Here is a 57,456-nt window from a genome sequence, read left to right on the forward strand (position 1 = left end):
ACCTCCGCGGTTCCGCACTAGGGTTCCGGAACTTGGCCAACTACATCGCCAGATCCCTACTCGAGACCGGCGGATTCAGACCCCAGCTACACCCTCGATTGTGAAGAGCCGCATAAGGTGATCGAGGTCTCCCGCCCGGACGGCGGCTTCGGCGGCTGAATGGGAAGTCCGACACGCTCGATTCGGAGAACGCCGCCCGAGCGGTCCTTGCCGGGTTCGCGGCCGCCGTGCCGAAGACCGGCGACGGGGTCGTGGAGATGATCCGGCAGCTGAAAGTCGCCCACGATGCCGCGGTGAAGGACCGCACCGGGGCGATGATCACGCTCAATGCGATGCTCGTCCACGCCACCGAGGACCTCCGTCGAGAGACCGCCAAGAAGACGCAGAAGATGATCGCCCGTCAATGCGCCGCACTGCGTCCCCGGGGTCGGGAGACCCCTGGGGACGCGAACCGTCACGCTCTCCGGTCGATCGCGAAACGCTGGATGATCTCGAGACGCAGATCGAGCAGCTCGTCCTGCCGCGCGCGCCGCATCTATTCGACGAGTTCGGCATCGGCGTCGACACTGCTGCGGAGATCCTCATTGTCGCCGGCGACAACCCCGAACGCAGCGCAGCGAAGCCGCGTTCGCGAAACTCGCCGGCATCAGCCCTGTCCCGACCGGCTCCGGCATGACCAGCGGGAAGCGCCGGATCAACCACGGCGGGCACCGCCAACTGAACGCCGCGATTTATCGGACCGTGATCGTCACCAATGAGATTCCACGAGCCGACCATCGCCTACGTCGCCCGCCGCACCTCCGAGGGCAAGAGCAAACGAGACATCATCCGCTGCCTGAAACGCTACGTGATCCGCGAGGTCTACCACCTCGTCAAAACGACCCACGAACCGGCGAAATCAGGAGTTGACAACTATAGGAGCATCAACGCGATGGCCGAGGCGCTGAACTCGCTGTTCAAGGCCGAGTGCATCCGCAACCCAGCGATGCGCCCTCGCCGGCGGATGGAAGAACGTCACCGATGTCGAGATCGCAGTGGCCGAGTACATCGACTGGTACAACCACCGCCGCCTCCACGGAGAACTCGGCCACGTCCCACCGAGCGAGTTTGAGACCAACCACTGGTCCCAACACCCAACCAGCCACTACCGTGAGGACAAGGTCCTCACCCGGACCGGAACCAACTAACCGAGTCTCCACCGAACCCAGGGCGATTCAGGAAGTCGAAATCGGACCTGAAGGCCAGACCGATCTACCACCACAAGCGCGAATCGATCAGTACACACCTGTCGATCGTGTTCGCCTCCCTGGCCGTCTCGCGCTGACCTCGAGGCACGCACCGGCTGGAGCATCAAGAAACTCGTCAAGAACCTGCGCCGCTACCGCACCATCGAGATCCAAGCAGGAGACACCCTCGTGACCACCGCTGACCCCTTACCCGAGGACCTCGCCGAGATCCTCGACCGCATCCACGGCCGATGACCTGCGCACCAAATGATCAAAGTCAGGTATCGGATGGACCTTGCCCGCCACCCCCGCACGACGAACTGGCACTCGCCGGCCATCCACAAGGCCCGGCGCGGGATTCGCCCCTACCTCCCACGCACCGTCCTCATCACCTTACGCCATTCGCCCACAACGATTGACCCACCGAGTGTGGCCGCACAGACCACCACGGTCTCGATAACCAACGTCCAGAACGGGGACAGTTCATACAACAATCCGCGGACAAACCACCCAAGACCAAAGACAATTGCGGCCACACCGGCATGCCTGATAAACAGACGGAAGAAGTCAACAACCGACGATCCGAACCCGAATTTCACCAAGATCGCGTAATCACAAATCCACTTAAAGGCGACACTGACCAACACCGCCCATGCAAGAACCGTGACCTCCCCCGACATTGCACCAACAATGGCACACCCCACAGCAATGACCCCGATCACGCTGCCACTTACAAACATTGGGCGCGTCGCACCTAGACTCTGATAAACTGGCCCCGCCGTGACCACGCACATTTGGAACCAGATGGACAGACTCAGAATCTGGAACGGTGCAACCGCTCCGAGCCACTGGTCGCCCAGAATCAAGAGAACGATCTCTCGCCCCCCCAAGAATCCTACAGCCGAAACGAAAATCCCAAGTATAGAAAGTAACCTGACAACTCCGACATAACTATCATATACTTCCCTAGGAGAATCCTGCTTCCGAGATAAAATTGGATGAAGAATGCCGTTCAGTACGAAGGAGGTATTGTTTACAGGGTAGTTGGTGAGGGTAAGCGCCTGATTGTAAACTCCCAACCGTGACGGCCCCATCCAAATGCCGACTAGGAACCCGTCGATATTTCGGGAGAGGTACCTAACCACACTCGAACCATAATCAAAAGATGCAAAGCCAGCAATCCTAGATACGGACTCGCGCCGCACAGGCCAACTCGGCATGACTCGCACCTCGCGCCAGTTGGAAACGAACACCACCAACGACGTGCTTAAGGCCAAGAACAAGAGCGAGTAAAGGCCCACTCCAAGAAACGCGCCCCCAATTCCAAGCGCAACCCCCGCGATTGTCCCAATCAGCTGCCTCCTCCCGACAGCGTACAACCGCCCCTTTTTTAGGACCAACCCTGCAGGAATTGCGTTCACTATGGACAAGATCAGGGTAGCACTAGCCAAGAGACCCACGCGAAAGTAGATGGCATCTTGCATATTGACCGCAATAATCCCAGCCCCCACCAGGAAGCACCCACCGCATAGGCTCGCCAAGAGAATTGAAAGGGTAAAGAGGTCGCGCACTGCTCCTTGGTCTAGATCACGAATCTGCACCACGGCAACGGTAAGACCAGCAGTGCCTAAGATACTGAAGAACCCACTCAGCATTGTACTCAAGGCAACGATGCCGAAATCGCTAGGCGACAGGACTCGCGCCAGCACCATCGTATTCATGAGCGCAAGCAGAAGCGAACCTGAACGGGCAACGATATTCCCGAACGCAGACCTCCTCATCGTCGCCTGCATGAGCTTGGCTGATCCGGCGGAACAAAACCTCTACCAATGTCCATCTATCTCCTCAGTGGGCAGACGCAAACTTGCAAGGATCGCCCTACTCATAAGACTCCGTCCGAGGCCAGACCTAGTGCCTTGCGTAATTGTTGTGACCAATCTAGGTGCGCCACGCTAGCGCGGATCTCCTCTGGAGAGTTGTCCAGAGAGTCATACCATTCGACGATGGGCCCAAGCTCGATTTGACCTTCGGGAACCTGATATGCAAAGGGAGTTGTGGTGAACTCGGGGTCTGTCATGCCGTAAATGAAGGGTATCCCTCGGGCTGCGAAATCGCGGTGCTTCAACGTTTGCACAGCCCGAATTCCGCGATCGCCGAGCTCCTCCAAGTTCCCTACGCCAATGTCGGTGCGCTTCAGGGCGGCCTCGAGCTCATCTTCGAAGAGAGACCCATGGAACTCAACCCTGTCTCTAAGCCCAGGAGATGATTCCGCAAGAGCTTTTAGCTTTGACAGCTCCGGCCCTTCACCTATTACATTGAGTCTCGCAACTCTCCGCCCCCCCGCGAGCAGATAACTCTGCAGAGCATCAAAGATGCGCTCCGTGCGATGCCAGGGTTGAAGCGACGAAACCACACTCAGTTCAATCGCCCTTCCGCGGGGGAGAGCTGGACGGAGTGGAACACTGTCAAGGTCAACACCGTTAGCAATGCGTACAGTTTGCACCCCAAAGATCTCTGTGTCGTCCGAGAACGTCACAATTCGATGCAGGCCGAATCGTAGGAAATGCCGAGCGAGCCTATCGAGCCACTTTATCATTGCGTTTCGCTGCTCCCCATCATATGGGAATGTCGGAATCTCCATCCACACTCGAACCCGGCGCAGTCGGAAGAATATAAACCATGCAACGGCATTCACGTCTAGGACCAGGGGCTTCCTGAGATACAGATCAGTGATTTGCCCACCCTTGGCTTCCGCCCAAATCATGTGGTATATCCTTGGGTATCGGAGTGCGATATTCATGGCTGTGTCGAGCTTGCCCCGATTCCAAACGTCGACGCTACGATTCCTGAACTCGTATCTGTCGCATTCGCCTACCTGTCTCCCTGTCAAAATGTTAAGGTCTCGGATGTCACCTGCGTCGAGTATCTGTTGGAATGCTCTCGCTTGGGCCTTGATCTTTATACTTATCCCGCCGCGAGGCGGCCAGATGGCAGCAAACGCGAGGCGCAAGTTTCTGGACATCTCTATGGACTCCTTATTCGACATCACGATCGTTACCCTGGGATGAGGGTCAGGGCTATATTATTGAACAGGACTTCCCCTCCCGGGGAATCGCCTATCGGCCACCAGATGTACGCAACCCCTCGGGCGATCGTGTAAATCAAGACTGAACGGAAAAAACCGAGTTGTCGTTCCCTCTGGCCCGATAAAGCCCGGTGACCCAAGAAGTAGGCTCCATAGTATAGAATGTGGAGATTCCGTGGAATTCGGGTGAAGTTGGACGAATAGACATACAGTGGAATAGCTATGAAACAGAGGAGGGCCGCGTTTAGCGTGAACGTAACCCACTTGTCAGCCTGTGCCTGGCTAATGCGCTCGAAAGGCGTGCTATTGACCTCCACTACGGCCTTCTTGGCGATCCACAAGTTCCAGATCGCCCAAGCGTCAAATCCTACGGGCAGCAGAAACCCTATCCTAGCTCGGGTCGAAAGATAAATGGCCAGCCGGTCCAGATTCCCAACCCCGCTCGTGAGTTCTATCAGGAGGTTAGTGAGGCTTGGGAGGAGAACGGCTATTAGGAGACCTACTACGCCAATGACGAGAGGCCATTTACCAAGGGCTTTGTCCAGTCGCCTTCTCAGAAGGACTAGGGGCGCATACAAGAAGGCCAGCGCATGCATACTGCCGGCCACGATAATGAGGGCTCCGAATACCAGTACAGCCTTTCTCCCTTTCATGGTGACGATGAGCCCGGTAGCATAAACAAGAAGCGCCACAACAAGGAAGTTGCGAACCTGGATCACGTCCAAGAAGAATGGGAAGAGCAAGTAGAGGGGGTAGACATAGTTGGCGGCACCCGGCATTCGAGCTAGTGTTCGATGAATCAAGAGAATGCCTATTATCGCCACGGCAGTTACAAACTGTGCATAGGTGAGGCCGAGATGGACAGCCATGAGCATTAGATTCCTGAATCCGGGCTCAAAATAGGAATCGCCCAACTGGAAGGAGTTGGCCTGCAGTTCATACTGGTACTGATAGCCAGCGTAGTCCGGGTTAGTCATGTTGCCGGCAAAGAGTAGTATCAAGATACCAATAAATAGAGCGCTGACGAACTGATCGCGACGCCCAGAAAAGGCGATGCCCAGACTGATTGCGGTGATTGAGAGAATTAGCGCGAGGAGGACTACTGTCATGCCGCGCCAGATCCGTTCACGTTTCGTAGGCGCTGGCGGGAGTCGTGTATAAACTCATCGATGACGGCAATCCGCGCTTTATGTTCGGCTGCCGCTGATTTGACTCCGCGAAGGTGAGCGAGCGCCAGCCTGACCAGTTCTCGCCGTCGCTGATTCCGTAGAAAACGGTTCAGGTTAGGTCTGGCGAACTTGTCAGAATAGTGAGCCCGTGATTGCAGCCTATGGCGAAGACCTGACAGCGATTCAGTTTGCCCACCGCCTTCGTGATGGATTATTCGCAGGCTGCGGCTGAAGTGAGTGGTGTACCCTGCTTGATGGATCCGACGAAAGAGATCTCGTTCTTCGCCGTATAGGAAGATTCGGTCGTCGAACATCCCTACTTCTCTGAAGCTGGAAGCCCTCACAAAAAGCGCCGCCCCGGACGTGAACATGCGACTTTGCCAGTAGAGGCCAAACCGGTTGGTTAGTTTCGTCAAGGCTGCTGCAGTGAAGCCGCTCCATTCCTTCCAGTAGAAGGACAGCCTCTTACTCCCATCTGGACCAACAAGCTGGACGCCGAGGGTCCCTGCGCTCAGGTCTCGCGCGAAGTGCGTGACCGCCGGAACGAATGTCGGGGCAGTGAGTTCGGTATCTGGGTTAAGGAAAAGCAGAATGTCTCCCGTGGCAGCGCTGGCTCCAACGTTATTTCCTTCGCCGAACCCTCTATTGTCATTCGGGATAACCCGGAGTGGGATCGGGAAGGCTGTGTCCAAGGTTCTGAGGGCCTCCGCCACAGTTGCCTGAGGGCTATTGTCAACGACGATGATCTCTACGCCCGTGCTGAGGTCGTTGTGAGCAGCGATGCTTTCCAAGCACGCGAGGACAAGGTCAGGCCGAAGATACGAGACGATTATGACAGAGAGGGTTGTTGGCGGTGACACCTCGTTCGTGCTTGTCACTGAATGCTGCCCCCGTTCGCTTGTGAGATCGTATCCGGTTGTCGAGCCCGGTTGGCGGCCGTCGTGGAGAGGGCCCGTACGTCCGGGAGTGGTTTCGGTACTCAGTGATGGTACATGTTGAGGACATGGATCCGCGCTGAGATGAGGAGCATCTGCCTCTGCGGGTACGCGCGTCCTCACTGGAGTATCCCGTGTGGCCACCCGCTCAGTCTCGGTGGGCCCTTGCCAACATTTGGGCGGACAAGGCGAGGGAGAAGGCGACCGCATAGCCTCTCCGTAACCGGTGACAGGCATGACCAGGTCCCTACACATGTGCCCTTCCCCTCGCAGTGCCAAGGGGTAGGATGCCCGGGAGCATCATCAGGGGCGTGGGGTTTGGTTGACCCATTCGATGAGGCGTTGGTAGGCCGGTGCTGGGGTGTGGCCGGTGGCTTGGATCTTTGTGAGGTCGAGGGTGCTGTGTTGGGGGCGGGGTGCGATGGTCTTGTCCTTGGCCCATTGGGTGGTGGTGCAGGTGGAGATGTCGTCGGGGTTGCGGCCGCGGAGTTGGAAGACGTGTTTGGCGATGTCGGCCCAGGTTTGGGTGGGGCCGGTGTTGGTGAGGTTGTAGGTGCCGTGGGGGGCGTGGGTGGCTAAGAGGTGGTCGATGGCGCGGGCGAGGTCCTGGGTAAACGTGAGACGGCCGTGTTGGTCGTTGATGACGGTGGGGTTGGTGCCGTTGTCGGCGAGTCTGGCCATGGTGTCGACGAAGTTGTGGCCGTCGCCGATGACCCAGCTGGTGCGGATTAGGTAGTGCTGGGCGAGGGTGGCGGCGGCTTGTTCGCCGGCGGCTTTGGATTGTCCGTAGACGCCGAGCGGGGTGGGGGGTTCGTCCTCGGTGTGTTGGGTAATGGTGCCGTCGAAGACGTAGTCGGTTGAGATGTGGACCAGGGGGATGTGGGCGTTTCGGCAGGCGGATGCGAGGTGGGTGACGGCGGTGGCGTTGATCGTCCAGGCGTTGCGGCGGCCCGTGGGGGTTTCGGCGTCGTCGACGGCGGTGTGGGCGGCGGCGTTGATCAGGGCCGAGGTGTCGGTGAGGTCGAGGGCGGCGACGGCGTCGGGGTCGGTGATGTCGAGGTCGCCTTGGGTGAGGGCGAGGGCGTGGGGGAATTGTTGTTGGAGGGCTCGGCCGAGTTGACCGTCGGCGCCAGTGATGACCACGCGGCGGGGTGTCATGGGGGTGACGTCGGCGAGGTGGGGGTGGTGGCGGTCGGCCTCGGAGAGTTCGCAGCGTTCGGGTGGGATGGGCCAGTCGATGCCGAGGGCGGGGTCGAAGAGGTTGAGGTAGGTGTACTTGTCGACGGCGCTGGGGCTCCAGTGCCGGTTGACGAGGTAGGTGTAGTCGGTGTCGTTTTCGAGGGTCTGGTATGAGTTCGCGACGCCGCGGGGCACGAACACGCAGGTCCCGGGGGTGAGTTCTGTGGTGGTGGCTCGGCCGAAGCCGGGGCCGGGGCGCAGGTCGACCCAGGCGCCGAACGCGCGGCCGGAGCCGAGGCTGACGAGTTTGTCCCAGGGTTCGGCGTGGAAGCCGCGGGTGACGCCGGCGCGGTGGTTGTGGGCGAAGGAGTGTTGTACGGGTCCGAAGTCGGGCAAGCCGAGGGCGGTCATCTTGGCGCGCTGCCAGTTCTCCTTGAACCAGCCGCGGTTGTCGGAGTGGATCGGGATGGTCCCGACCAGGAGCCCGTCGATGGCGGTGGGGGCGAGGGTGTGGTGGGGCATCGGGTCATTGTCCCTTCGCGGCGTACTTGGCCTCGGTGGCGGCCTTGCTGGGGCGCCACCAGTCCTCGTTGTTGCGGTACCAGTCGATGGTGGCCGCGAGGCCGTCGCGGAAGTCGGTGTAGCGGGGCCGCCAGCCGAGTTCGTCGCGCAGGAGCGAGGCGTCGATGGCGTAGCGCAGGTCATGGCCGGCGCGGTCGTTGACGTGGTCGTAGGCGTCGGTCGGTTGGCCCATCAGCTCAAGGATCAGTTCGATGACCGACCTGTTGTCCAGCTCGCCGTCGGCGCCGATCAGGTAGGTGGTGCCGGGGGTGCCGGATTCGATGATGTCGAGGACGGCGTCGTTGTGGTCGTCGACGTGGATCCAGTCGCGTACGTTCAGGCCGGCGCCGTAGAGCCTGGGGCGGACGCCGTCGATGATGCCGGTGATCTGGCGCGGGATGAACTTCTCCACGTGCTGGCGGGGCCCGTAGTTGTTGGAGCAGTTCGAGAGGGTGGCGTGGATCCCGAAGGACCGCACCCAGGCCCGCACCAGGTGGTCCGAGGCGGCCTTCGACGCCGAGTACGGGCTCGACGGGTTGTAGGGGGTGGCTGGGGTGAACCGGTGCGGGTCGTCGAGTTCCAGGTCGCCGTAGACCTCGTCGGTTGAGACGTGATGCAGCCGGGTGTGGTGGCGGCGGACGGCCTCCAACAGCGTGAACGTGCCCACGATGTTGGTCTGGATGAACGGTGACGGGTCGTTCAACGAGTTGTCGTTGTGGGACTCGGCCGCGAAGTGGACCACCACGTCGCAGGCCCCCACCAGGTCGTCGACCAGATCGGTGTCGCAGATCGATCCCACCACCAGGCGGCAGCGGGGATCCTCGGGCAGGTTGGCCCGATTGGCGGCGTAGGTGAGGGCGTCCAGCACGGTCACGGTTGCGGTTGGATCGCGGTCCAGCAGACGGTGCACGAACCCGCTCCCGATGAATCCGGCCCCCCCGGTGCACATAAAGGAAGTCATGGAAAGGATCCTATAGGGGTCCCCGAGCAGGCGGACAATTGGGCTCGATAGGCTTGAGTAGGCCAATGTGGAATGGGCTGTCGCCAATAACGCGTGACTTAGCGTTGATGCATTTGAAGGGAAGTCGGGTATGCGGGGAATCATTCTGGCCGGGGGGACGGGCTCCAGGCTCCATCCGATCACGCTGGGCACCAGCAAGCAACTGGTGCCGGTCTACGACAAGCCGATGATCTACTATCCGTTGTCCACGATGATCTTCGCGGGGATCCGGGACATCCTGGTGATCACGACGCCGCACGAGGCCGAGGGGTTCCGGCACCTGTTGGGTGACGGTTCGCAGTTCGGTGTCAGCCTCTCCTGGGCGACGCAGCCGAGTCCGGACGGCCTGGCGCAGGCGTTCGTGATCGGTGAGGAGTTCATCGGTGGCGAGAAGGTGTGTCTCGTGCTGGGTGACAACATCTTCTTCGGTCCGGGGTTGGGGACCCAGTTGGCAAGGCTGGGTGATGTGGATGGGGCCGCGATCTTCGGATACTGGGTGGCTGATCCGACGGCCTACGGTGTCGTGGAGGTCGACGATGCCGGGCAGGCGGTCTCGATCGAGGAGAAGCCGGCGGTGCCGAGGTCGCATTTCGCGGTGCCCGGGTTGTACTTCTACGACAACTCCGTGGTCGGGATCGCGAAGGAGCTGGAGCCGTCGCCGCGGGGGGAGTTGGAGATCACCGACGTCAACCGCCGCTACATGGAGCAGGGGCGGTTGAGGGTGTCGGTGCTGCCCCGGGGGACGGCGTGGCTGGACACCGGTACGTTCGACTCGCTGGGGGATGCGACCAACTTCGTGCGCACCATCCAGGCGCGGCAGGGGTTGTTGGTGGGGTGCCCGGAGGAGGCGGCCTGGCGGCAGGGGTTCGTCTCCGACGCGGAGTTGCTGGTGCTGGCGGACCGCTACGCCAAGTCTGGCTACGGGGAGTACCTGCGGCAGCTGCTGATCCGTCAGTGAACGTTTCTCAAGTGACCTTCTTCGTTGTAGTCGTGTAAGTACAGGGCTGACACCACCAGCTTGATGGCTGAGCACCTCAGTTATGAGAAGGGCTGCAGGGCGAGCGGGAGAATGCCTGCATCGGGATCTGATCGAAGTCGGTCCCGACCGAGGGTGGCCCTGTCGAGATCGACGTTTCAGGGATCGTGATGGGATGGCCGCTCGAAGCCCTCCCGCGCGGGCCGGCTCCGCGTCCCAGGGCGATCCAGTTGGGTTTGCGCTGCAGTGGCGGGTTTGGACGCAGCACCGGCGGGGAAGTGGTGGGGCCGAGGATCTGGTTGATCCACGTGGAGGTCTACTGCTTCGACGGGGACAGCTTGGTGGGCATGAGGAGTACCTTCGCAGAGCAGGACGGACCGATTGAGGATGGTGCTGGAGTCACATTCTCCGTGCCACTCAGGGATGATCCGTGCGCAACGTTCGCAGCCGGGGTTGGCGGCTACTTCGTCTGAGTGCCACGATTCCCGGAACGCTCACCGGGCTGGTGCGTCACATGCTCAACGTGAACCGTTGCTCGCGTCTTTTGACTCTTCACACTGGGCCTGTCCCGCACCGCTGGGCGACCCTTGCTAGAACTCCTGTCCGGCCTCGGCCGCCGACTGCCAGTGCCCGATGGAGGAACGCGCCACGCCGAGGGCGAGGGCCGTGAACACGGCCACGAACAAGATGAGGGAAGCGTACGTCCTGAGTTTCACACCTGAGGACAGTTTTGGGAGTTCGGTCCGGCTCCGGTGCTAGTCAGAACGATTTGGGAGTGGCTGTTGGGGCACTAAGAACCTCGGTAGAATCACCGTTCATGAGCCCGTTCCTGCGGAAAGTGAAGACCGCTTCCGGGGCCACGGCCGTGCAGATCGTGGAGAAGAAGCACGGGCAACGCAGGATCGTGGAGCACCTCGGCCCAGCTGGCGGCGCTGATGCATGCCGGCAGGGCAAAGCTGGCGGCCAACCAGCCGGAACTGGACTTCGACGCCGGGACCGGTGGCCGTCCCCGCGCCGGCGTGGCGGTGGTGGAGGGCAAGTCCTCGCAGCTGTTGGTCGACGTGATCCGCGACTCGTGGGACCGGCTCGGGTTCGGCGTCGTGAAGGACGAGGCGTTCTTCCAGCTGGTGCTAGCCGGGTTGGTGGAGCCGACCTCGAAACTGGACAGCCTGCGTGTGATCGAAGAGCTCGGGTTCTTGCCGTTGCATCACAACAGCTACTACAAAGCTCTGAAACGCTGCGCTGACAAGGACTACCGACCCTTGATCCAATCGGCCTGCTTCGACCACGTCTGGTCCGGCGCCGGTGGCGACGTGAGTCTGTTGATGTATGACGTGACCACGCTGTACTTCGAGGCCGAGAACGAGGACGACCTCCGCAAGGTTGGCTTTTCGAAGGAACGGAGGGTCGACCCACAAATTGTTGTCGGGCTGTTGGTGGACCGCACCGGGTTCCCGTTGGAGATCGCCTGTTTCGAGGGTAACCAGCCCGAGACCCACACCATCATCCCGGTCGTGACCGCCTTCCAGGAACGCAACCAGGTCGCCGACATGGTGGTGGTCGCCGACGCCGGGATGCTCTCGAACACGAACCTGACCGCGATCGACGAGGCCGGGCTGAGGTTCATCGTCGGTTCCCGCGTGACGAAGGCACCCCACGACCTGGCCAAACACTTCCACTGGCACGGCGACAGCTTCAACGACGGCCAAGTCATCGACACCATCACGATGCGCCGCCACAAACCCGATCCGGAACGGGCCAAGACCCGCCGAGAGCCGGTCTGGGACCCCGGCCAGCACCCCGAGTCGTGGCGGGCGATCTGGCAGTACTCGAGGAAACGCGCCGTCCGGGACGGACACACTCTGACCTTGCAGGAGAACCGCGCCCTGGACATCATCGAGGGCCACCGCCCGGCGAAGAAGGCCCGGTTCGTGAAAACCAGCGGACAGAAGACCACCCTCGATGCCGCCTCACTTGAGCGGGCAAGAGCGCTCGTCGGGCTGAAGGGCTACGTCACCAACATCACCGCCGGCACCATGCCACCGGCCGAGGTCATCGCCAGCTACCACGACCTCTGGCACGTGGAGCAGTCCTTCAGGATGTCCAAGACCGACCTGGCGGCCAGGCCGATCTTCCACCGCACCCTCGATGCGATCGAGGCCCACCTCACCATCGTGTTCACCGCCCTGGCGATCGCCCGTGACCTCCAAGCCCGATCAGAGTGGAGCATCCGCAAGATCGTCAAGACCCTCCGCCCGCTCCAGCACGTCACAATCAGCGTCGGCGACCAGCAACTACAAGCCGAGCCTGCGATCCCCGACGCCACCGCCCAGATGCTCCAAACTCTGGGGCACTAAAAGTGTGAAACTCAGGCTAGAACTCCTGTCCGGCCTCGGCCGCCGACTGCCAGTGCCCGATGGAGGACCGCGCCACGCCGAGGGCGAGGGCCGTGAAAACGGCCACGAACAGAACGAGGGAGGCGTACGTCGCCCAGGGGGACAGGCCGCTGCCGATGAACTCCACCAGCACCCAGGCGATCATCGTGGGGCCGACCCACCGGGGCAGCATCCCACTGCGCCACACGGCAGCGCCCAGCAGGATGAACCCGATGACAGTGCCCAGTAGCCCGCAGGCGAGGAACGGGATCGCGCTCTGCTCGGTGCGTTCGAGCACGGCCGCGTGCACATCCACTGCGCCCATGTCCTGGGACATCGCCAGCATGGTGAGGTTCACGCCCCCGTACACGGTGTGCCCGAACGCCCCGAGCAGGGCCAGCGCGGAGCCGATCCCGGCGAGCACGGGGACCCGAGCGCGGACCAGGTTGGCCACGCCGAGCAGCCCGATGGCGACGAAGAGCTGCGAGGCTGTGTACCCCATGACCGAGATCGTGGCCGTCGTCCCGGCCTCGGCGATGGCCTCGAGGGAGTTCGCAGCGCTGCCGGAGAAGTCCGGCATCAGCAGGATGCTTGACCACGGTCAGAAGGCCGCTGACGAGCAACGAGTCGGCGACGACGCCGCGGACGATGCCGGCGGTGCGCGTCCCGCGCCGTTCCGGCGCGGTCGTGAATCTGGCGGGTGCGCTGGTTCCTGCGCTGTTGGAGCTGTTCATGGTGGTTCCCCTCGTGTCCTGGCCCGCCGGCGGTGGGCCTGCTGCCGACACTAGGAACGCGGGCGTCGACCCCGGCAGCGCCGTCGGTCGCGTCCCGCCTGGCCGCGGGTCGCGCCGTCGATCCGCGCAGGTGGCGCCGGGTTGACGTGGGAGTCAACTCAAGGATGACGACGGGGGCGTGCGCAGGGCATAGATTGTGGCCGTGGAGCAGCTCAGCGGCAGGCAGCGGGCGGCCGACGTCGTCGTCGCCGTGCTCGTGGCTGCGGTGGGGCTGGCCGAGATCTGGGTACCGTTCGACTCACGCAGTGGCGACGGCTCCAACTGGGTCAGCAGCGTTGGCGTGCTGCTGTTCGCTGCGACGGCGTTGGTGCTGCGCCGCGCCAGGCCGTGGTGGGCCCTCGCCGGGCTGCTCGTCTGGTCCCTCCTGGGGATGGCCTTCGGCGCCGGCCACATGCATCTGCTGTTCTTCGGCCAGCTGGTGCCCGTCATGATCCTCGCGTTCACCATCGCACGGCACGGCCGCGGCCGGTACCTGTGGGTGGCCTCGGCCGCGGTGGTCGCCTTCATCACGCTCGCCGACCTCTTCGTCCCCCTGCTCAGCAAGCCCAGCGAGCTGATCTTCCACTGGACCGGCATCGCCCTGGTGTGGATCACCGGGCGCGGGCTGCGCGTGGCGGCCGACCGGGCAGCCGCCGAGGCCGTCCGCGCGCACATCGCCGAGACGACGTCGCGGCAGCAGGCCCTCGCCGCGATCTCGCAGGAGCGTGCCCGGATCGCGCGCGAGCTGCACGACATCGTCGCCCACTCCGTCGGCGTCATCGTCGTCCAGGCGGGCGCCGCCGAGCAGGCGGTGGAGGACGACCCGGAGTTCACCCGACGGGCGCTGGCCGCCATCCGCGGCACGGGGTCGGACGCGCTGAACGAGATGCGACGGCTGGTGGGCATGCTGCGCGAGGCGGACGTCGACGGCGCTCTCGCCCCGCAGCCGGGCATCGCGTCCCTGCCGGAACTGGTGGAGTCCGTCCGCGGGTCGGGAGTCGACGTCCGCCTCGAGGTGACGGGGGAGGCACCCACCCTGCCCGCCGGGTTGGACCTGACCGTCTACCGGATCGTGCAGGAGGCCCTCACCAACATCCGCAGGCACTCCCGCTCCACCAGCGCGGAGGCGGGCCCTGGACTTCCGGGACGGCGCCCTCGAGATCTTGGTCAGCGACGACGGACCCGCCCGCAGCCCCGAACGCGATCCCGGCCACGGGCTGCTCGGAATGCGCGAGCGGGTGGCCCTCTACGGCGGAGACGTCGAGGCCGGCCCCGACGGCGACGGCTTCCGAGTCCGCGCGGTGCTGCCGCTGGAGAGGGTGTGAGTCCGATGGCCGAACCCGCGACGCTGACGGTGCTGATCGTCGACGACCAGGAACTGGTTCGGATCGGGTTCCGGCTGATCGTGGAGCGGGCCGGTTTCAGCGTCGTGGGTGAGGCGGGCGACGGGCTCGTCGCGGTGGAAGCTGCGCGGGAGCTGCGGCCAGAGGTCATCCTGATGGACATCCGGATGCCGCGGCTCGACGGCGTGGAGGCCACCCGCCGGGTCATGCAGTTGGCGCCGCCCGTCCCGAAGGTGCTGGTGCTGACCACCTTCGACCTGGACGAGTACGTCTACGAGGCCATCCGCGCCGGAGCGGCCGGGTTCCTCCTCAAGGACGTGCCCCCCGAGGACCTCGTCCACGCCATCCGCGTGGTGGCACGCGGGGAGGCGATGCTGGCGCCGTCGCTCATCACCCGGCTGCTGGAGCAGTACACGTCGCGGCCACGGGCCGGATCACCGCCCGCGGTGCTGTCAGGGCTGACCGATCGCGAACTGGATGTGGTCCGCCTCGTTGCGCGTGGGATGTCCAACGCCGAGATCGGCGGGTTGTTGTTTCTGAGCGAGGCGACGGTGAAGACCTACCTCTCCCGGCTCCTCACGAAACTCGGCCTCCGGGACCGGCTGCAGGTGGCGGTGCTGGCCTACCGGACGGGTCTGGTGCAGGCGGGCGACTGAGGGGAGGTCGGCGGCCCGAGTGCTCAGCGGCGACCGCTCACGGCAGGGCGACCGCCGCGACGGCGACGGGCGCCGACCGGAGGCCGTCGGGCACGTCGGTCCAACGGTCCACCACCGGTGTGTCCTCGCCGCCCAACCAGCTGACGCGGGTCAAGAAGCCGTGGGCCGGGACGCCCCAGCGGTCGTTGACCACGCCGTCGGGAACCTGCCGCAGGTATTCCCGGAACACGGCGGCCAGTGCGTAGTCCTCGCCGCCCTTGCCGCCGTCGGGCCACTCGATGTCGTTCCACAACACCTCGGGCTGGAAGCGCTCGATGAGCTCGTCCAGCTGGGCGGTGGAGTATCGCGAGAACTCGGCGTCGTTTCGCCGCAGCGTGAACAGGTCACGGTCTGACTGGATGGGCGGCAGGTCGGAGACGTGCCAGTCCAGGGCGCCGGAGAAGTACACGCCGAAGCGGGCCCCGGCCGCGCGGACGGCGTCGTGGATCTCGGCGATCAGGTCGTGCTTGGGACCGCGGTGGGCGGTTCTGAACCGCGTCGTGGCGGTGTCCCAGAGGCAGAAGCCGTCGTGGTGCTTGGTGGTGGGGAAGACGTAGCGGGCGCCTCGGGCTGGCGCGACGACGAGGTGGACGTCCGTGTCGTGTCGGAGGCCGTGTCCTGGTTGGGCGAGGGTGACGGGCGGCCGTTCTTCGCCTACGTCGCCTCCGCCGCGCCGCACCGGCCCTGCGTGCCGCCGTCGTTCGTCCAGGGCACGTCGGCCGCCGGAGCCCGCGGTGACTCCATCCACCTCGTCGACTGGATGGTGGGGGAGTTGGTGGATGCGCTCGCTGCCGCCGGCGAGCTGGACAACACGCTGTTCCTGGTCACCAGCGACAACGGCACGCCCATGATCTTTCCCGAGGACGGCGACGTGGCGAACTTCCCGCCCAACGGTCCGTGGCGCGGGCAGAAGGCCGACGCCTACGAGGGCGGGCACCGCGTACCGCTGGTGTGCGCCGGGCCGGGGGTGCCGGCGCAGGCGTCCCGTGGTGAGGTGATCAGCCTGCTGGACCTGCTGCCGACGATCGCGGAAGTGGTCGGGGCCACGGGCGTCGCGGGAGACGGGGTCGCGTTCCCGCTCGCGCCCGAGGTGGTCGAGGCTGACCCGGAGCGCATCATCGGGGTCCAGGCCTACGATGGCCGACTGGTGTTGCGGAGCGGGGATCGGAAGGCGATCTACGGTTCCGGCTCCGGCGGGTTCAGCGAGCCGGTGGGGGAGCCGTGTGGTCCACACGATCCCGACGGTCAGGTCTACGACCTGGGCAACGACCCGGCCGAGACCCGGAACCTGTGGGGCGACGGCGAGCGGCCCGAGGTCGTGCTGCACGAGCGGTTCTCGAACACGACGGGGTACGCCTGGCCGACGCGATGACCTGTGCGCGCGCGACCAGGCGGACCGCCTCCAGCTCGCGCTCCGTCAGCTCGGACAAGGATTCGAGGCGGACATGCCCTTGCGGCGCAGGCTCTGCATGAGGCGACACATCCGGGCAGCGTACTGGGGAGGTCGCGCCTGTCCGAATGCCTGATTGAAGGCTGTCCAAATGCCTGGTAGTAACCCGTCCAGATGTCTGGTTTGATGGCGCCCAAAGGGGTGGGGGCGCCTCGAAGGGACAGTTGCGAGCAAGCCCTGCAGGTCTTCGGGACCCTGAACGGGCCGATCATCGAGCCGGTCGGGACAGCACGGCCTCGGGAGCCCGGTGGAGTCCCTCCAGGAGGTTTTCATGGCTGCCCCCGATCTCGCCTTGCGAAAGAGGCCAGATCGTCAGGGTGTGGAGCCTTCCCGTCAGAGTTTGTGCCATCTGGGGCAGGGCATCTTGTCGCGTCGATCGATCAAGGTAGCAAACGTGAGCGCCCTCATCATACAAATGTGATTGGGTCGGGTAGGCAAACGTGAGTGACTCCAAGGTGCATACGTGAACAACTCGGGGTGGGCGGCAGTCTGGTCAATTCGTGGGTAGCTCGTTGTTCAGCGTGCGGTGATCCACGGGAAGCACGTCGATCCGATCGAAGCCGATATGTTGGGCGCGCGGGATCCGATCACACTCACAAAGGAGTCGGCCACGATGAGCGCACGTTTCGAGGAGGTTGCCTGGAGTCAGACTCCCCGCGGCACGATCAGTCTGCGTCGCAGGCTGGAGCCCACCCTCAACGTGGACGTCTACGAGGTGAAGCTCGGCGACGAGTTTCTCATGTCTAGCCTGTTCACGGTCGCTGAGGCCGAACTCGCGCGGCTGGGTCTCGCGCAGGCCCAGGGCGACGAACTGGACGTCGTGGTCGGCGGGCTCGGCTTGGGGTGCACGGCGCTGACCGCGCTCGAGGACCCCAGGGTGCGCTCGATGGTCGTTGTCGACGCGATGGCCGAGGTGATCGAGTGGCACGAGCGGGAGCTGTTGCCCGGCGCGACTGGACTCGTGCACGACGAACGCACCCGGCTCGTGCTCGGTGACTTTTTTGCGATGGCCGCCTCCGAGGCCGGCTTCGACCCCGACGCGCCCGGCCGCCGCTTCGACGCCGTCCTGCTCGACATCGACCACACACCCAAGCACCTGCTGCACCCCGACCACGCCCCCTTCTACAGCGTCGACGGCCTGCGCCGGCTCAAGAGTCACCTGAACCCGGGCGGAGTCTTCGCCCTCTGGTCCGACGATCCGCCGGACGAAGAGTTCAATGCGTTGCTGGCCGAGACCTTCGACTCATCCGAGGCGCACGTCGTCACCTTCGCCAACTTCCTCACCGGCGGCGAGTCGAGCAACACCGTCTACGTCGCGCACTGAGGTGAGGATGAGGAAGCTGTTGGGTGCGGCGGGTTGGTTGACGGCTGGCGTCGGGATCGGCGTCGGGGCGCTGGCGGGGTTCACCGCCTGGACGCTGAACGGCCCCAGGCGGCCATGGCCGAACTACACCTTCACCCCGTTCGAGTTGGACGTCCCCTTCGACGACGTCGCGTTCACCGCCCCCGACGGGGTCCCGCTGGCGGGCTGGTGGCTGGACCGCCCGGACTCGCCCATCGTCGTCATCTGCGCGCACGGGCACCGAGGCAACAAGTCCGACATGCTGGGGATCGGCTCCGGGCTGTGGCGGGCGGGGCACAGCGTCCTGCTGTTCGACTTCCGGGGCAACGGTGACTCCGGCGACGGCCCCCAGTCGCTGGCGCACCACGAGCAGCGCGACCTGAGTGCCGCCGTCGACCTCGTGCGCGAGCGCCGCCCGGACGCCCGGATCGCGGTGGTGTCGTTCTCGATGGGCGCCTCCACGGCAATCCTCACGGCCGCCGACGACCACCGGATCGAGGCCCTCGTCGCGGACTCGCCGTTCGCGACGCTGAGCGACGTCGTCGCCGCCGGCTACCGGCGCCATCGGCTGCCGAGCGAGCCGCTCATCCCGGTGGCCGACCTCGCGAACCGCCTGCGCTACGGCTACGCCTTCGCCGAGGTGCGTCCCCTGGACCGGATCGGCGCCATCTCACCCCGACCGCTCCTGCTGCTGCACGGAGCCGACGACCGAGTAATTCCGTACAGCCACGCGCTCCAGCTCGCGGAGGCCGCTGCCCCGGGGCCGGTGGAGTTCGTGACATTCGACGGCGTGGACCACTGCGGCGGGTACTTCGAGGACCGCGGCGGCTACATCGACCTGGTGGCCGACTTCCTGCACCGCTCGTTGGGTGCGCCGGCGGCGCCCTGACCGCGTAGGCCACCCCTGCGTGTGGTCGCTGTCCGTCATGGGCGCATGCTTGGGAAATGAAGCCCGAAGAGCTGAACCCGACCCAGGAGGGGTCTGGCACACGCCTGCCGTCGACCGGAGGTCTCGACGACGAACTCGAGCCCCTCACTGCGGTGGACGCGTCCAACCTCACCTTCGATGCCGACAACCAGGTGAACTCCTTTCTGTTCGCCGGCGTCCTCGGACATGGAGGTTTCGTGGGGGACGACGGGGAGATCCACTTGGACGTACTGCGCCGGGAGCTCGAGTTGCGCATCGCTGCTGGTGGCGGCTCGGACCTGCGCCGCCTCGCCCAACGCGTCTCCCGGCGTGGGTCGCGGTGGTTCTGGGAGCGGTGCCGACCGGACCTGGAATGGCACGTTCGGCGCGACCAACCGGTCCGCGGACTCGCCGGGCTCGGGGAGCGGTGCGCGGGGTTGGCGGTCGAGCGCCTCCCCGTCGATCGCCCCTTGTGGGAGCTGCTCTTGATGCCGCTCGAGGGCACTGCTGACGTGGCAATGGCCCTGCGGGTGCACCACGCCGTCAGCGATGGCGTGGGCGCCCTGAGTCTGGTGGACTTCCTGCTCGGCCACGGCTCTGGGACTCGGCCCGCGGCGTCCCTGAAGGACGTGGTGCACAGGCCGCGACGTCGTCGGTTCGAGTTCGCGAGGGTGTTCGCGATGGTGCGCTCCCGGGTGGAGCCCACAGTCCTGCTGGGCCCCATCGGGGACAACCACGGGGTGGCGTTCGCCGACGTGGAACTCGAGGCGCTCCGACAGGCCGCGCACGCCGTCGGAGGGACGATCAATGACGCGCTCCTGGCGGCCGTGGCGGTCAGCATCCGGACCGCCTTGGAGGGCATCGGTGAACCCGTCCCGGACCCGTTGCCCGCGAGTATCCCTGTGGCGTTGCCCGGGCGGGGAGGCGCGGGCAACGCCACAGGGGTGATGCTGGTGGACCTGCCGACAGCTGTCGCGGACCGGCGCGAGCGGGTCCGGCGCATCGCTGAGCAGACGAGCGTCGGAGTCGGCTTGGCCCGCGAGCAAGGCACCTACGAGCTGACCCGAAGCCGGACGGGGGCGCGGCTCATGCGGTGGCTGGCGCGGCGGCAACGCTTCGTCGCGGTGTTCGTCACCAACGTCCGTGGCCCCGAGCGGCCCCTCACAATCGCCGGCGCCCCCTTGCTGCGCGCCTGCCCCATGGCGCCGATACAGGGCAACGTGCGGCTCGGGGTCAGTGCCCTCTCCTACGCCGGTCGGCTGACCTGCACCATCCACACCGGGACGGATGCCCTGTCCGCGGCTTTCGTGGCGGAGGCGCTCCAGAGCGAACTCGAGGCAATGGTCGGGACCGATCGCAGTTGAGTCCTGCCTATGCCCGGGGCTGCGTTGTCTGCCGGACCTGGAGCGTTCCCGGAATGGTGATCCGGGCACCCGAGCGGGTGGCGTCCCGGCCCTGCGTGAGCAGCCGGACCGCTTCGGCGGCGATCAGTTCCATCGGCTGGCGGACCGTGGTGAGGCTGGGCAGCATCATGGACGCGAGCTCGATGTCGTCGAAGCCGGTCACCAGCACGTCGCCGGGAACGGAACGGCCACCGGCCTGGAGGCCGGCCACGACGCCCAGGGCGAGGAGGTCGTCGGTGCAGACCACGGCGTCGGGGACCTCGCCCGAGCGCAGTAGCAGCTCGGCGGCGCCGTGGCCCTCGGCGATGGAGAAGGAGCCATCGATGAGGTGCTCGGGGCGCAGGGTGATCCCGAGCCGGGCGGCCTCGGCGATCACCTCCTGGGTGCGGACCGCGGCGGAGAGGCTCGACTCGGTGCTGGTGACGTGCGCGATGCTGCGCACGCCGCGTTCGTGGAGGTGGGCCATGACGTCGCGGATCCCGGAGCGGTCCTCGACCCCCACCCAGGGGATCCGCAGGCTGGGCACCTCGCGGTCCAGCTGCACGACGGGCACCTGCGCGACGGCGGCCGCCATCGCCGGCGCGCTGCGCTCCGCGTGGCAGGGGACCAGCAGGATCCCGTCGACCGTGCCGGACGACATGGAACGCAGCCGCTTCGCCTCGAGTTCGACGCTGCCGCGGGAGTCGCTGAGGAACAGGTTGAGGTCGTGGGCGCTGAGGGCGTGCTCCACCTCCTCGACGAGCTCGGTGAAGAACGGGTTTCGGATGCTGGGGACCACCATGCCCACCGACCTGGTCAGCGAGCTCCTGAGCGCACGCGCGATCGGGTTCACCCGGTAGCCCAGCCGGGCGGCGGTCTTCTCCACCAGTTCCCTGGTGGCGGCGCTGACCTTGTGGGGGCTGCCGCCCAGCACGCGCGACACCGTCGCCGTCGAGACGCCGGCGGCCTCGGCCACGTCGGCCAAGCGTGCTGGCAATCGATCTCCACTGCTCATGCGGCAAGTCTAGGCGCAATTGCTTCCGGATTGGGGAATGGGTACGCTCATGGATGTAATCGTTTGCCATCTCAGCGAAGAGCAACCCGGAACGCGCCGCCGTAGGTGAGGACCGGGACAACCGTACGGCCGCCAAGTGCGACCAGACCGAAAGGAACTGACCATGGGTCTCCTCAACCACATCGGAGTCACCGTCGCCGACCTCGAGCGCTCCATCGAGTTCTACACGAAGCTCGGGATCCAACAGCCGCCCGCCGAGTGGGTGTTCCCGATCAGCGGCGAGTGGCTCAGCAAGCTCGTCCAGGAGGAGGGCGCCGAGATCCGCGTGGCGTTCCTGCCGGTGGAGGGCGACGTCGTCCTTGAGCTGCTGGAGTACCAGGCCCCCCAGGGTGCCAAGGACAACACCAAGCCCAACCGCGACGCCGGCGCCATGCACATCGCCCTCAACGTCGACGACGTGGACGAGGTCTACAACCGGCTCAAGGGCGAGATCGAGTTCAACTCCGAGCCCCAGACCGTGGAGATGGGCCCGTGGGCCGGAAATCGCGTCGTCTACCTCAACGACCCCGACGGCACCCCCGTGGAGCTCGTCCAGAACGTGTGACTCGTGGGGTTTGCTCCCCGAACGTGAAGCCGCTCCCCACACATCGGGAGCGGCTTCACTGTTCGGGAGCGAACCGACGACCGAGCCCCGGATAACGATTTGGTATCGCTGTCTGGCGGAGGTCGTGCAACCACGGCAAGATGTTGGTCAGGTTCCCGTGCGGGGGACCGACGACGCCGCGCTGAACTTCGGGGGAATGGACAGCGCGGCGTCCTGCGCCCTTGAGCCGGCTGCGCCGGGTTTGAAAGGTCCCTAATCGATCAACGGCGTTGTCAATCTCCTCTTCCCGCTGGTCATCTCACGTCTGATCAGGTATCACTGTGCCAACGTGAACCATCGATAGGGTTCAGGCGACGTCCCGCGGGGGGACTGGTTTTATCCAGCTGCAGCCAACGGCGGCCGCTGCGGGGGAGGGGCAGCTTGTGTTTGTTTCGTCGTCCATCGGCGCTTTCCGGATACTGACGGTCTGCACGGCCAACATCTGCCGGTCGCCAGCAGCCGAGCGCCTGCTCGCCGACGCCCTGGGCGCCGAGGTGAGGGTCTCCAGTGCCGGCACGCACGCGCTGGTGGGTGAGCCGATCGACCACAGCATGGCGCTGCGCCTGCGCCGTCGCGGCATCCGCGACGAGGGCTTCAGCGCCCGCCAGCTCAGGACGTTGCACACCCTTCGTGCCGACCTCGTGGTTCCCCTCACCACCTGGCACCGCGCCAACGTCCTCACCCGGGTCTCGTCGGCCCGGAACAAGACCTTCACCCTGCTCGAGCTCGCCCGCATCGTCGGCGCGCCCGAGTTCCCCGACGTGCCCGGCGACACGGTTCCCAAGCGGCTGCGAGCCATGGTGAGGCTCGCAGCCCGAAACCGGGCGATTGGCGAGTACGTCAGCGACGACGACGTCCCGGACCCCTACGGCCCGGGGCCCGAGACGGCGGAGGCGCCCCTTTCCAGCTGATGGAGAGTGCCGTCCAGACGATCAGCCGGGTCGCGCGCGGCTGAGGCGGCAGCGAACCGGCCCACGCAACGACCGACGCCGCGTCGGCCATCCGGGGATGGCCGACGCGGCGTCGGTTGTTCAATTCGTGCGGAGGTCAGGCGTTGCGCGGGATGCTGCTGTTGGCGACCCGGTTCTCGGCGTCGATCATCCAGGCCAGCTGCTCGATGCGCTCGAGGATGGTGTGCAGGATGTCCGCGGTGGTCGGGTCCTCCTCGTCGACCTCGTCGTGGATGCGACGAGCGGTGCCGGCCGTGGCGTAGAGCGAGGCGACGATGGCGTCGACGGTGTCGGCCGTGTCGATCTCGTCAGCCGACGGCTGGGGCAGGCTGGTCTGCTCCGCGACTGTCTTGATGCGGGCGTCCGGCGTCGCGTAGACGGCGCGCATGCGCTCGGCGACGACGTCGGTGAACTCGCGGGCTGCGGCCACGACCTCGTCCAGGACCAGGTGGGTGTCGCGGAAGTTCTTGCCCACCACGTTCCAGTGGAGCTGCTTGCCCTGGATGTGGAGGTCGGTGAGGTCCACCAGCATCTGCTGCAGGTGACCGGCGAGCTTCTCCGAGGCCTGGAAGGCCGGGTGGGCGGTGTGCGTGTCCTTGCGGTTGAGTGTCTGGGTCATGATGTGTTTCTCCCGTCTCTCTGTTGTGTGACCCATTCTTCTACGTTTTCTTGAATGATTCAAGGAAAGGGAGGCTGCCCTAAGTTAGCCGAGGGAGCTGGTCACGGGGAGCGGGAGGCCCCTGAGTCCAACCGGGAGGCCGCGCCGCCGGACGACTGGCGGGTTGTACAGTTTCGCGTGCGAGAAGATGGTGCGGGAGGTGTGCGGATGCTCGAGGTGCTGGCCGTCGTCCTGCCGCTCTACGTGCTCATCCTGCTCGGGCTCATGGCCGGTGGTGCCAAGGCGTTCAAGGGCGCCGACGCCAGCCTGAACGCCTTCGTCTACTGGTTCGCACTGCCCGCCTTCCTGTTCGACGCCATCGTCGAGGCGCCCTCGGGGGCAGGGCTGCCGCTGTCGTTCTTCGTCGTGACGTTCCTCGTCACGTTCGGGTTCTCCACACTGGTGTGGGTGGGCGCCCGGCTGGCGGGCCTGCGCAACATCGCCGCCAAGCTGACGCTCTCGGCCGGCTACGGCAACGTCGGCTACTTCGCCTTCCCGCTCATCCTCAGCCTCCTCGGACCAGCGGCCGCCCTGCCGATGGCGCTGGGATCCATGGTCCACAACCTCATCTTCATGGTGGGCTACCCCGCGCTCGCATCCGCCGGGCACACCGAGCCGGGTCGGCTGCGCAAGGCACTGCTCAAGGCAGGCCCGTACAACCCGGCGGTCATCGCCGTCGCGTTCGCCGTGTTGGTGCGCGCCCTGGAGTTGCCCGTTCCGGAGGTGGTGGCCGAGCCCATCGGACTGCTGGCGCAGGCGGTGATCCCGGTGGCGCTGTTCGCCATCGGCCTCGCGCTGCGGCCGGCCATCAAGGCGCTGCGCACGGGCGGGGCGTCGCTGCTGGCGATCCTGTCGGTGTCCCTGCTGAAGATCATCGCGCTGCCGCTGCTGACCTGGGTGGCGGCGCACTTCCTGATCCCCGACCCCACCGGCGTCCTCACCGCTACCCTCGTCCTGCTGGCCTGCATGCCCACCAGTGCCACGTCGTTCACCCTCTCGCAGGAGTTCGACGGCGACGGGCACCTCGTGGCCGCCGTCGTCGCCGTGTCCACGGTGCTCGCGCTGTTGACGGTGTCGGTGTTCAGCGCGCTGCTGGTCTGATCCTTCTGGGGGCGACTGGGGCCTTCGAGGCTCTGGGCAACTGGGTTTCCCGCACGTCAGGGGATCAGAGCTGCGCGAGGCCGGGGCGCAGCAGGTGAAGGCCCAACCCGCCGGAGAGCAGTTCGAGGGCGCGGATGCCTCGGACCGAGCTGCCGTGCTGGTCGAGTCTGGGGGAGTAGGCGGCGATCCCGCAGGTGCCCGGCACGGCCGCGATGATGCCACCGGAGATGCCGCTCTTGCCGGGGAGGCCGACGGCGGTCACCCACTCGCCCGCGTCGTCGTACATTCCGCAGGTCATCATCACCGACAGGACCTGGCGGGCGGCCCGGGACGTGAGCGAGCGTTCATCGGTGCCGGGCACGACGCCGTCGTGGGCGAGCGTGGCGGCCATCCTGGCGAAGTCGACGGTGGTGGCCTCGATGGCGCACTGGCGGGTGTAGCCCTCGACGACGTCGTGCGGGTCCGCGTCCAGGACTCCGAGGGCCTTGAGGAGGTGGGCGATGCCGAGGTTGCGGTCCGCGGATGCGAGCTCCTCCTCGAACAACTCCTCGTTGACGGACAACTCACGCCCGGCCATGTGGGACAACAGTTCGTGGACGGCCTGGAACCTCTCCGTGCAGTTCCCTCCCGGCAGTAGCGCGTGGACCGTCAGCGCCCCGGCATTGATCATGGGATTGTCCGGACGGTCGCCCTCGGCGAGTGAGATCCGGTTGAAGGCGTCGCCGGACGGTTCGACGTCGACGTGGCGGAACACCTCGTCCAGGCCGACCGTGTCGATCGCCAGCCCGTAGGCGAATGCCTTCGACATGGACTGGATTGGGAACGCGAAATCCGCGTCGCCCGCGCTGACCTGCTCGCCCCCGACATCCACCAGGGCCAGCGCGGTCAGTTCCGGGTCAACACCACGATTGACCTCGATTGGGTGGCGATCACCATCGTCGAGCTCCCTGACCTGCTTCACGATGCGGTCCAGGCGTTGGCCGAGGGCGTGGGAATCCATGCCGTTCACTCTAAGGCCGCAGAGCAACTGAAAATGGGGCGCCGGACTCACAATGAGCCCGGCGCCCCACCCAGTTGAGCTTGTCAGCGGGAGCGGAAGCTCCTGGAGAAGTCAGCGGCGCTGCGGCTGCTGCCCGCGGGGGCCGCGCCACGGGACGAACCCGCGGACGCACCGGCAGGTGCACCGCCGCGGCCACGGCGGCGCGAACCACCGTTGCCGGCCGGACGCTGGCCGCCCGAGTGCTGGCCGCCGTCGCCGGGGTGGCCGTTCTGGGTGCGGCTGCCGCTCTGGCCGCCGCGGCGAGCACCGCCCCCGCCACCGCCGCCGGAGCGACGACGACCGCCGCCGGCGCCCTGCGGCTGCGCGGGCTGGGTGTTCACGCCTGCGAGCTTGGCCGCCTCGTCGGCGGTCAGGTAGGTGCGGGCGCCCGGTGCGAGGGTGCTGAGGATCTCGTGGCCAGGGGTGGCGGAGGTGAAGGTCGGGTTGATCTTCGCCAGGCGCAGCAGCGAGCGAACGTCGTTGCGCTGGCTCGGCAGCTCCAGCGTCACGACGGTCCCGGCGTTGCCCGCACGTGCCGTGCGACCGGAGCGGTGCAGGTAGGCCTTGTGCTCGGTGGGCGGGTCGGCGTGCACGACGAGGCCGACGTCGTCGACGTGGATGCCGCGGGCGGCGATGTCGGTGGCGACGAGGGTCTGGACGCGGCCGGAGTGGAACGCGTCCATGTTGCGGGTGCGGGCGTTCTGCGACAGGTTGCCGTGCAGGTCGACCGTCGGGATGCCCATGCCGATGAGCTGCTTGGCCAGCTTCTTCGCGCCGTGCTTGGTGCGGGTGAAGATGATCGTGTTGCCCGGGGCGGCGGCGAGCTCGGCCAGCACCTGGGTGCGCGAGTCGTTGTCGATGCGCAGGACGTGGTGGTCCATGGCGGTCACGGGGGAGAGCTCGGAATCGGCCTCGTGCGTGATGGGGTTGTGCAGGAACTGCTTGACCAGCGTGTTCACGCCCGCGTCCAGGGTGGCCGAGAACAGCATCCGCTGGCCGTTGTTCGGGGTGGCCTGGAGGATGCGGCGGACGCCGGGCAGGAAGCCCATGTCGGCCATGTGGTCGGCCTCGTCGATGACGGTGATCTCGATCGCGGACAGGTCGGCGAGGCCCTGGCCCATCAGGTCCAGCAAGCGGCCGGGGCAGGCGATCAGGACGTCGACGCCGCGCTGCAGCGCCTTGGCCTGCGGGTTCTGGCCGACGCCGCCGAACACGACGGTGGACGTCAGCCCGGCGGGCTTCTCCAGCGTGACGAGCGACTCGTGCAGCTGGGTGGCCAGCTCACGGGTGGGGGCGAGGATGAGCGAGCGCGGCTTCCTGGCCTGCTTCGGCTTGTTCGACTCGACCAGCCGCGCCACGAGGGGCAGCAGGAACGCGAACGACTTGCCGGAGCCGGTACGGCCACGGCCCAGGACGTCGCGCCCGGACAGGGAGTCCGGCAGCGTCGCGGCCTGGATGGGGGTGGGGATGGTGATGCCACGTCCCGCAAGAGCGGTAACGAGGTTGGCGGGCACGCCGAGGCGTGCGAAATCTGAAGACAAGTGGGTACCTATCGGGAGCTGTCTCACCGGGGTGCAAGTGCTGTGAAGCGAAGAGCGGCGTCCAGCAGGATTTGGATTGACCTGCGCGCCAGCGGCCCGAGGCAAGACTGAGCGGACCGACCCCCGAAGATTACCAGCCTCTGGACGTCCGCGACGAATCGGTCACCGGCGCGGCCGCGTCGCGGCGAACCGAAGTCCGCGCAGTGGGGAAAGTTGCGGATTCAAACGCACCCTCAAGTTTGGGACTCCTCAGGGTGCAAGACTTTCCAAACTTTCCGAATATCGGCCCGTTTGAGTTGCCAGTCGGGATGCGGATGCGTAGCGTCCGGATTGCTCGCCCGTGAGGCAGTTCCAGTGTGGAACGAACCGGGGAGCTTCTATCCGGGGGGACAGAGACATGATGGTGGGCACTGGTGTTGCGTGCGCCCAAAACCGGGGTGCGCGCGACGGCCTGAGGCTGGTGGTGCTGGTGCCGGCGTACAACGAGGCGGACTCCATCGGCGCGACGCTGGCCGCGGTCCTGGACCAGACCCGACCGGCTGACCTGGTGGTCGCCATCCCCAACGGTTGCACCGACGACACCGCCGCCGTGGCACGGAGCTACGGGGTGGAGGTGATGGAACTCCCACGCCTCGAGCACAAGAAGTCCGAGGCCCTCAACCTGGCCTGGGACGCCTACGCCCGCGACGCCGACGTGGTGATCTGCCTCGACGCGGACACCGCCCTGCCGAGCAACGCCCTGGCCGACTGGGTCCGTGAACTCGACGGTGACCCGACGCTGGGCGGATCCTCCAGCAAGTTCACGATGCGCGGCCGGGACTACCTGACCCGGCTGCAGCGCGCTGAGTTCGCGGCCTGGACCGACACCGCGCTGCGCCGCGGCTACACGACCGTCCTGGCCGGCACCGGCTGTGCCATCAGCGGCAAGGCCCTTCGCGACGTCGTCGCCCGGACCGGGCAGCCCGGCCCGTGGAGCTACGCCAGCCTCACCGAGGACTGGCTCCTCACCTACGAGATCCGGCGCCTCGGCTACCGGTGCCACGTCTCACCGACGGTGCGTGCCTACACCGACTCGATGCGCACCCACCGCGCCCTGCTCGGCCAGCGGATGAAGTGGCAGGTGGGCACCGTCGAGGACTTGTTGCGCGTCGGCGTCAACCGCTACACCGCCCTCGACTGGTGGCAGCAGTTCGCGGGGCTCGCGATGGCCGCGCTACGGATCGCGTGGGCGCTGCTGGTGGTGGCGCTGCTGCTCACGGGCACGTTCACGCCGTCGCTGCTGTGGTGGGTGGCGGTTCCAGCCATCTTCGCGCTCGGCCAGGGCCTGCTCACGTTGCGGATCCCGCATCGCGACTGGATGGACGTCGTCCTCGGCTTCGCAATCCTGCCCGCGGAGCACTTCGCCTGGCTGCGCGCCTACTGGTTCCTGCGCGGCTGGGGCAAGGCCCTGCGTTCACACTTCACCGGCAAGCAAGAAGATCTCTGGGCTGCACAGTCAGTCGCCGAGATCGCCAACTGAAAGGAAACAACATGTACGGATCAATGGGTCTCCCGGCTCCCGCAATCGCCGGCGGAGGGCTGCTCTTCGGTGCCATCCACGTCTCATCCCTGATGCTCGCAGCAGTCGCGTTCCTGATGCTGCTGGCGATGGTCTACCTCGTGGTGCGCACCATGTCCCGCCGGGCGGCCGACCAGCGTCCCTGAACCGACCCACCGCACGCAGGGTTGGGTCTCTGTGGTCAACCCCGGAGCGGGCACGCGGGAGCTGGTGCTCGACCTGCTTCGCTGGGCCCACGAGGCCGCCCGCCGACGCGCGGAGCGCCGCGGCTGAGCCTCACCCGAGCAGGGAGCCCAGCCACTCCCCGACCGCCGCGCGGATGGTGGCGTGGTCCTTCTTCAGGGAGTGGTCGCCCGCGACGACGACCAGCCGGCCGGCCGATGGGGGAGTCGGCCTGCCGAACGGGTCGGAGGCGCCCTGGACGATGAGCGCGGGCACGGCGACGGCGTCGAGTTCCGGCTGTCGGGTCTTCTCCGGCTTGCCCGGCGGGTGCGTCGGGAACGCGAGGCAGACGACGCCGCTGCTTCGGGTCTCGGACCAGGTCCGGCACGCCACCCGCGCGCCGAACGAGCGGCCGCCGGTGACCAGCGGGATCCCCGCGAACTCACCCTTTCCCAGGTGGGCCGCCACCGCGATCCACGCGACGCCCGCCTGCGCTATCGGCGCTGGGGCACGGCGGCCGGCAACCCGGTAGGGCTGCTCCACCAGTGCGACGGCGCAACCGACGGCCAGCGCCGATGCCGTGGCCGCCTGCAGGTCGGGGGCGGTGATCCCGCCGCCGGCGCCGTGGCCGAGCATGAGCATGCCCGCGGGCGCGCCGTCGGGGTGGTGGAGGTGCACCCGCGCCGGGCCGTGTGGCGTCGGCGCCTCCGAGATCTCCGGATCCATGCCGCAAGCCTAGGAGCGCCGAGCTCACGTGAGGGAATCCTGCTATTGGACGCGCTTCTGTTCTACTGGTTCCGGATCGCAGGCGTTAGTGTCGGGCAATCCGTTGACGCAGGAAGATCTGGTTGCGGACACGAGTTCATTCAAAGGAGTGTGGACGCACGATGGCAAGAACCAAGAAGCTCACCGCGAGCGAGATCGACGGCGTCGACTACAGGCGGGCGAAGACCTGGCGGATCGCCCTGTCCCAGGCCAACAACGGCTCGGCGATGATCTTCTACGTCCTGGTCGGGCTGATGAGCTACCTGCAGAACGCGGGGTACGGGATCGCCGTGGCCGTGGCCGGCATCATCCTGACCGTCACCCGCGTCCTCGACGGAATCATCGACCCCGTGCTGGCGATCGTGATGGACAAGGTCAACTTCCGTCACGGGAAGCTGCGGTTCTTCATGCTCGTGGGCTGGGCGATCCGTTCGTTCGCCGTCCTGCTGTTGTTCGTGTGGGGCTCGGACAAGGGACTCGGTCCCGTGTTCTTCATCGCGGTGTACGTGGTCTACATCATCGGCTCGTCCACCAACGACATCGCGGGCAACATGATCCCACCCGTCATGACCAACGACCCGAAGCAGCGGCCCACCATCCAGGTGTGGGCCACCATCTACGCCTACCTGGTGCCGATGTTGTTCACCATCGTCTCGACGGTGGCGATCCTGCCCAGGCACGGCAACGAGTACACCGTCGGGATGCTGCAGGAGACCGCACTGGTCTTCATCGCCTCCTCCCTGTTCTTCCAGATCCTGGCCTGCGTCGGCGTCTCGGAGGCCGACAAGCCCGAGAACTTCGCCCACATCACCGCCAAGGAGGAGGAGAGCGGCGTCTCGCTCAAGGACATGTGGAGCGTGCTCGCCCACAACGGACCCTTCCAGCGCTTCCTGATCTCCGCCGCCTCGGACAAGCTGGCGCAGCAGGTGGGCGCGCAGGCCGTCGTCACCACGATGCTGTTCGGGATCATGCTGGGCAACATCCAACTCGGCACCATCATGGGTCTGATCACGATGCTGCCCTCCATCGTCTTCGCGATCATCGGCGCACGCCACTCCGGCAAGCACGGCGCGCGGCGCTCGGTCGTGACCTGGACGTGGGCGTGCCTTGCGGCGGCAGTCGCCCTGGTCGTCTTCTGCCTGGCCGTCGACACGCGCGCCATCCTGACGAGCATTCCCCTGATGATCGGCTTCTTCGGCCTGTACCTGCTGCTCAACGGCGCCAAGATGTGCGTCACCACGGCGTCCGGTGCAATGCGCGCCGACATCGTCGACCACGAGCTGGACCGCTCCGGCAAGTACCTGCCGGCCGTGGTCACGGCCACCTACAACTTCATCGACCAGATCGTGTCCTCCCTGGGCGCCGCCATCGCGCTGGGCTCCGTCGCGCTCATCGGCTTCAGGACGGTCATGCCGCAGCCCAACGACGGGCTGACCACGTCGATCCTGTTCGTGACACTGGCGCTGTTCCTGGGCCTGCCGGTCCTGGGCTGGGTCTGCACGCTGGTCGCGATGCGCGGCTACACGCTCACCCGTGAGGAGATGATCGAGGTCCAGCGACGCGTCAGCGACAAGAAGGCCGCCGTCCTGACGGGGGCTCCCGAGGCAGAGGCCGTCCCGCAGTCGGTCGGGCTGGACGGCCCCGAGACCTTGGGCTGAGCCGTTCAGCCCTCGGTGTGCTGGCGCCGGTACGCGGTGGGCGTCAGTTGGTGGACGGACTTGAAGACCTTCACGAAGTAGTTCGCGTCCTCGTAGCCGACGTAGGCGGCGATGCCGCTCACCGGCTGGGCCGTGGTGACCAGCAGGTGGGCGGCGCGCGCCACCCGCTCCTGTGCGACGTGCTCGGAGATGGTGTGGCCGGTCTCGGCCTTGAACCGCCGGGCAAGGTGCGACTCCGAGACGTGCAGCCGGGCCGCGATCTGCCTCGAGGACACGTTGTGGCTCAGGTGCAGCGAGATCTCGTCCATCACCTGCCGCACCAGTCGTGAGTACGGGCGGCGACGGTGCCGCTGCACGTGCCTGCAGAACTCGCTGACCATCGACGAGATCGCCTGACTCGTCCGGTTCACGTCTGCCGCGGGCCCGGCTCGGTGCAGTCGTTGCGCGTGGGTCTGGGAGATGGCGTCGATGGTGACCGGCGGCAACCCGCCCTGCTGCGCCGCCACCCTGGCCATGATGCGCAGGATCGTGGCACCGAGCAGCGGCGTGTTCAGATAGCTCGGCGGCTGGGGGATGCCGCTCATGCCCTGCAGCGCTGCGAAGGCGCGCTCCTCGTCGCCCTCCGAAACGGCGTTCATGAACTCCTGTTCCACCGCGTAGCGCTCGTTGATCACCTCGAACGACGCCGAGTGCGGGGGCTCCCCGGCGCCGGGCGTGATCGGGCCGGTGGTGCCGCTCACCCGCTGCATCCCCACCACGCTCTGTCCGTGTCCCGCCAGCTCGGCCAACGCCATCGCGCCGCGCCGGACGTACTCGGTGTCCACGATCGGGAACCGGGCCCGGTAGAGCTTGTAGGCCTGCAGGTGCGCACTGGGGATCCGCAGCTGGCCCAGCAGTGCCTCGGCGTCGCCCGGATGGAGGCCCTGCCCGGTGTACGGCCCCACCACCACCAGTTCCCCGCCCAGCCAGAACACCGTGACCGCCATTCCGAGCGGCTCCTGGATCTCGTGCACCACCGACTTGTCCATGTGGGTCACGAAGTCGACGAGGTAGGCCTGGGTCAGCACCGGCTGCAGCCCGATGTCGAAGCAGTTGGCCTCCTGGAAGGTGGCAAGGAACTCCCGCGGCGCGTCGGTCAGCGCGACCGAGCAGCCGAGGATCGACTCCAGGAAGCGACGGTGGTCCTCGAGTTCTGCTGCTGTCATCTCCGCCTGCCTTCCGAGGAGTGCGGGAATCGTTCTGTTCGTGCTGCCCAGTTTCTATCACACTGCGGTGGGGGTTGTTAGCGTGTGGTCAGCGCGGAAACCGTCGCGCCGGGTCGAAGGGGACATGGATGAGTCGAATGGGCAGGGACGTCGAGTTGGTCAACGACGATTGGGCGTTCGCCGCCGCGGAGCTGCCAGTGAACTCGTCCTGGGACGACGTCCGGGAGGCCGGCGCAACGATCAGCCTGCCGCACACCTGGAACGCGATCGACGGGCAGGACGGCGGCAACGACTACCGCCGCGGCCGCAGCACCTACGCCCGGAGATTGCCTGCGCAACCCGCCGACGGCGAGACCTGGCTGGAGTTCCGCGGCGTCAACTCCGCGGCCGAGGTCCACGTCAACGGCGTCCACGTCGGAAGCCACCAGGGCGGGTACTCCACGTTCAGGGTTGACATCACCGACGCACTCGGCCCCGAGAACGTCGTGCTGGTAATCGTCGACAACTCGCGCAACACCTTCGCCTATCCCCAGCGCGCGGACTTCACCTTCTACGGCGGCATCTACCGCGACGTCCACCTGATCCGCGTGGCCCGCACCCACTTCGCCCTGGACCACGACGGCGGCCCCGGTGTCACTGCCACCCCCGAGCTCCTCGGGACGGACGCGCACGTCCGGTTGCAGGCAGACCTGACCGGCGGTGACGAGGTGCGCTTCAGCATCGACGGCGTCGCCTCCCGGACCGTGCCCGTGCGGGACGCCGTCGCGGAGGCCTCCATCACCATCCCCGACGTCCGCCGCTGGCACGGCCTGCGGGACCCCCACCTCTACGAACTCGCCGCAGAACTGCTCCTCGACGGCGACGTCGTCGACCGGGTCGAGCTGCGGTTCGGCTGCCGGGAGTTCGAGGTGGACCCGGCGCGCGGCTTCATCCTCAACGGCGAGGAGTACCCCCTGCGCGGCGTCTCGCGGCACCAGGACTGGGAGGGCGTCGGGAACGCCATCACACCGGAGATGATGGAAACCGACATGGCGCTCCTGAGGGAATTGGGCGCCACCACGGTCAGGCTGGCGCACTACCAGCACGACCAGCACTTCTACGATCTCTGCGACGAGGCCGGCATCGTCGTGTGGGCCGAGATCCCGCAGATCACCGAGTTCCTGCCGGAAGGCAAGGCCGACGCGACCAGCCAACTCACCGAGCTGATCGTGCAGAACCGCCACCACGCCAGCATCGTGTGCTGGGGGCTGTCCAACGAGATCACAGTCACGGGCAACGGCCCGGAGGTGCTCGCGGCCCACCGGGAGCTGGACGAGCTGGCGCACCGCCTGGACCCGACGCGCCTGACCACGATGGCTCACCTGTTCCTGCTCGAGACCGACGATCCACTGGTGGGCGTGCCAGACGTGATGTCCTACAACCTCTACTTCGGCTGGTACGTCGGCGAGGTGGCCGACAACGACACCTGGCTCGACGACTTCCACGCCGCCCACCCGGGCACCGCCATCGGCCTGGCCGAGTACGGGGCCGACGCCAACCTGCGGCTCCAGGCGGCCGAACCCGTGCGCGGCGACTACTCCGAGCAGTACCAGGCCGGCTACCACGAGCACATGCTCGAGATGATCGAGGCCCGCCCCTGGCTGTGGGCCACGCACGTGTGGAACCTCGCCGACTTCGGCTCCGACGGCCGCGACGAGGGGGGAGTGGCGGGCCGCAACCTGAAGGGCCTGGTCAGCTTCGACCGCACCCAGCGCAAGGACGCCTTCCACCTCTACAAGGCCGCCTGGAGCAACGAGCCCTTCGTGCACGTCTGCGGACGGCGCCGCGTGGATCGGGCCGAGGCGGTGACGGAGGTGACGGTCTACTCGAACCAGCCCGAGGTGTCGCTGCTGTGCGACGGCGAGCCCGTGGCCACGACCGCCGGACGCCTGGTGTTCCACTTCGAGGTCCCCCTCAGCGACGAGCACGAGATCCGCGCCGTCGCGGGGGAGCAGTCCGACTCCATCCGCGTGAGGCGCGTCGCCGAACCGGACCCGGACCAGAGCCTCCAGGCCGCGCAGGTCGTCAACTGGTTCGACGCCGAAGAGTTGCCCAGCCCCGAGGGCTACTTCTCCGTGCGGGACAGGCTCTCCGACATCAAGGCCTCGGAGCAGGGCGCGGCCATAATCGACCGGCTGATGCGGGCCGCGGCCGCCAGCCGAGGCGACGTCGCCCAGAACGTCGAGATCCCGGCGGCGATGCAGGCCATCGTCGACCGCATGACCGTCGAGACGTTGCTGCGCCAGGCCGGGGCCGCGCTCCCGGCCGAGCAGATCGCGCAACTCAACGCCAGCCTCAACCAGATCGCCAAGTAGCACCGAAAGAAGGACCAACGATGATGCAGTTCCCCGACGGCTTCCTCTGGGGCGCCGCCACCGCTCCCCACCAGATCGAGGGCAACAACACCAACTCCGACTTCTGGGCAAACGAGGGACGCGTGCCCGGCATGGAGCGCAGCGGCGACGCCTGTGACTCCTACCACCGCTACCCCGAGGACATCCGGCTGATGGCTGACGCTGGCCTCAACACCTACCGTTTCGGGATCGAGTGGGCACGGGTGGAACCCGCCGAAGGGATCATCTCGAATGCCTCCCTCGCGCACTACCGCAGGATGATCGACGCCGTGCTCGAGGCCGGCATGAAGCCGTTCGTCACCCTCCACCACTTCACCAACCCGCGCTGGTTCGCCGAGGCCGGCGGCTGGCTGGACGACGGCGCCGTCGCCCGCTTCGAGAACTACCTGCGTGCCGTCACCGGCATCCTCGACGGTGTCGAGTGGGTGGTCACCATGAACGAGCCCAACATGCTCTCGATGATGACCGCGATGGAGCGCGCGATGCGCACCGGCCAGCAGGACGGCCAGTGGCACAGCCCCACCACCGACGACGGCCCCCGCCCGGTGCTGCCCGCGCCCGACGAGGAGATCGGCAAGCGGTTCATCGACGTCCACCACGTCGCCCGCGCCATCGTCCGCGAGAACACGGACGCCAAGGTGGGCTGGAGCGTCGCCAACCGCGCCTTCGTCGCCCGGCCCGGCGGCGAGGACCGGATGGCGCAGCTGCGGTGGACCTGGGAGGACCTGTACCTCTCCGGCTCGGAGGGGGACGATTTCGTCGGGGTGCAGTCGTACTCGAGCCAGTGGGTGGATGCCGACGGGATCGAGCCGTACCCGCCGCACCCGGACAACACCCTCGTGGGGACCGCATACCGCCCGGACGCGCTCGGGATGGCCGTCCGCCACACGCATGAGGTGACGGGGTTGCCGATCGTGGTGACCGAGAACGGCATCGCCACCGACGACGACGCCCGCCGCATCGCTTACACCACCGGAGCGCTCGAGGGCCTGGCCGCAGCAGTCGACGCCGGCGCGGACGTGCTCGGCTACCTGCACTGGAGCCTGCTCGACAACTACGAGTGGGGACACTGGCGCCCGACCTTCGGGCTGGTTGCAGTGGACCGGACCACCTTCGAGCGCACGCCCAAACCGAGCCTCGCCTGGCTCGGGAACGTCGCCCGCAACAACGGATTGTGATGCAGCAGTGACCCAGCCGATGACCGTCGTCCCCACCGCCCCCACCCGCCTGCGGACCGACGGCGGCGGAGACGCGTTCCCCGTAACCGGAGCCGCGCCCAGGTTCTCGTGGTGGCCGCCCGCCGAAGTCGGACGCGTGCTCGGCGCCGAGCTCGAGGCGCGCGTCGAGGGCCGGGCGCTGCAGCCGGTGGCGGTCGACGCCGGGCAGCAGTTCGTGGCATGGCCCTGGCCGGAGCTGCGCAGCAGGCAGCGCGTCGAGTGGCGGGTGCGCGTCGCGGGGGAGCGCGGCCGCAGTGAGTGGTCGGCGTGGGCGTCGTTCGAGGTCGGACTGCTGGAGGGGGACTGGGAGGCCCGCTGGATCTCCCCGCACGAGGCTGAGGACGCCGGGCACGGGAACCGGCCCGCACACCGTCTCTCAGTGACCTTCGACGTGGGTGACGACGTGGCGCGGGCCAGGCTCTACAGCACGGCGCTGGGGCTCTACGAGGCTTTCGTCAACGGGTCGCGCGCCGGAACCGCCGAACTCCTGCCGGGCAGCACCTCCTACGCCGAGACCCTGTACGCCCAGGCGTTCGACGTGACCGGAGCGGTCCGGGCCGGCTCGAACCGGCTCGAGCTCCTGCTCAGCGACGGCTGGTACCGGGGGCAGGTGGGTGCCTTCCGCATCCCGTCCGGCTGGGGCGACACCCTGGCGGCCAGGGTGGAACTCCACCTGGAACTCGCCGACGGATCAAGGCGCGTGGTGCGCAGCGACGGGAACTGGACGAGCGCACCGTCGCAGATCGTCCGGGCTGACCTGATGGCAGGCCAGAGCACCGACTTCACCGCCGTCCCCGGCCCCGCGGCACCCGTGGTGGTGGACGCGGTCCGGGGACCGCGGATCGACTGGTCCCCCGCGCCGCCGGTGCGAGTGGTGGAGACGCGTCGACCGGTCTCGGTCCGACGTGTCTCGGAGACCGTGGTGGTGGCCGACTTCGGGCAGAACGCGTCGGGCTGGGTGCGCCTCAGCGACCTCGGTCCCGCGGGCACCCGGACGGTGATCGACCACGGGGAGTTCGTCGGCCCCGACGGTGACCTCGACACCCGGCACCTCGACTCGACCCACCGCGAGGGCGGCCGGACGGAGTTCGTGCAACGCGACGAGGTGGTCTCCGACGGCGTCGCGACCGTCTTCGAGCCCCGGCACACGGTCCACGGCTTCCAGTACGCGCGCCTGGAGCGCCACGGCGCACCCCTCGACCCGGCAGCCGTCGAGATGCGGATCGTCCACACCGACCTGCGACCGACCGGCACCTTCGCCTGCAGCGACCCCGACCTCAACCGACTGCACGAGATCGCCGATTGGAGCTTCCGCGGCAACGCCGTCGACGTGCCCACCGACTGCCCCACCCGTGAGCGGCTCGCCTGGACCGGCGACTACCAGGTGTTCGCCCCCGTGGCCACGCGCCTGTACGACGTGCTGGGCTTCAGCCGCAAGTGGCTGCGCTCGGTCCGCGACGACCAACTCGACGACGGCCGCATCCCCAACTTCGCGCCCGACGGGCGGCGCATCAAGCACAACCTGGACGACCAGCTGGCGATGATGACGGGCTCGGCCGGCTGGGGCGACGCGATCGTCGCCGTCCCGTGGGAACTCCACCGGTCCTACGGGGACACCGAGGTGTTGTCGGAGAACTGGAACGCGATGGTCCGCTGGGTGGAGTGGGCGCTGGGCAACGCCCGCACGGCCCGCCACCACTCACGGGTGGAACGATCGCCCGAACCGCTGCCGCACGAGCAGTACCTGTGGGACGGCTCGTTCCACTGGGGCGAGTGGACCGAGCCGCGGGCCAGGGCCGCCGACGGTTCGCGCATCGACCCCGTCCAGGACAATCCCATGGCCTGGTTCATGGCGGACAAGGGCGAGATCGGCACCGCCTACCTCTACCGATCCACGCTCACCCTGGCGCGGGTGGCCGGAGTGCTCGGACGCACCGACGACGCGGCGCGCTACGCGCAGGTGGCCGAACACGTCCGCGATGCGTGGCGCACCGAGTTCCTGAGGGCAGACGGCCGCACCGCGGCCGACACCCAGGCGAACTACGTCCGCGCGTTGGCCTTCGACCTGATCCCCGAGCCGCTGCGAGCGGCCGCGGCCGATCGCCTGGTGCAACTCATCCGCGAGGCCGACACCCACCTCAGCACCGGATTCCTCGCCACCGGGGAACTGCTCCCCGTGCTCGCCGACACCGGCCACGCCGACGTCGCCCACCAACTGCTGTTCCGGCGCACGCCGCCGTCCTGGCTGTACATGGTGGACAAGGGCGCCACCACCATCTGGGAGGACTGGGAGGGCATCGACGAGAACGGCGAGGCGCACGAGTCGCTCAACCACTACAGCAAGGGAGCCGTGGTCCGCTTCCTCCACACCCACACCGTGGGACTGCGCCAGGACGCCGGTTCGGTCGCGTGGCGGGCGTTCACCGTCGCCCCCGTACCGCCGCCGGCCGTCGACTGGGCGGAGGGGACGCACGAGAGCCCGAGCGGCACCATCCGGGTGCGGTGGGAGATCGTCGACGGCGTGCTGGAGTTGTCCGTGACCGTCCCTACCGGCTCGAGCGCCACCCTGCGGCTGCCCGACGGAACCACCGAGGTGGTTGAAGGACCGGCCCGGGTGGATCGCCGCAGCGCGATCTCGGCCTGACCGATCAGTCGGCCACGGGCGGGGCAGGGATGGTCAGCGCCATCACCTCGACGCCGGGCAGCTTGGCCAGGTCGGTGCCGCGGATGGCCACCTTGCTGCCCCTGATGCCCGAGCCGATTACGAGCCAGCCCGCGGCCGCGACCGCGTCGTCGACGAGGATCGGCCAGTCCGCGGGGAGGCCGATCGGCGTGATGCCGCCGTACTCCATGCCGCTCATCGACGTGGCCGTCTCCATCGCCGCGAACGAGATCTTGCGGACGTCGAGGTGCTTCTTGATGGCCTTGTTGACGTCGGCCCTGTCCGTGGCCAGCACCATCACCGCCGCGCGGGTGGTGCGCTCGCCACGTCGACCTTCCACCACCACACAGTTCGACGACTCCGCCATGGTGACGTCGTAGGCCTCGCAGAAGGCGGCCGTGTCGGCCAGGTCCGGGTCTATGGGGGCGACCCACGCGTCGAGTCCCGTGATGGCTGCGGCCGTGGCCGGGGCGAGGAGGTCGATTGCCTGTGCTGCCGGCTTCCAGTCCAGGTTGCCGGGGAGGTCCGTGGGGTTTGTCATGGCCTCCAGCGTAGTCAGCGACTGTGTTGCGGAAGGCGCGGCAGACGGCGCCCAGCGCGACAGTGTTGCGGTGGCGTCGGCGCGGAGGTGGGCGCCCGCGGCACGCGAGAGGTCCGGACCGGCCCCGATCGGGGGCGGCCCGGACCTGGGCGGATTCGTCAGCTGAAGCGGACGATGTTGTTGAAGACCATCTTGGTCACCACGCGGTAGGCGTTGCCGACCCGCTCGATGACCTGTGCCTCGGCGTAGCTGCGGCAACCGTTGCCACCGGTGGAGGGCGTGTTGCACTCGGTGCGCCAGCGGCGGCCGTCGGTACCGGTGAACTCACCCGGCGTCGCCAGCGGGTTGCCCACCCACAGTGACTTCGGCGAGGGCGTGTAGGTGAGGTTGTTGAACGCCCAGCCGTTGACCTGGTGGAAGTGGCCGTCGAGCTGCTTGATCTGGGTGGCCCAGATGTAGGTCCAGCAGCGATCGGTCTGCGAGTACGGCTCGCACACCGTCATCCAACGGCGCCCGTTCACGTCGTGGAACCCCGGCGTGATGTAGAGGTCCTCAGTCGGCGGGTCCGTCGGTTCCTGCGTCGGTTCCTCGGTGGGTTCCTGCGTCGGCTCCTCGGTCGGCTCCTCCGTCGGCTCCTCGGTGGGAGGCGTGCCGGGATCGCTGATGGCCACCAGGTTGATGTTGTCGCCCTGCACCCAGCGGTCGGCGGTCATCGTCGAGCCGGCGAACACGTCCACGAGGGTGTGTGCCCCGCTGTTGAACTCGACGGTGAACTTCGTGTACTCGGCGAGGTCGCCGAAGGTCTCCTGCGCGACGACGACGCCGCCCGGTCCGCTCTGCCGCACGCCGAGGAAGCCCTCGCCGGCGCCGCCGCCGGCCGAGTCGCCAGTGGTGAACCAGCCGGTCAGCCGGTAGTCGGTGTACGGGGTGAGCGTCACCTGCTGGGTCACCTGCTGCGTGCCCGCGTTCATCCGCACCCAGAACTGCCGGAAGCCGACCTTCGCCCAGGCGGAGTTGGTGTCGATGCCGCCGGCGCCCTGCAGGGTCCAGCCGCCCTCGACGTTGATCGCGTCGCTCATCTCGAACGAGGCGTCTCGCAGCAGGTTGGGTCGGATGACCTGGCCCGCGTCGTCGAGGCTTGCGTGCATCAGCGCCACGTTGTAGCCGTTCCAGATGGACAGCGCGAAGTACAGCTCGTCGGGCTCGGACCACGGGTGGATGTAGCCGCCGTAGAGCCCGGGGTACTCGGCCTGCGTGGCCAGGATCTGCTCATCGCCCCAGGAGGTGGGGGAGTCGCCGACCCGCAGCACCAGGTCCGCGTTGGTGTTCAGGTAGACCATGTGCCACTGCTCGGTCTCGGGGACGTAGCGCACTGACAGCTCGGCGACGGCGGGGTCGATGATGGACTGGACGGCCGAGTAGTCGCTGTTCCAGGCGGTGCCGTCCCAGTACTCGTAGGCCTCCTTGTCCAGCATCTGGTCCTCGGCGACGCGCCCCACCGACGCCGCCCCCAGGCGGCCGTTCGGCGTGCCGAACATGTAGACGTAGCCGTCGGCCCGGGTGTAGGCGAGCATCTGGAACGGGTCGTCGTCAGCCTCCGTGTTCTCCCACCTCGGGGCACCCTCGATGGACCAGGTCTGGCCACCGTCGTCGGAATAGGCGAGCTGGCTGAAGTTGGTCCACCACTCACCGGGCGGGCCCCACTCGCGCACGGACATGTAGGCCATGTACTGCCGGCCGTCGACCTCGATGCCGGCGGTCGGGATGGTGGTGTGCTCCTCGCCGGGCACCTTCTGCGAGCCGATGATCTCGACCGCCTGGCCGGACTCGTCGGTCAGTGCCCAGTCGAAAGCCATGCCGTCGGACAGGTCGGTGTCCGAGGAGCGCAGCAGCACGTTGCTGCGCCAGTTCCCGGTGCCGGCGCCGGAGCCGCCCGGCACGGCGAACGTGTCGCCGAAGGCGGTCAGCACGTTGCCGGTGCCGTCGTCCCACATGATGCCCAGGTCGGTGGCGCCGATGTCCCAGACCTCGGCGGTGTCGGTGGTGGCCCCCGCGCCGGTGATCTCGTCGATCAGGGTGGCGGGGGAGATCGGCGGAAGGTCGCCCTCCGCGGCGACGGCGTCACCGAGCGTCGCCCCGGTGGCGGCCAGCGCCCCCGTGGTTAGCGTGACGATAAAACGATTACTTAGTTTTCTACGCGTCATCGTGTTTCCTCCGGTAGCTGCGCGTTCGGCCGCCACAACGACGTGGGGCCTGGTGATCCGGACTGTAACCCGGGGCCGCTACGGAAGTACAGGGAAAGCCGGGAACGAGAAACAGTTTCTCGATGGCGCCCTCCCGGTTGACAGGCAAACGGTCGAGCCATACGCTGAGTAAACGATTACACGTGATTACCCGGTGGCGACGCAGCCTCCGGGTGCTGAAGAAGGGTAGTCATCGATGACTTCATACGGGGACCACGGATCCAGCCTCCGTGACCTGCCACGCCTCAGGAGCTCCCGCCGACGGCGCGTTTCCTCCTACGACCGCTCCGGCGGCAACGAGGACCGCCTCACCGTCCGCCCCGGCGAGACCGTGGAGCTCGCGAACATCGCCGGCGCGGGGGACATCAACCACATCTGGATGACGGTTGCCCCGATGGCGCCGCCGGATCCCAACACCCCGGACAAGGCGTTCATGCGCAAGCTCGTGCTGCGCGTCTACTGGGACGGCAACGAGCACCCCAGCGTGCTGGTGCCGCTCGGGGACTTCTTCGGCGTCGGCCACGCGAAGACCACCAACTTCGCCTCGCTGCCGCTCCAGATGAGCCCCCAGGACGGCAAGTCGCTGAACTCGTTCTTCCACATGCCCTTCGCCGACGGCGCCCGCTTCGAACTCGTCAACGAGTGCACGGACCTGACCGTCTGGTTCTACTACTACATCGACTACGAGGCCTTCGACGAGCTGGAGGACGGCATCGGTCGGTTCCACGCGTCGTGGCACCGCGAGGACCCCACCGACGGCATCGAGCAGGGCGAGCTGACCAACGCCCAGTACCTCTTCGAGGGTGACAACACCACCGGCGACGGGAACTACACGATCCTGGAGACCAAGGGCCGCGGCCACTACGTCGGGTGCACCTTCAACGTCACCAACCTGCGCCACACCGAGGACTGGAACTGGTACGGCGAGGGCGACGACATGATCTTCATCGACGGTGAGGAGTGGCCGCCGGACATCCACGGCACCGGCACCGAGGACTACTTCAACACCGCCTGGTGCCCCGCCGAGCCATACCAGAGCATGTACCACGGCATCACGATGCCGGGCGGCGACAACTGGTCGGGACAGATCTCGATGTACCGGTTCCACGTGGAGGACCCGATCACCTTCTCCGAGTCCATCCGCGTCACCATCGAGCACGGCCACAACAACCAGCGCAGCGACGACATCTCGTCCGTGGCGTACTGGTACCTGGACCGGGTCGACGAGACGCTGACGCTGCCGCCCGTCGAGGAACGCCTCCCGAGGCTCGGGTGACATGGTGTCGCGTCGAATGCTCCTCACCGCCGGGGCCGCTGTGCCCCTGCTCGTGGCCTGCGGCGGCGAGAGCCTCCCCAGGGCCGTGACGCAGGGCGGCGACTTCCGGCTGCAGCGCGTCGACGCCGTCACCCGGATCGCCCAGCTCACCGGCGCCGGTGCCATCAACGACACCGAGCAGTACCTCCTCGAGGGCACCGACCTGGGCCACATGACCACGGTCGGGGACCGGACCTACTTCACCTTCGGCGACAGCTTCGGCCTCCGCGCACCGGGGACCGTCGGCGCCGGGGGCGAGGTCTGGAAGTCCAACTGCATCGCCTGGACCACCGACGACGACCCCTCCGACGGCATCACCTTCGACGGCTGGGTGCTAGACGAGTTCGAGCAGGTCAAGGAGGTCATCCCCGGCGAGCACAAGCCGAACGACCAGGTTGGGGAGGTCACGAAGATCCCCACCCAGATGTGGGCCGTCGACGACGAGCTGTTCATGGCCTACATGTCCGTCCACCACTGGGGAGACCCCGGCGTGTGGACGGCCGACCACGCAGGACTGGCCCGCTCCGTCGACCAGGCGCAGAACTGGGAGATCCTCGAGGGCGTCGACTGGGCCGGTGACGGCAACTTCGTCCAGCTGGCGCACGCGCACGTCGTCGAAGACGGCGACACGTACGTCTACCTGTGGGGGATTCCTGCGGGCAGGTTCGGCGGCGTCAAGCTGATGCGGGTGCCCGCCAGCGCGGACGCCGTGGCCGCCGGCCGGTTCGAGTACTTCACGGGACTCGAGGGGGACGAGCCCACCTGGGGGCCCTCCGAGGACGGCGCGGCCACCGTGCTGGACGGCTTCGTCGGGGAACTGTCGGTGCTGTGGTCGGAGCACCTCGAGCGCTGGCTGCTCACCACGATGGTGGACAACGGCTCTGCAGTGGTCTTCGAGGGGCTCGCGCCCTGGGGGCCGTGGAGCGAACCGCACACCATCACCACACAGGCCGAGACCCCGGGTCTCTACGCCCCCTACACAAACCCGCGCTACGTGTCCGCCGAAGGCAGGCGCATCTACTTCACAATGTCCATCTGGGAGCCCTACCAGGTCTTCTGGTACTCGATGGACCTCGTCGGCACCGACGGCTGAGGCCGTCGACGCAACACAACCGAAAAATCAAGCCCGTTCAGGGCGGACCCAAGACCTCCTGCACCGCCGCAGGAACTACCGAAGGAGACAACAATGGGGTTCAACGTTTCGAGGCGTCACTTCCTCGGCGCAGGTACCGGACTGGCCGCAGCTGCCGTCCTGACCGCCTGCGGATCAGGCACACCGGGCGAGCCGGCACCGGAGGAGACCACCGGTACGGGCGGCGAGACCAGCGGCGGCGAGAGCGCTGCCGCCGCCGTCACCATCCAGTTCTGGCACCGCACCTTCACCCCGGTGGAGAACGAGTGGTACGCCAACATCGTCAAGCAGTTCAACGAGTCGCAGTCCGAGGTCAAGGTCGTCGGGACCGAGGTCCCCGCGGACGCCTGGGACCAGAAGATGAAGTCGGCGCAGGCGGCCGGCAAGGCACCCGACGTCTACACCCACCCCGGGGCCATCCAGGACGGCGTCAACGCCGGCCAGCTGCGCGAACTCAACGACATCGTCCCGCAGGAGGCACTCGACGAGATCATCGACGCCGCCCTGCCAGTCTCGGCCGTGGGCGACAAGTACTACGCGTACCCGCTGCTGCTGGAGCCCCAGACGGTCCTGTTCTGGAACAAGACCATGCTCGAGGCTGCCGGACTCGACCCCGAGGTCGGGCCCGAGACCTGGGACGAACTGCTCGAGATGTGCGCCGCCATCAAGCCCACCCTCGGCGAGGGCCAGTACTGCATCCAGCCCGCGGCCGACGCGCCCACGTTCGCGTGGTCCACCGTCGGGCAGCAGTACAACTTCGCCGGGCACACCGCCCTCACCGACGACTGGACCGCACCCAACGTCGAGAACCCGGAGTACGCCGCCCTGATCGAGGGCTACAAGGCGCTGTGGGACAACGACTACATGCCGAAGCAGGCGCTCGCGGCCTACGTCGCGGGCAACGACTACGGCGAGGAGAAGGTGGCCTTCAAGGTCTCCGGCTCCTGGATGATGTCCGAGATCGGCTCCGACTTCCCGGACCTGCTGGGCCGCACCGGCGTCGGCAGGTTCCCGACGGCAGCGGGCTCGGACCGCACCACCACCACGCTCGGCAACTTCAAGTGGGTCGTCGACGCCAAGACCGCCAACGCCGAGGCCGCGGGCAAGTTCCTGGCCTGGTCCATCGCGGGCGACCCCGCCAACCTGGTGCCGTTCTTCGTCAACACGCAGTTCACGAAGGTCTCGGTCCGCCAGTCCGTGCAGGACGCCGTCGCCGACGACGCCGCCGCGGCCGACGCGCCGTGGTCCGACATCGTCACCAACGAGATCGCGCCCGACGCGATCTCCGAGCCGATGTACCCGTGGGACGTCTCGCTCGCAGTGGGCACCGCCATGGAGGCCGGCATGAAGGGCGCCCAGCCCATCGACGTCGCCCTCAAGACGGCCGCCGACACGATCGCCCAGGTGATCGAGCGCGACGGACTCGCGGAGAAGGCGCCGAACTGACGCCTGCCGACCAACGCTCGACACCTGCGTTGTCCCGGGACACCTGCACCACAAGGCAGGTGTCCACGCACAGCGCAGGTGTCGAGCCTGCAGGGCACGGCGGTTGAGACTAGAAGGCGAGGATGAGATGTCGACGACGACAGAGCTGATCTCCAAGGCGGAGGTCAAACGGCTGAACAAGAGCAAGTACCGCGACACCAGGTTGGCGTTCCTGATGCTGGCGCCGGTGACGATCATGCTGGGGATCTTCGTGATCTACCCGGCGTTCCAGGCCGTGTACCTGTCCTTCCAGGACTGGAGCTTCTACAAGCCGCCGGAGTTCGTGGGGTGGCGCAACTTCACGAACGTCCTCAGCGACCCGCTGTTCTTCGCCGCCATCCGGCGCGGCTTCGTGTTCGTGCTGATGACGGTGCCAATCATGCTGGTGCTGGCGTTCCTGTTCGCCAGCCTGGTGGTCTCCGTCGGCAAGAAGTTCGCCACGACCCTGAAGGTCAGCATCTACATCCCGACGATCATCTCCGGCGTCATCGCCTCGATCATCTTCGTGCTGATCTACGACTACTCGGGTGGACTCCTGAACGCGACGCTGGCCAACTTCGACGTGGCTCCGATCGCCTGGATCGGCGACCCGAAGTGGGCGCTGTTCGCGATCGCGATCCCCGCCATCTGGCTGGGCATGGGGTTGACGTCGCTGATCATGGTGGCCGCGATGGTGGACATCCCCGAGGAGTTCTACGAGGCCGCCGCGATGGAGGGCGCCAACTGGTGGCAGAAGACGCTCTACATCACCATCCCGCAGATGAAGAACGTCATCCTCTACCTGCTGATCACGGGCTTCGTCGCCTCCATCCAGCAGTTCGAACTGCCCCTGGTCATGACCGGCGGCGGCCCGCTGGACTCGACGAACCTGCCCAACCTGTTCATCTTCAACCACTTCCGCAACGACATCACCGTCGGCTACTCGATCGCGGCGGCGCTGCTGCTGTTCGTGGTGCTGGGCACGGTGTCCGCGCTCATCTTCAAGGTACTGAACTCCGAAAAGTTGGTGGACTGACATGACTGTGACATCCACGACCTCCGCACCCGTCTCTCGAGGCATCGTCGCGGCCGCCGGCACCGAGGACCAGCCGCTGAAGCACCGTCGCAAGATCCGCTCCACCGGCTGGTGGGTCGGGGCGGTGCTGAAGGCGATCGTCGGCCTGCTGTTCCTGCTGGCGGCCCTGTTCCCGCTGGCCTGGATGGTGATCGCCGGGTTCAAGGCCAAGACCGAGGTCATCTCCACCCCGTTCCAGTTCTTCCCCGAGGTCTGGCTGGTGGAGAACTACATCCAGATCGCCTCCGACCCGACCTTCCTGCGAACCATGGGCTGGACCTTCATGGGCGCCATCCTGTTCACGCTGCTGCACCTGTTCCTGAACTCGTTCGCCGCCTACGCCTTCGCCCGGCTGGACTTCCGGTTCAAGAAGACGATGTGGGTGATCATCATCACCACGATGTTCATCCCGGGCATGACCATCCTGCTCACGAGCTTCATCGTCGTGACCAACCTGTTCATGCTGGACACCCTCGCCGTGCTGGTGCTGCCCGGCGCCGCCAGCGCGGCCAGCGTGTTCTTCATCCGGCAGTTCTACCTGAACATCCCCGCCAGCCTGGAGGAGGCGGCGATGATCGACGGCGCGGGCAAGTTCCAGATCTACCTGCGCCTGTTCCTGCCCCTGTCCAAGCCGCCCTTCGTGGTGATGGGCATCACGGCGTTCCTCGCCTACTGGAACTCCTACGTCTGGCCGATCATGACCATCACCACTCCCGAGAAGTTCGTGGTGCAGCAGTACCTGACCACGTTCCGCTCCGAGCGCTCCACCGAGCTGGGCATGCTGATGGCCGGCTCCACCCTGGCCGCGGCGCCCGTGGTGATCCTGTTCCTGATCTTCCAGCGCCAGATCATCGGCAACATCAAGATGGCGGGGCTCAAGTGACCTGGAACCCGCAGGAGCACCCGGCCGTCGCGATGCCGATCGGCGGCATCGGGACGGGCTCCATGGCGATCGGCTCCGACGGCGGGTGGCGGCAGGTCCAGCTCGCCGGGGTGGGCAACCACCGCGGCGACCTGCCGGGCACGTTCATGGCGCTGCGCACCTCCCAGCACGAGCCGATCCACGACCAGACGGTGGTGCTGCAGGCGGCGCGCACCGATGCCGGGTCGCAGGGCCGCCCTGCAACCCCGATGTTCAACGACGACCTGGTGCCCGCCTGGCAGCGGGACCTGGTCGCCGAGTTCGGCGGCACCGCCACCACCATGTCCGGCACCTACCCGGTTGCCTCCGTGGTGCACGACACCGGCGGGCCCGTCAGCGTCGAGATGCGCGCCACCTCGCCGATGGTCCCCACCGACGCCGACGCCTCCGGCTACCCGGCCGTGATGCTCGAGGTCACCCTCACCAACCACACCGACACCACCACCCAGGCCTGGCTGGCCCACAGCGTGCACAACGCCGTGGGACTCGACCCCCACCTGAGCCCCGAAGGCGTCCGCGCCGCCGGCTACGGCGGCAACGTCAACACGATGCGCCGGCGAGGTCGCTTGGTCGTGGGGGGTGCCGGGAATCCCGCTGATAACGCTACTCGGAACTCAAATGAAACGGTTCAAATGGGTTTCGGTACGGTTCCGGGTCGAACGAGCAGCGGGGAGCAACGGGTGGACCTGGTCATGGACAACCCGTCGGTGGCTCCCGACTCGCCGTGGGCCGGGCAGATGGTGCTCGGCTGCGTGGCGGACGACGTGGTGGCGCTGCCCTCCTACTCGAACCCGGCGGAGCTGTTTGACTTTCTCCGCCTGCTCGCCCCGTGGGGCGACCACTCCCGGCGCGACGCCGCCCCAGGAGTGCAGGCTCCGCAGAACTCAGCTCCGACGCCGAGGTTCGGGCCCTCGCCGCAGGGCCAGACCTGGCTCGGCGCGCTGGTGGCCCACGCGGAACTGCAGCCGCGGGCCTCGCGCACGGTGCGCTTCGTGCTGGCCTGGCACTTCCCCAACCGCATGGTGGACTTCGTCCAGTTCGGACCCGACCGACCGGAGCTCGGCAACACCAGGTTCTGGCTCGGCAACCACTACGCCTCGCGCTGGGCCGACGCCGCCGACGTCGCGGACGAGGTGCTCGCCCGCTGGGAGCCGCTGTGGCACGCCACCACGGCCTGGACCGACGTCGTCGACGGACTCGACCTGCCCCAGCAGTGGCGCACCCACCTGGCCACCCAACCCGTCCCGCTGCGCACACCCACGAGCTTCCGCACCCACGACGGCGCCTTCTACGGTTTCGAGGGCGTGCTCGGCGCGTCCACGGGGATGTGGTCGGGTGACGTGGGTGGCTCCTGCCCGCTGAACTGCACCCACGTGTGGAACTACGCGATGGCAGCCTCTGCGCTGTTCCCGTCGCTGGAGCGCTCGATGCGCGAGACCGAGTTCGACGTCATGCAGGCCCGCTCCGGCGCCCTGCCGCACCGCGTGTTCATGCCGCCCTACCTCGAGCAGTTCGGCGACGGGCCCATCGGCGGCCCGATCGAGGCCGCCCTCGACGGGATGTGCGGCGCGGTGCTCAAGACCTACCGCGAACTGCTGCGCGGCGCCCTCGACACCGGCTGGGTGTGGGAGCGCTGGCGCAACATCTGCGCGCTGATGGACCACGTCGTCGCCCAGTGGGACCCGAAGGGCACCGGCCTGCTCGCCGGGATCCAGCCCAGCACCCACGACATCGGGCTGCACGGCACCAACACCTACATGGGCACCTACTGGCTGGCCGCGCTGCGGGCGGCGGAGGAACTGGCGAAGGTGGTGGGCGACGACGAGCGGGCCGCGTCCTGGCGGGAGCGCTTCGAGACGTCCTCGCGCCGCTACGACGAGGAGTGCTTCGACGGCGAACACTACGTGCAGCGCCCCGACCCGTCGCTCCCCGAGGAGCACCAGTGGGGGATCGGCTGCCTGTCCGACCAGCTGATCGGCCAGTGGTGGGCCCACACCCTCGGGCTGGGCCACCTGCTGCCGGAGGACCACGTCCGCACGGCGCTGCGCAGCGTGGTCCGCTGGAACCTGCGGGAGGTCACGGTCCCCGTCGCCGAGTTCGCGCAGCGACCGTACGCCGTCGAGGGCGAGAACGGCCTCGTGATGTGCTCCTGGCCCAACGGCGGCCGGCCCGAGGTGCCCACCCTCTACTGCGACGAGGTCTGGACCGGCGTCGAGTACCAGGTGGCGGCGCACTGCATCATGGAGGGACTGCACGACGAGGCGGTCGCGATCCTCGAGGCGATGTGGGCGCGGCACGACGGGCGCCGTCGCAACCCGTTCAACGAGGCGGAGTGCGGCGACCACTACGCTCGTGCCATGGCAGGTTGGAGCGTCCTCGAGGCGGAACTGGGGCTGGCGTGGAACGCGCTCGACGGCACCTTCCGCGTCGGCGGGCCCGGGACGGTGCCGCTGTTGACGGGATCCGGCTGGGCCGAGGTCCAGGTCGACGACGACGGCGTGCGCGTCCTGTGCCACCGCGGCCGGATCCCGCTGCGGCGCGTGGTCGCACCCGGCGGGGACTGGGTCCTCGACGGCAACGAGCTGACACCCCTCGACGGCTGGACGCGGCTGAGTCGATCCGGAGAGGCGGGCTGAGATGAAACCACCAGTGAACTCCCACAAGGCGGCGACGATCGCCGACGTCGCGCGCGCGTCGAACGTGTCCGTGGCGACGGTCTCCCGGGTCCTGAACGGGAACCCGAAGGTCGCGCCCGAGCTGGCCAAGCGCGTCGAGGCGGCCGTCAGCGAGGTCAACTACCGGCCCAACGGCGCGGGGCGGGCGCTGCGGCGCCAGAAGTCCGACCTGTGGGCCGCCATCGTCCCCGACATCCAGAACCCGTTCTTCGTGAAGGTGGTCGACGCCTTCGAGCGGGTGGCCAACGCGGAGGGTTTCTCCGTGGTGCTGTGCAACACGCAGGAGGACCTGGCGAGGGAGAAGGCGTCGATCGAGACCGTGATCGCACACCAGGTCTCCGGGGTGCTGGTCGCGGCCGCGTCCCCGCAGACGAAGCTGCGCATGTTCGAGCGCTACGGCATCCCCGTGGTGACCATCGACCGTCGCGTCAACGACTTCTCCGGCGACGCCGTAACGGTGGACAACGCATTGATCGGCCGGATGGCGGCCGAACACCTGCTCGAGCAGGGACGCGAGCGGGCCCTGATCCTGAGCCACACCGTCGAGCTGTCCCCGATGCGGGACCGGGAACTCGGGTTCCGGCAGCGCATGGCCGAGGCCGGGCACGCCGTCGGCGAGCGGTGGGTGGCGCACCTGGCGTTCCAGGACGGGAGGCAGGCCATCATCCGCGACCTGCTGCGCAAGCGCTCCGGCGTCGACGCCGTGTTCTGCACCACCAACACCCTCACGGCCGAGGCGTTCGTCGCGCTGCAGTCGCTGGGGATGGAGATCGGGCCGCAGGTCGGGCTCGTCGGCGTCGACGACCACCGCTGGAACACCATGGTGCAGCCGCAGGTCACGGTGGTGGAGCAGCCGGCCGAGCAGCTCGGGACGTGGGCCGGCCAGTTGCTGGCCACGCGCTCGCGCGGGCAGACGATGAACCACGGCCGGATCACGCTGGACCCGGTGCTGCAGATCAGGGCGAGCTCGCTGCGGGGGTAGGGGAGCCGGCGTCGGGGCAACCGGGCTGTGACAGCCAGCAACCGGCTCTCGGCTCGTGCGGCGTCAGTGCTGCGCGTAGGCGAACTCGACGTCGAGTTCCGGGTCGATGCTGGAGACGATCCCCGTGTAGAACGCCTCGGCCTGGGAGGTGAGGATGTCGTCGTTGTCCTCGACGTGCTGGTCCTTGGCGTCGTCGTTGAGGATCTCGTTGATCATGGTGATCGGGTCGATCTCGGGGGTCACGAAGCTCGTGACGCCGTTGTCCTCGGTGACCAGCCGGAACTCCTCGTCGCTGTGGCCGATGAACTCGAACTCGGGGATGGTGATCAGGAGCCCGTCCTCGCCGGTCTGCTCGATGACCACGTCCTCGCCGTTGAGGCCGAGCTTGGCGTTGAAGGAGTACTGCAGGAACATGGTGCGCGTGCTGCCGGGCACCGCGACGCCGAAGATCTCACTGTTCGCGCTCTGCTCGGCGATGCCCTGGATGCCGAGGCTCACCAGCACCACCTGGTCCAGGCGCTCGATCGACCGCACGATCTGTTCGTTGCGTACCTGCTCGCTCGTCCCGAACAGTTCAGGAAGCATTCGAGGCGCGCCGACGCCGACGGCCAAGCCGAGTGCCAGTGCAGTGACCCCGACGCCTGCCGTGAGCAGTGCGTTCACCTTCGATGCCATGTTCGAACCAGACCTTCCCCACGCCGGCAACGTCGCCGACGTGAGTCATTCAACCACAGGGCAATCGGGCGGGGAGGGCCGGCCCGGCCAGTTCCAGGAGAAGCAGAACGCCCCTCGCGTGCACGAGGGGCGTTGCCAGCGGAGGATACGAGATTCGAACTCGTGAGGGCGTGAACCCAACCCGGTTTCCAACCGAGCGCCATAGGCCTCTAGGCGAATCCTCCGCGGAGAACCTTACCCGAGCCGATCCCGGCCGGGCAAAACGGGGGAGAACAGCTCAACTGAGCACCTCGCGACGGAACTGGCCCGTGGCCACGAGGATGACGACCACCACCGCGAGCACCGCCCAGGACACCAGGCCCAGCGGCCCGACGACGCCCATGTCGGGCGTCGGACCGGCAGCGACGAACAGCATGACCATGCCCCCGGCCGCGTTCAGCGCGCCGTGCCCGAACACCGCCGGCCACACTGAGCCGGTGCGCAACCTGGCCCAGCCGAACAGCACTCCCCACGCGATGCAGGCGCCCGTCATCAGCGCCACGCCCCACACGTCGGTGCGGCCGAAGTTGTAGCCGAGCAGGATCAGGGGTGCATGCCACAGCCCCCACACCGCGCCGGAGAGGACCAGCGCGGGCCACACCCCCAGCGGACGCAGCGCCGGGAGCATCCAGCCGCGCCAGCCGACCTCCTCGCCGAAGGCCGCGACGCTGTTGATCAGCGCCCCGACGGGGATCATCGCCAGCTGCGAGACGACGAGCACCTCGATCGGGACCTCGGACGGGTCGACGCCGGCCTCGGCCAGCGCTGGGAGGATGGTCTCGCGGAACCCGGAGAAGCCCACCAGATCCAGCTGCACCAGGCCCAGCGCGGCCGAGAGGAAGGCTGCCGCAGCCACCAGCAGCGGCGGCACGAGGATCGCGGCGACGGTGAACCACACGGTCCGCGCCACCGGGCGCAGCGGCCACAACCCGAGGAACCGAGCCCGGTCCGTCGGCGGCGTGCGCAGCGCGAACACGACCACCAGCACCGCCAGCAAGGGTGTGAACATCATCACGAGCCCGACGAGCGTCAGCGGCAACTCGAGGCCGACGTCGGCCCACAGCGGGATCGCCACCAGCCAGGCCAGCGCCATCGCCGTCGCGACGAAGACCCCCACCGCCAGCCAGGGCACCCGCTCCAACGGTGGCGCGGGCAGCGTCTTGCGGGTCGCGCTCCCGATCCCGGTTCCAGTGGTCATGCCCTGCTCCTGTCCTTCAGGCCGCGCAGCAGCGCGGCGGCCGTGGCGGCGTCGTCGACCGTCACCGTCAGTTTCTTGCCGTTGGTGCGGGTCACGCGCAGCGCCTCGCCCGTGCGCATGACGATGCCCTGCCCGTAGCCGGGGTTGAACCGCCAGCCCCAGCCACCGAAGTCGCCCAGCGGGTTCACGTGCACCACCTCGACCGTCGCGATCTCGTCGATGGGGACGTGGACGCGTGGCCAGCCGACGGCGGAGCGAACGGAGAGTCCACTGCCGTCGACCCGGACGCGGAAGACCGTCATCACCGTGACGAGGACGCCCAGCAGCAGCGTGCTGCCCCCGATGACCCAGGCCTCCGGGGACGCCGCCGCGGCGACGAGGGAGAAGGCGAGGAACGCGAAGCTGGACACGACCGCCACCAGGATCAGCCCAACAGCCAGCGGCGACATCGCGGCCGTCTTCAGCCAGACTGCGTGCTCACCCGGGCGGAGGGCCACGGCGTCGGGGGTGCTGGCGGTTGGGCCGGCGGCCTCGATGCGCGGCGTCAGGAACCAGCCCAGCGCGCCCATCAGGATCCCCAGCGCGAGGCTCGGCAGGATCATCCAGAACGGCACGGCGACTGCGGAGGCGTCGTCGAGGTCCAGTTGCAGGACCACCAGCAGCAGCGTCAGCGACCCCAGGAAGCCGACCAGCCACAGGTTCATCGCCGAGACGAACCGCAGGTCGAGCGGGCCGCCGCTGCGCTTCCGGCCGGCCCGGGAAGCGACCCCCGTGAGCACGACGATGCCGCCACCCACCAGAGCGGTCAGGAGCGGGAAGCTCCACGCCGGGCCCCAGCCGTCGACCTTGCCGCCCGGGCCCCAGTGCACGGCGGCGGGGTCCGGCATGCGGGGCAGCAGTATGACTTGGGCCACCACCACGACCGCCAGCAGCACCAGCGGCAGCCACAACCCCAGCAGACCTGCGCGTGCGAGCACCCTGTCGTGGTCGGGGGTTCGGTCAACGGACAACGTCTTCTCCTTCGGTGTTGACGTCGCGGACGAGTCCGGCGACGGTGGCCCGCGAGATCCCCAGCGCCGCAGCACGCTGGACCAGCGCCCGGACCTCGTCGTGCAGTTCAGTGGCGGCGACGGCGGCCTCCGTCACGACGGCGCCCCGGCCCCGCCTGATGTCGATCAGACCCTCGTCCCGGAGTTCCTGGTAGGCGCGCAGGACCGTGTGCAGGTTCACGTCCAGCGAACCCGCCACCTCCTTCGCGGACGGGAGCTTCTCGCCCACCGCCAGTCGGCCCAGCGCTATCTCGGTACGGATGGATCCCGCGAGCTGCGCGAAGACCGGTTCCTCGCTGCTGGTGTCGATGCGGATTAGCATGGAGTAATTCTAGTGGAACTAGAACAAGTTGCCAAGGGGTCTCGACACCGGCCAGCGCGGGTGCATGGGATCTCGACACGCGTCGCTCGTTCCTCGCGGCGCTACTCGATCAACGGTGGGGGAGGGGATCTCGACACGCGTCGCTCGTTCCTCGCGGCGCTACTCGATCAACGGTGGTGGAGGGGGATCTCGACACGCGCCGCTCGTTCCTCGCGGCGCTGCTCGATCAGCGGTTGGGGCGGGTGGGGGAGCGGGGCGGGAGGCGGTGCAGCTCCAGGTCGCGGATGGCGCCGTCGGCCACGGTGCACGTCATGAAGGTGCAGTGCGGCTGGCGACGTCGATCCGTGGGGGAGCCCGGGTTCAGGAGTCGGAGGCCGGCGTGCTCGGTGTCCCAGGGGATGTGGCTGTGGCCGAAGACCAGGACGTCGAGGTCCGGGTACTCGTGCCGCATCCGATCCTCCCGCCGGGTGCGGGCGCCGGTCTCGTGGACCACGCCCCAGCGCATCCCCTCGAACTCGGCGTGGGCCACCTCGGGCAGCCTGGCGCGCAGGTCCGGGCCGTCGTTGTTGCCGAACACCGCCACCAGCCGCCTCGAGCGCTCCCCGAGTTCGTCGAGCAGCGCCGCTGTCACCCAGTCGCCGGCGTGGATGACGACGTCGGCCTCCTCCACCGCCGACCACACCTGCTCGGGCAGCCCGCGCGCCCGGGCCGGTACGTGGGTGTCGGCCAGCAGGGTGAGTCGGAGCATCGCGCGGCTCAGTCGAGTTCGGCGACGTAGGCGGTGAGGCGTTCGTCGGCGGGGGTGGGTTCGTGGCCGGTGGCGCGGATCTTGTCGAGGCGCAGGGTGCTGTGGCGGGGGCGTGGGGAGACGGTCTTGCCCTTGGCCCAGTCGTCGGTGGTGGTGGTGGCGACGTCGCCGGGGTCGCGGCCGCGGAGTTCGAAGACGCGTTTGGCGATGTCGGCCCAGGTCTGGGTGGGGCCGGAGTTGGTGAGGTTGTAGGTGCCGGCGGGGGCGTTGCTGGCCAGGAGGTGGGCGATGGCGGAGGCGAGGTCGGTGGTGAAGGTGAGGCGGCCGTGCTGGTCGTCGACGACGGTTGGGCGGGCGCCCTCGTCGGCGAGGCGGGCCATGGTGGCGACGAAGTTCTTGCCCTGTCCGACCACCCAGCTGGTGCGCACGATGTAGTGCTGCTCGACGGTGGCTGCGGCTTGTTCGCCGGCGGCCTTGGACTGGCCGTAGACGCCCAGCGGGCTGAGGGGTTCGTCCTCGAGGTGTTGTTCCTGGGTGCCGTCGAACACGTAGTCGGTGGAGACGTGGACCAGCGGGATGCGGGCGCGGTTGGCGGCGGCGGCGAGGAAGCTGACGGCGGTGGCGTTGACGGCCCAGGCGTCGCGTCGTCCCTGCGGGGTCTCGGCGGCGTCGACGGCGGTGTGGGCGGCGGCGTTGACGATGGCGCTGGTCTCGCTGAGGTCGAGGGCGGCCACTGCGGTGGGGTCGGTGATGTCGAGGTCGCTGCGCAGCAGTCCGACGGCGCCCGGGAGCGCTGCCATGAGTGCGGTGCCGAGTTGTCCGCCGGCGCCGATCACGAGTGGGCGGCGCGGGGGCATGGGGACGACGTCGGCGAGCAGGGGGTGGTCGCGGTCGGCGTCGGAGAGTTCGCAGTCGGCTCGTGGGATGGGCCAGGGGATGTCGAGGGTGGGGTCGAAGAGGTTGACGTAGGTGTACTTGCTGACTGCCTCGGCGCTCCAGTGCTGGTTGACCAGGTAGGTGTAGTCGGTGTCGTCGGCGAGGGTTTGGTAGGAGTTGCCGACGCCGCGTGGGACGAACACCGCCACGCCGGGGGTGAGTTCGACGGTGGCGGTGCGGCCGAAGCCGTCGCCGGGGCGAAGGTCCACCCAGGCGCCGAAGGCGCGGCCGGAGCCGAGGCTGACGAGCTTGTCCCAGGGTTCGGCGTGGAAGCCGCGGGTGGTGCCGGCGCGGTGGTTGTGGGCGTAGCTGTGCTGGACGGGGCCGAAGTCGGGCAGGCCGAGGGCGGTCATCTTGGCGCGCTGCCAGTTCTCCTTGAACCAGCCGCGGTTGTCCGAGTGGATCGGGATGCGCAGCACCAGGAGGCCGTCGATGGCGGTGGTCTCGAGGGTGTGTTCTGCCATCACTGTCCCTTCGCGGCGTACTTGGCCTCGGTGGCTGCCTTCGTGGGGCGCCACCAGTCCTCGTTGCCCCGGTACCAGTCGATGGTGGCGGCCAGGCCGTCGCGGAAGCTGGTGTAGCGGGGGCGCCAGCCCAGCTCGTCGCGCAGGAGGGAGGCGTCGATGGCGTAGCGCAGGTCGTGGCCGGCGCGGTCGTTGACGTGGTCGTAGGCGTCGGCGGGCTCGCCCATGAGTTCGAGGATGAGCTCGATGACCGACTTGTTGTCCATCTCGCCGTCGGCGCCGATCAGGTAGGTGGTGCCGGGCCGGCCGCGCTCGATGATGTCGAGCACGGCGTCGTTGTGGTCGTCGACGTGGATCCAGTCGCGCACGTTCAGGCCGGCGCCGTAGAGCTTGGGGCGGACGCCGTCGATGATGCCGGTGACCTGGCGCGGGATGAACTTCTCCACGTGCTGGCGGGGCCCGTAGTTGTTGGAGCAGTTCGACAAGGTGGCGTGGATCCCGAACGAGCGCACCCACGCCCGCACCAAGTGGTCCGAGGCGGCCTTCGAGGCCGAGTACGGGCTGGAGGGGTTGTAAGGGGTGGTGGGGGTGAAGCGGTTGGGGTCGTCGAGTTCGAGGTCGCCGTAGACCTCGTCGGTGGAGACGTGGTGGAGCCGCTTGCCGTGCCGGCGGACCGCCTCCAGGAGGGTGAAGGTGCCCACGATGTTGGTC

At 67.5% G+C, this 57,456-nt stretch carries 49 protein-coding genes, 1 tRNA gene and 3 pseudogenes (1 of these 53 only partly in view); 29 read left to right on the plus strand and 24 right to left on the minus strand.

Features of this window, described 5'->3' with window-relative positions; genetic code table 11:
• Positions 1–403: 403 nt before the first annotated feature.
• The 4 genes and pseudogenes from FOJ82_RS16785 to FOJ82_RS16790 form a co-directional block, all read left to right on the plus strand.
• Positions 404–676: a hypothetical protein gene (locus FOJ82_RS16785; RefSeq protein ID WP_246099912.1), complete on the plus strand. Its 273-nt coding sequence runs from the start codon at positions 404–406 to the stop codon at positions 674–676.
• Positions 646–909, plus strand: coding sequence for a hypothetical protein (locus FOJ82_RS17065; protein ID WP_425472511.1), 264 nt, complete (start codon positions 646–648; stop codon positions 907–909). The genes FOJ82_RS16785 and FOJ82_RS17065 overlap by 31 nt, the downstream gene beginning before the upstream one ends.
• Positions 910–995: 86 nt before the next feature.
• Positions 996–1,187: pseudogene (locus FOJ82_RS17070) on the plus strand (IS3 family transposase); the annotation flags it as partial.
• 26 nt (positions 1,188–1,213) lie between these two features.
• Positions 1,214–1,481 (plus strand): annotated as a pseudogene (locus tag FOJ82_RS16790) (IS1634 family transposase); the annotation flags it as partial.
• A gap of 110 nt (positions 1,482–1,591) precedes the next feature.
• Here the strand turns inward: FOJ82_RS16790 and FOJ82_RS14925 are convergent.
• The 6 genes from FOJ82_RS14925 to rfbB (FOJ82_RS14950) all read right to left on the minus strand — a co-directional run bounded on the left by FOJ82_RS14925 (position 1,592) and on the right by rfbB (FOJ82_RS14950) (position 9,116).
• Complete coding sequence (locus FOJ82_RS14925; protein ID WP_185975834.1) at positions 1,592–3,007, minus strand: oligosaccharide flippase family protein; 1,416 nt, start codon at positions 3,005–3,007, stop codon at positions 1,592–1,594.
• A gap of 101 nt (positions 3,008–3,108) precedes the next feature.
• Positions 3,109–4,272 carry a glycosyltransferase family protein gene (locus FOJ82_RS14930; RefSeq protein WP_143939299.1) on the minus strand — a complete coding sequence of 388 codons (1,164 nt, stop codon included), beginning with the start codon at positions 4,270–4,272 and terminating at the stop codon, positions 3,109–3,111.
• Positions 4,273–4,280: 8 nt separating this feature from the next.
• Complete coding sequence (locus FOJ82_RS14935; protein ID WP_143939300.1) at positions 4,281–5,420, minus strand: EpsG family protein; 1,140 nt, start codon at positions 5,418–5,420, stop codon at positions 4,281–4,283.
• The gene (locus FOJ82_RS14940; protein WP_185975835.1) at positions 5,417–6,358 is read right to left on the minus strand and encodes a glycosyltransferase family 2 protein; all 942 of its coding nucleotides are present in this window, start codon (positions 6,356–6,358) and stop codon (positions 5,417–5,419) included. Before FOJ82_RS14940 ends, FOJ82_RS14935 begins: the two co-directional genes overlap by 4 nt.
• 360 nt (positions 6,359–6,718) lie before the next feature.
• Positions 6,719–8,116, minus strand: a complete 1,398-nt coding sequence (locus FOJ82_RS14945) for a sugar nucleotide-binding protein (protein WP_143939302.1) — start codon at positions 8,114–8,116, stop codon at positions 6,719–6,721.
• Positions 8,117–8,120: 4 nt separating this feature from the next.
• On the minus strand, positions 8,121–9,116 hold the full coding sequence (gene rfbB, locus FOJ82_RS14950) for a dTDP-glucose 4,6-dehydratase (RefSeq protein ID WP_143939303.1): 996 nt from the start codon (positions 9,114–9,116) through the stop codon (positions 8,121–8,123).
• A 130-nt stretch (positions 9,117–9,246) separates the two neighbouring features.
• On the opposite strand from rfbB (FOJ82_RS14950), the gene rfbA reads away from it, so the two are divergent.
• Complete coding sequence (rfbA, locus tag FOJ82_RS14955) at positions 9,247–10,113, plus strand: glucose-1-phosphate thymidylyltransferase RfbA (protein WP_143939304.1); 867 nt, start codon at positions 9,247–9,249, stop codon at positions 10,111–10,113.
• A gap of 835 nt (positions 10,114–10,948) precedes the next feature.
• Positions 10,949–12,488: pseudogene (locus FOJ82_RS14960) on the plus strand (IS1634 family transposase).
• Positions 12,489–12,504: 16 nt separating this feature from the next.
• Here FOJ82_RS14960 and FOJ82_RS14965 read toward each other — a convergent pair.
• Entirely contained in the window at positions 12,505–13,086 is a 582-nt protein-coding gene (locus FOJ82_RS14965) for a hypothetical protein (RefSeq protein ID WP_143939305.1), read from the minus strand.
• Positions 13,087–13,097: 11 nt separating this feature from the next.
• Between FOJ82_RS14965 and FOJ82_RS14970 the strand changes: the two genes are divergently transcribed.
• Positions 13,098–13,385, plus strand: coding sequence for a hypothetical protein (locus FOJ82_RS14970; RefSeq protein WP_143939306.1), 288 nt, complete (start codon positions 13,098–13,100; stop codon positions 13,383–13,385).
• Positions 13,386–13,442: 57 nt separating this feature from the next.
• Positions 13,443–15,278 carry a helix-turn-helix transcriptional regulator gene (locus tag FOJ82_RS16970; protein ID WP_143939307.1) on the plus strand — a complete coding sequence of 612 codons (1,836 nt, stop codon included), beginning with the start codon at positions 13,443–13,445 and terminating at the stop codon, positions 15,276–15,278.
• Positions 15,279–15,315: 37 nt separating this feature from the next.
• Here FOJ82_RS16970 and FOJ82_RS14980 read toward each other — a convergent pair whose 3' ends face one another.
• A complete protein-coding gene (locus FOJ82_RS14980) occupies positions 15,316–15,996 on the minus strand; it encodes an alpha-L-fucosidase (RefSeq protein WP_246099913.1) in 681 nt (226 codons plus the stop codon).
• On the opposite strand from FOJ82_RS14980, the gene FOJ82_RS14985 reads away from it, so the two are divergent.
• The 4 genes from FOJ82_RS14985 to FOJ82_RS15005 all read left to right on the plus strand — a co-directional run bounded on the left by FOJ82_RS14985 (position 15,931) and on the right by FOJ82_RS15005 (position 20,380).
• Positions 15,931–16,689, plus strand: a complete 759-nt coding sequence (locus FOJ82_RS14985) for a sulfatase-like hydrolase/transferase (RefSeq protein WP_246099914.1) — start codon at positions 15,931–15,933, stop codon at positions 16,687–16,689. The two genes, FOJ82_RS14980 and FOJ82_RS14985, sit on opposite strands and share 66 nt — an antisense overlap.
• Positions 16,690–17,380: 691 nt before the next feature.
• Positions 17,381–18,091 (plus strand): polyamine aminopropyltransferase, encoded by a 711-nt coding sequence (locus tag FOJ82_RS14995; RefSeq protein ID WP_143939309.1) that lies wholly within the window; start codon positions 17,381–17,383, stop codon positions 18,089–18,091.
• Positions 18,092–18,098: 7 nt separating this feature from the next.
• Positions 18,099–18,998, plus strand: a complete 900-nt coding sequence (locus tag FOJ82_RS15000) for an alpha/beta hydrolase (protein ID WP_143939310.1) — start codon at positions 18,099–18,101, stop codon at positions 18,996–18,998.
• Positions 18,999–19,054: 56 nt separating this feature from the next.
• On the plus strand, positions 19,055–20,380 hold the full coding sequence (locus tag FOJ82_RS15005; protein WP_143939311.1) for a WS/DGAT domain-containing protein: 1,326 nt from the start codon (positions 19,055–19,057) through the stop codon (positions 20,378–20,380).
• A 7-nt stretch (positions 20,381–20,387) separates the two neighbouring features.
• Here the strand turns inward: FOJ82_RS15005 and FOJ82_RS15010 are convergent, their stop codons facing one another.
• Entirely contained in the window at positions 20,388–21,413 is a 1,026-nt protein-coding gene (locus FOJ82_RS15010) for a LacI family DNA-binding transcriptional regulator (protein WP_143939312.1), read from the minus strand.
• A 163-nt stretch (positions 21,414–21,576) separates the two neighbouring features.
• On the opposite strand from FOJ82_RS15010, the gene FOJ82_RS15015 reads away from it, so the two are divergent.
• Complete coding sequence (locus FOJ82_RS15015) at positions 21,577–22,017, plus strand: VOC family protein (RefSeq protein ID WP_143939313.1); 441 nt, start codon at positions 21,577–21,579, stop codon at positions 22,015–22,017.
• Positions 22,018–22,439: 422 nt separating this feature from the next.
• A complete protein-coding gene (locus tag FOJ82_RS15020; RefSeq protein WP_185975837.1) occupies positions 22,440–22,967 on the plus strand; it encodes an arsenate reductase/protein-tyrosine-phosphatase family protein in 528 nt (175 codons plus the stop codon).
• 136 nt (positions 22,968–23,103) lie between these two features.
• Here the strand turns inward: FOJ82_RS15020 and FOJ82_RS15025 are convergent, their stop codons facing one another.
• On the minus strand, positions 23,104–23,625 hold the full coding sequence (locus tag FOJ82_RS15025; RefSeq protein ID WP_221933194.1) for a Dps family protein: 522 nt from the start codon (positions 23,623–23,625) through the stop codon (positions 23,104–23,106).
• A 207-nt stretch (positions 23,626–23,832) separates the two neighbouring features.
• Here FOJ82_RS15025 and FOJ82_RS15030 point away from each other — a divergent pair, with 207 nt between their 5' ends.
• Positions 23,833–24,765: an AEC family transporter gene (locus FOJ82_RS15030; RefSeq protein WP_185975838.1), complete on the plus strand. Its 933-nt coding sequence runs from the start codon at positions 23,833–23,835 to the stop codon at positions 24,763–24,765.
• A 64-nt stretch (positions 24,766–24,829) separates the two neighbouring features.
• Here FOJ82_RS15030 and glsA read toward each other — a convergent pair whose 3' ends face one another.
• Complete coding sequence (gene glsA / locus FOJ82_RS15035; RefSeq protein WP_143939317.1) at positions 24,830–25,765, minus strand: glutaminase A; 936 nt, start codon at positions 25,763–25,765, stop codon at positions 24,830–24,832.
• An 83-nt stretch (positions 25,766–25,848) separates the two neighbouring features.
• Positions 25,849–27,345 (minus strand): DEAD/DEAH box helicase, encoded by a 1,497-nt coding sequence (locus tag FOJ82_RS15040; RefSeq protein ID WP_143939318.1) that lies wholly within the window; start codon positions 27,343–27,345, stop codon positions 25,849–25,851.
• A gap of 397 nt (positions 27,346–27,742) precedes the next feature.
• Between FOJ82_RS15040 and FOJ82_RS15045 the strand changes: the two genes are divergently transcribed.
• Genes FOJ82_RS15045 through FOJ82_RS16975 form a run of 3 tightly spaced genes read left to right on the plus strand, consistent with a single transcriptional unit; the run spans position 27,743 to position 29,176 of the window.
• Complete coding sequence (locus tag FOJ82_RS15045; protein WP_143939319.1) at positions 27,743–28,864, plus strand: glycosyltransferase family 2 protein; 1,122 nt, start codon at positions 27,743–27,745, stop codon at positions 28,862–28,864.
• A gap of 11 nt (positions 28,865–28,875) precedes the next feature.
• Entirely contained in the window at positions 28,876–29,049 is a 174-nt protein-coding gene (locus tag FOJ82_RS16350; protein WP_185975840.1) for a hypothetical protein, read from the plus strand.
• A 31-nt stretch (positions 29,050–29,080) separates the two neighbouring features.
• On the plus strand, positions 29,081–29,176 hold the full coding sequence (locus tag FOJ82_RS16975; protein ID WP_342780600.1) for a hypothetical protein: 96 nt from the start codon (positions 29,081–29,083) through the stop codon (positions 29,174–29,176).
• Between the two features lie 3 nt (positions 29,177–29,179).
• Here FOJ82_RS16975 and FOJ82_RS15050 read toward each other — a convergent pair whose 3' ends face one another.
• Entirely contained in the window at positions 29,180–29,791 is a 612-nt protein-coding gene (locus FOJ82_RS15050) for an alpha/beta hydrolase family protein (RefSeq protein WP_143939320.1), read from the minus strand.
• Between the two features lie 161 nt (positions 29,792–29,952).
• On the opposite strand from FOJ82_RS15050, the gene FOJ82_RS15055 reads away from it, so the two are divergent.
• Positions 29,953–31,488 (plus strand): MFS transporter, encoded by a 1,536-nt coding sequence (locus FOJ82_RS15055; RefSeq protein WP_143939321.1) that lies wholly within the window; start codon positions 29,953–29,955, stop codon positions 31,486–31,488.
• 5 nt (positions 31,489–31,493) lie between these two features.
• Here FOJ82_RS15055 and FOJ82_RS15060 read toward each other — a convergent pair whose 3' ends face one another.
• On the minus strand, positions 31,494–32,693 hold the full coding sequence (locus tag FOJ82_RS15060; RefSeq protein ID WP_143939322.1) for a helix-turn-helix domain-containing protein: 1,200 nt from the start codon (positions 32,691–32,693) through the stop codon (positions 31,494–31,496).
• A gap of 128 nt (positions 32,694–32,821) precedes the next feature.
• On the opposite strand from FOJ82_RS15060, the gene FOJ82_RS15065 reads away from it, so the two are divergent.
• Genes FOJ82_RS15065 through FOJ82_RS15075 form a run of 3 tightly spaced genes read left to right on the plus strand, consistent with a single transcriptional unit; the run spans position 32,822 to position 38,947 of the window.
• Positions 32,822–35,047, plus strand: a complete 2,226-nt coding sequence (locus FOJ82_RS15065) for a glycoside hydrolase family 2 protein (RefSeq protein WP_221933195.1) — start codon at positions 32,822–32,824, stop codon at positions 35,045–35,047.
• Positions 35,048–35,067: 20 nt separating this feature from the next.
• Entirely contained in the window at positions 35,068–36,264 is a 1,197-nt protein-coding gene (locus FOJ82_RS15070; protein ID WP_143939323.1) for a family 1 glycosylhydrolase, read from the plus strand.
• A gap of 7 nt (positions 36,265–36,271) precedes the next feature.
• Complete coding sequence (locus tag FOJ82_RS15075; RefSeq protein ID WP_221933196.1) at positions 36,272–38,947, plus strand: family 78 glycoside hydrolase catalytic domain; 2,676 nt, start codon at positions 36,272–36,274, stop codon at positions 38,945–38,947.
• Between the two features lie 4 nt (positions 38,948–38,951).
• On the opposite strand, the gene FOJ82_RS15080 is transcribed toward FOJ82_RS15075, so the two are convergent.
• Entirely contained in the window at positions 38,952–39,506 is a 555-nt protein-coding gene (locus FOJ82_RS15080; protein WP_143939324.1) for a YbaK/EbsC family protein, read from the minus strand.
• A 158-nt stretch (positions 39,507–39,664) separates the two neighbouring features.
• Positions 39,665–41,710, minus strand: coding sequence for a glycoside hydrolase family 183 protein (locus FOJ82_RS15085; protein WP_143939325.1), 2,046 nt, complete (start codon positions 41,708–41,710; stop codon positions 39,665–39,667).
• A 235-nt stretch (positions 41,711–41,945) separates the two neighbouring features.
• On the opposite strand from FOJ82_RS15085, the gene FOJ82_RS15090 reads away from it, so the two are divergent.
• The 7 genes from FOJ82_RS15090 (at position 41,946) to FOJ82_RS15120 (ending at position 51,314) form a co-directional block, all read left to right on the plus strand.
• Complete coding sequence (locus FOJ82_RS15090; protein ID WP_143939326.1) at positions 41,946–43,025, plus strand: glycoside hydrolase family 172 protein; 1,080 nt, start codon at positions 41,946–41,948, stop codon at positions 43,023–43,025.
• A gap of 1 nt (position 43,026) precedes the next feature.
• Positions 43,027–44,157 carry a glycoside hydrolase family 183 protein gene (locus tag FOJ82_RS15095; RefSeq protein ID WP_143939327.1) on the plus strand — a complete coding sequence of 377 codons (1,131 nt, stop codon included), beginning with the start codon at positions 43,027–43,029 and terminating at the stop codon, positions 44,155–44,157.
• 93 nt (positions 44,158–44,250) lie between these two features.
• Entirely contained in the window at positions 44,251–45,642 is a 1,392-nt protein-coding gene (locus tag FOJ82_RS15100; RefSeq protein ID WP_143939328.1) for an ABC transporter substrate-binding protein, read from the plus strand.
• 127 nt (positions 45,643–45,769) lie between these two features.
• Positions 45,770–46,696, plus strand: a complete 927-nt coding sequence (locus FOJ82_RS15105; RefSeq protein WP_143939329.1) for a carbohydrate ABC transporter permease — start codon at positions 45,770–45,772, stop codon at positions 46,694–46,696.
• Position 46,697: 1 nt separating this feature from the next.
• Complete coding sequence (locus FOJ82_RS15110; protein ID WP_143939330.1) at positions 46,698–47,618, plus strand: carbohydrate ABC transporter permease; 921 nt, start codon at positions 46,698–46,700, stop codon at positions 47,616–47,618.
• Positions 47,615–50,293: a GH116 family glycosyl hydrolase gene (locus FOJ82_RS15115; RefSeq protein ID WP_143939331.1), complete on the plus strand. Its 2,679-nt coding sequence runs from the start codon at positions 47,615–47,617 to the stop codon at positions 50,291–50,293. The genes FOJ82_RS15110 and FOJ82_RS15115 overlap by 4 nt, the downstream gene beginning before the upstream one ends.
• A 1-nt stretch (position 50,294) precedes the next feature.
• On the plus strand, positions 50,295–51,314 hold the full coding sequence (locus tag FOJ82_RS15120; protein ID WP_143939332.1) for a LacI family DNA-binding transcriptional regulator: 1,020 nt from the start codon (positions 50,295–50,297) through the stop codon (positions 51,312–51,314).
• 63 nt (positions 51,315–51,377) lie between these two features.
• Here the strand turns inward: FOJ82_RS15120 and FOJ82_RS15125 are convergent, their stop codons facing one another.
• From FOJ82_RS15125 to rfbB (FOJ82_RS15160), 8 genes are all read right to left on the minus strand, one after another.
• The gene (locus FOJ82_RS15125; protein ID WP_143939333.1) at positions 51,378–51,989 is read right to left on the minus strand and encodes a hypothetical protein; all 612 of its coding nucleotides are present in this window, start codon (positions 51,987–51,989) and stop codon (positions 51,378–51,380) included.
• Positions 51,990–52,128: 139 nt separating this feature from the next.
• Positions 52,129–52,213, minus strand: a tRNA-Ser gene (locus FOJ82_RS15130).
• A 53-nt stretch (positions 52,214–52,266) separates the two neighbouring features.
• A complete protein-coding gene (locus FOJ82_RS15135) occupies positions 52,267–53,226 on the minus strand; it encodes a CPBP family intramembrane glutamic endopeptidase (protein WP_143939334.1) in 960 nt (319 codons plus the stop codon).
• Complete coding sequence (locus FOJ82_RS15140; RefSeq protein ID WP_185975841.1) at positions 53,223–54,236, minus strand: DUF1648 domain-containing protein; 1,014 nt, start codon at positions 54,234–54,236, stop codon at positions 53,223–53,225. The genes FOJ82_RS15135 and FOJ82_RS15140 overlap by 4 nt, the downstream gene beginning before the upstream one ends.
• On the minus strand, positions 54,226–54,597 hold the full coding sequence (locus FOJ82_RS15145) for a GntR family transcriptional regulator (RefSeq protein ID WP_143939336.1): 372 nt from the start codon (positions 54,595–54,597) through the stop codon (positions 54,226–54,228). The genes FOJ82_RS15140 and FOJ82_RS15145 overlap by 11 nt, the downstream gene beginning before the upstream one ends.
• A 226-nt stretch (positions 54,598–54,823) precedes the next feature.
• The gene (locus FOJ82_RS15150) at positions 54,824–55,345 is read right to left on the minus strand and encodes a metallophosphoesterase family protein (RefSeq protein WP_143939337.1); all 522 of its coding nucleotides are present in this window, start codon (positions 55,343–55,345) and stop codon (positions 54,824–54,826) included.
• Positions 55,346–55,353: 8 nt separating this feature from the next.
• Positions 55,354–56,745, minus strand: coding sequence for a sugar nucleotide-binding protein (locus tag FOJ82_RS15155; protein ID WP_143939338.1), 1,392 nt, complete (start codon positions 56,743–56,745; stop codon positions 55,354–55,356).
• Positions 56,745–57,456 carry the 3' portion of a dTDP-glucose 4,6-dehydratase gene (rfbB, locus tag FOJ82_RS15160; protein ID WP_143939339.1) on the minus strand. Its footprint extends 284 nt past the window's final position, so the window shows 712 of its 996 coding nt (coding positions 285–996); its start codon lies off the right edge, out of view; the stop codon is at positions 56,745–56,747. Before rfbB (FOJ82_RS15160) ends, FOJ82_RS15155 begins: the two co-directional genes overlap by 1 nt.

The organism is Tessaracoccus rhinocerotis (assembly GCF_007197885.1).
GTDB lineage: Bacteria > Actinomycetota > Actinomycetes > Propionibacteriales > Propionibacteriaceae > Arachnia > Arachnia rhinocerotis.

Bases quoted from the DNA above. Each gene is read 5' to 3' on its own strand.
- FOJ82_RS16785 (WP_246099912.1), top strand. From the start codon at position 404: ATGCGCCGCACTGCGTCCCCGGGGTCGGGAGACCCCTGGGGACGCGAA.
- FOJ82_RS14925 (WP_185975834.1), bottom strand. From the start codon at position 3,007: ATGAGGAGGTCTGCGTTCGGGAATATCGTTGCCCGTTCAGGTTCGCTT.
- FOJ82_RS14930 (WP_143939299.1), bottom strand. From the start codon at position 4,272: ATGTCGAATAAGGAGTCCATAGAGATGTCCAGAAACTTGCGCCTCGCG.
- FOJ82_RS14935 (WP_143939300.1), bottom strand. From the start codon at position 5,420: ATGACAGTAGTCCTCCTCGCGCTAATTCTCTCAATCACCGCAATCAGT.
- FOJ82_RS14945 (WP_143939302.1), bottom strand. From the start codon at position 8,116: ATGCCCCACCACACCCTCGCCCCCACCGCCATCGACGGGCTCCTGGTC.
- rfbB (WP_143939303.1), bottom strand. From the start codon at position 9,116: ATGACTTCCTTTATGTGCACCGGGGGGGCCGGATTCATCGGGAGCGGG.
- rfbA (WP_143939304.1), top strand. From the start codon at position 9,247: ATGCGGGGAATCATTCTGGCCGGGGGGACGGGCTCCAGGCTCCATCCG.
- FOJ82_RS14965 (WP_143939305.1), bottom strand. From the start codon at position 13,086: ATGCCGGACTTCTCCGGCAGCGCTGCGAACTCCCTCGAGGCCATCGCC.
- FOJ82_RS14995 (WP_143939309.1), top strand. From the start codon at position 17,381: ATGAGCGCACGTTTCGAGGAGGTTGCCTGGAGTCAGACTCCCCGCGGC.
- FOJ82_RS15000 (WP_143939310.1), top strand. From the start codon at position 18,099: ATGAGGAAGCTGTTGGGTGCGGCGGGTTGGTTGACGGCTGGCGTCGGG.
- FOJ82_RS15005 (WP_143939311.1), top strand. From the start codon at position 19,055: ATGAAGCCCGAAGAGCTGAACCCGACCCAGGAGGGGTCTGGCACACGC.
- FOJ82_RS15010 (WP_143939312.1), bottom strand. From the start codon at position 21,413: ATGAGCAGTGGAGATCGATTGCCAGCACGCTTGGCCGACGTGGCCGAG.
- FOJ82_RS15015 (WP_143939313.1), top strand. From the start codon at position 21,577: ATGGGTCTCCTCAACCACATCGGAGTCACCGTCGCCGACCTCGAGCGC.
- FOJ82_RS15025 (WP_221933194.1), bottom strand. From the start codon at position 23,625: ATGACCCAGACACTCAACCGCAAGGACACGCACACCGCCCACCCGGCC.
- FOJ82_RS15030 (WP_185975838.1), top strand. From the start codon at position 23,833: ATGCTCGAGGTGCTGGCCGTCGTCCTGCCGCTCTACGTGCTCATCCTG.
- glsA (WP_143939317.1), bottom strand. From the start codon at position 25,765: ATGGATTCCCACGCCCTCGGCCAACGCCTGGACCGCATCGTGAAGCAG.
- FOJ82_RS15045 (WP_143939319.1), top strand. From the start codon at position 27,743: ATGATGGTGGGCACTGGTGTTGCGTGCGCCCAAAACCGGGGTGCGCGC.
- FOJ82_RS16350 (WP_185975840.1), top strand. From the start codon at position 28,876: ATGTACGGATCAATGGGTCTCCCGGCTCCCGCAATCGCCGGCGGAGGG.
- FOJ82_RS15050 (WP_143939320.1), bottom strand. From the start codon at position 29,791: ATGGATCCGGAGATCTCGGAGGCGCCGACGCCACACGGCCCGGCGCGG.
- FOJ82_RS15055 (WP_143939321.1), top strand. From the start codon at position 29,953: ATGGCAAGAACCAAGAAGCTCACCGCGAGCGAGATCGACGGCGTCGAC.
- FOJ82_RS15060 (WP_143939322.1), bottom strand. From the start codon at position 32,693: ATGACAGCAGCAGAACTCGAGGACCACCGTCGCTTCCTGGAGTCGATC.
- FOJ82_RS15065 (WP_221933195.1), top strand. From the start codon at position 32,822: ATGAGTCGAATGGGCAGGGACGTCGAGTTGGTCAACGACGATTGGGCG.
- FOJ82_RS15070 (WP_143939323.1), top strand. From the start codon at position 35,068: ATGATGCAGTTCCCCGACGGCTTCCTCTGGGGCGCCGCCACCGCTCCC.
- FOJ82_RS15080 (WP_143939324.1), bottom strand. From the start codon at position 39,506: ATGACAAACCCCACGGACCTCCCCGGCAACCTGGACTGGAAGCCGGCA.
- FOJ82_RS15085 (WP_143939325.1), bottom strand. From the start codon at position 41,710: ATGACGCGTAGAAAACTAAGTAATCGTTTTATCGTCACGCTAACCACG.
- FOJ82_RS15090 (WP_143939326.1), top strand. From the start codon at position 41,946: ATGACTTCATACGGGGACCACGGATCCAGCCTCCGTGACCTGCCACGC.
- FOJ82_RS15095 (WP_143939327.1), top strand. From the start codon at position 43,027: ATGGTGTCGCGTCGAATGCTCCTCACCGCCGGGGCCGCTGTGCCCCTG.
- FOJ82_RS15100 (WP_143939328.1), top strand. From the start codon at position 44,251: ATGGGGTTCAACGTTTCGAGGCGTCACTTCCTCGGCGCAGGTACCGGA.
- FOJ82_RS15105 (WP_143939329.1), top strand. From the start codon at position 45,770: ATGTCGACGACGACAGAGCTGATCTCCAAGGCGGAGGTCAAACGGCTG.
- FOJ82_RS15110 (WP_143939330.1), top strand. From the start codon at position 46,698: ATGACTGTGACATCCACGACCTCCGCACCCGTCTCTCGAGGCATCGTC.
- FOJ82_RS15120 (WP_143939332.1), top strand. From the start codon at position 50,295: ATGAAACCACCAGTGAACTCCCACAAGGCGGCGACGATCGCCGACGTC.
- FOJ82_RS15125 (WP_143939333.1), bottom strand. From the start codon at position 51,989: ATGGCATCGAAGGTGAACGCACTGCTCACGGCAGGCGTCGGGGTCACT.
- FOJ82_RS15135 (WP_143939334.1), bottom strand. From the start codon at position 53,226: ATGACCACTGGAACCGGGATCGGGAGCGCGACCCGCAAGACGCTGCCC.
- FOJ82_RS15145 (WP_143939336.1), bottom strand. From the start codon at position 54,597: ATGCTAATCCGCATCGACACCAGCAGCGAGGAACCGGTCTTCGCGCAG.
- FOJ82_RS15150 (WP_143939337.1), bottom strand. From the start codon at position 55,345: ATGCTCCGACTCACCCTGCTGGCCGACACCCACGTACCGGCCCGGGCG.
- FOJ82_RS15155 (WP_143939338.1), bottom strand. From the start codon at position 56,745: ATGGCAGAACACACCCTCGAGACCACCGCCATCGACGGCCTCCTGGTG.